Here is a 57,160-nt window from a genome sequence, read left to right on the forward strand (position 1 = left end):
TCTCTCCTGTTCGAGGACGGCGGACGGCAGGCGGCGGGCGGTGGGCGGCGGCCGGTGGACGGCGGCCGGTGGACGGCGGCCGGGCGGGGCGCGGGGGGGGCGGGGCCCGGTCGCGGGGCCCGGCCCCCCCCCCCCGGCGCGCCCCCGGGGGGGGGGCGGGCCCCCCCGGCCCGCCACGCCGTCACCGGCCGCCGGGTACGCCGTTCGACGCAACCGCGCGGCGCACCGGTGGCGGCCGTGTTCACATCCGGCGGATGCGCAGGTAGCGCCGTACGTCGGGAAGTACTTCGACGCCGAGGGCGACCAGGGCCGCGAGGGCCGCTCCGCCGATGACGATCTTCTTCATCCCGTCTCTCCTCATGTCGAGATCCCGTCAGCCGTGGCCCGCGGCGCGGACTCTCCCGGCTCCCCGTTCCACAGCAGCTCTTCGATCAGCCGGACGGCCTGCGGTACGGCGTCGGACACCGGCGGGCTGAGACCGATGCCCTCGTCCACCGTGGCCGGTTCGCACCCGACGACGAGAACGCGCCGTGGCGGCTCGCCCCCGGTCCCGGCGCACAGGGTGCCCAGCAGCGCCAGGACGGCGTCGGGGGTCATCCGGTGGCCGTCCAGCGGGGGCGGGCCGGGCGGCGCGCTCCCGCCGACGTCGTGTTCGATCACGTACAGCGTGCCGGGGGCTTCGCCGCGCGCTGTGGCGTCCACCAGGACGAGGGTGTCGTAGCCGTCCAGGAGCTGGTAGGCGAGGTGCACCCCGCGCACTCCGATGTCCACGACCTCGACCTGCCCGGGCAGGTCGCGCAGGTCTCGCTCGGAGAGCCGGCGGGCGGTCTCCACGCCGAAGCCGTCGTCCGTGAGGAAGATGTTGCCGATGCCCGCCACGAGCGTTCTTCGAGCTGCCGACGAGGGAACGTTCATGCGTCGTCCTCCAGCGGGGTGACCTCGTCGGGCTGGAAGTACAGGAACCGGCCCTGCTCGCGCCGGATGTCGGCGCCCGGGTCGCCCTCGACCGTGACCGCCAGGTGCACCCCGCCGTCGACGTCGTGCAGCACCGCCTCGACCTGCGCGGTGCGGCCCCGCAGGAAGATGTCCTGCGCGTCGGTGCGCCGCAGACCCGGGCGCAGCTCGACGCGGCTGCCCTTGCCCACCGGCCGCCCGTCCACGAGCACATGGTCGCGTGCCGGGTCGAATCCCGCCTCGCTCGCGGGGTCCCACCAGGGAGTGTCCGGCCGCTGCACCCCGTGCTCGTCGGGGAAGCCGCCGTCCGGGGCGGCGGGGGCCGCCGGGCCGGTTGCCTGGCGCAGAGTGCGGACCGCCCCGTGCAGCCGCTCCAGGACCTCGGCCGGCATCGAGTCCGCCAGCTCGATCACGGCGGCCGCCCGGTCGTCGGTGCCGCGGGCCTCGCGTTTCTCCTCGTCGGTGAGGGCCGCGGTGCGCAGCGCGAGGATCTCGTCGATCTCGGTGGCGTCGTAGAGCGCGCCGGGGCTCTCCGGCGCGATGGCCGGATGGTCCTCCAGGATGATCGGCGAGGACAGCACGAGGTCGGCGCTGCCGGCTTCACCGGCGAGTACGGGCCAGGTGTGCAGGTTGCGGCAGGCGGCGACCGCGCCCTTCGCCCACTCGGGGGGATCGGTCATCGACAGGAACGATCCGGCGCTGAGGGCCATCAGGAGGTGGGTGGCCACCAGGGAGTGCGGCAGCGCCGCGTCCCGGCCGGCGTCGCGGGGCTCGGCCGGTGTCCAGTCGCTGGTGTTCTCCACGACGGCGGTCAGCCGCAGGGCCCGGTAGGGGCCGTCGAGTTCGCGGGCGGTCAGCCGGATCGTCCCGCAGATCTCCTCGCACCGCCGCAGGAGTCGGCCGACGGTGCGGCCGGCCTCGTCCAGGACGGGTTCGGTGTCGTCCCGGGCGGGGCGTCGGAAGGGGTGGGTGACGCCGTCGCCGAGGAGCTCGTCCACCGGGGCGACCACCTCGACCCGCTCCTCGCCGCCCTCGTCCCAGGGCACCAGCACCCGGTCGTCGAGGCGGAGCTCGGCCACGGTCTCGAAGCCGCCGTCCGGGCGTACCCGCTGCACGGTGCGCCGTCGGGCGTGCAGGAAGCGCACCTCGACGGAGAGGGTCGCGCCCGCCTTCGGTTCCATCAGGCATTCGGTGTGCTGGAAGTCGTGCTCCTCGCACTCGGCGCCCCAGCCGGGCGGCACCAGCACCCCGAACTGCCAGCGCAGCCGGTTCTTGGCCGCCGAGGCGCGGTACGGGTAGAGCACATAGCCCTCGAAGAGGACGGCGTCGGCCACCTGCCGGGCGAGGGCGAACCGCTCCTGCGTCTCGGAGGCGAACGCGGTCACGGTCACGGATCCGTCCTTCCGATGGTGCCGGTGAGCGCGCGCAGCGGGTCGCGCCGGGGCGGGTCCGCGGTGCCGCCGTCGTCGAGCAGGGCCTTGAGGGTCGCGTCCCAGGAGGGCAGCGCGCGCCGGGAGCGGTAGGCGAGGAGGGCGTCCATGGTGTCGCGCGGCAGCCTGATCCAGCCGCACCCGGGGAAGTGCTGCTCGACCATCTCCCGCCACGTCTCGACGGGCATCCGGAAGGCGGCCTCCCGGTCCCACGGCACCGGCTCGACCCGGAAACCGCCTTCGCCGGTGAACGCCGTACCGGAGAACAGCATCAGCAGCGGCACCTCGCCGGCGGTGAGGGCGTCGAGGTAGCGGGTCGCCGCGATGTCCATGTCGTAGGTGCAGGGGACGACGAGGTCGGCTTCGGTCTCTCCGGTGAAGCCGGGGACCATGAGCGAGATCTGGGCGAACTGCACCGGCAGGAGCGTGCTGCCCCAGCGGGAGCGCTCGCCGAAGAGGTCCGCCAGCCCGTCGGCCTCGGCCGACTCGTAGCCGCGCCGGGCGGGTTCGATGCGGAGCTGACAGCGCAGCGCGAGGGCGTGCACCCGCGCGTCGTCGGCGGCGGTGACCCGCAGCCGGAAGACGAGGGTCGGTCCGGCGGCGTAGCGGTCGGCGCGGACGCCGGTGCAGGCGAAGGAGAACTCCGTCATGACCGCACCTGCTCGTCCACGGGCCGGGCACGTCGCGAGACATCCGCGAAGAACGCGTCCAGCGCTGCCCGGGCCTCGGCCCCGCCGTCGAAGCCCTGCCACAACAGGCGCATACGGCCGACCAGTTCGTAGCAGATGTCGATCGGTACGAGATGGCACTCGAAGCGGCCGTCGGTGCGGCGCAGCAGCAGCGCCTCCACGTCGGGTTCGAGCAGTCGGGCGAGCGGACTGTCGCCGAGGGCCGCCGTCCAGGTGGCCGGTTCGAGTTCGCTCTCGGTGGCTCCGGCCGGGCTCGGGTAGAGGGCGACCAGCCGGTCGAGTGCCGCGTTGCGGAAGAGGAAGGCGACGCCGACCGGGATCTGCAAGGCGTCCCACGCGCTCTCGTCGAGCCGGTGTCCGGGGTCGGTGAGATAGCGGGCGGGGACCGTGCGGAAGCGGCCCGCGGCGGCGCCCGGCTGCTGCATCAGCAGCGCGCAGGCAGTACAGGCGCAGACGAGGGCGCGTTTCTCGGTGTCGACCAGATGGCGGTGGTCCGCCTCGACCGGCAGAGCGCACAGCTCGCACCGTTCGGGCTGCGGAGGTCGCTCGGTGAGGAACCTCCGCAGGCCGGGTGTGCGCGTCGCCGGGGACGCCGTCATCGGGCGCCCGTCGGTGCGGCGCCGATCTGGAGGAGCGTGGGCCCCGCGGGCGCGGTCCGGACGTCGACGGTCCTGACCTCCGGTGCGAAGCAGGCGAGGGCTGCCTGGGCGGCCTCCCGGGCGCTCGCGCCGGAGCCGCATCCGCAGCCGCCGGACTCCCGGGCCCGCAGCGTCAGGGCGCCGCTCTCCTCGTCGAAGTCCACGACGTCCAGGGCGTGTTCGCGGACGCTGTCGAGGGCCCGGGTGATGCGGGTGTCGCGGTCCTCGGGGTGCAGGTCGTGCAGGACGAGGAGACTCGCGACGAGTTCGTCGCCGAGCAGGCCCGCCACCGGGTCGCCCGGGGCGCCGGACAGCAGGTGGAGGACGCGGGCCAGACCGGAGCCGTAGAAGTCCATGAGGGAGCGCACGAGTTCCTCGGCCGCCTCGGCGGCGGCCGGGTCGCCGCTCGCGGCCAGCCGGTCCAGCACCTCCTCGACCCGGCGTCCGGTCCCTTCCGCGTCGACGGGCCGCGCCGTCGTCGGCGCGCTCATCCGCCCAGTCCGCTCAGTCCGGTGGGCACGTGCATCGACTTCACCGTCTTGCCGCCCCCGACGTACATGTGGACGCCGCAGGGCAGACAGGGGTCGAAGCTGCGGACGGCGCGCATGATGTCGATGCCCTTGAAGTTCTCCGGGGTGTTCTCCTCGAAGATGGGGGTGTTCTGCACGGCGTCCTCGTACGGTCCTGGCGTGCCGAAGGTGTCCCTGGTGCTGGCGTTCCAGGGGGTGGGCGGGTACGGGTGGTAGTTGGCGATCTTGCCGTCGCGGATCACCATGTGGTGCGAGAGGACGCCGCGGACCGCCTCGGTGAAACCGACGCCGAGCCCCTCGTCCGGGACCTCGAACTTCTCCCAGGTCTGGGTGCGTCCGGCGCGGACCTCCTCGAGCCCCTTCTCCGCGAAGTGCAGGGCGACGGCGGCGGCGTACGCCTGGAAGTAGGTGCGCGCGCGGTTGCGCTCCAGCGCGTTGGACCACTTCGGGATCTTCCACTCGAAGCTGGTCTCCGGCTTGGTCATGGTGCGCGGCAGGTTGATGACCACGCTGTGGCCGGTGGCCTTGACGTACCCGATGTCGACGAGCCCGGACAGCGCGGTCGACCACAGGCGGGCGAGGGGGCCGCCGCCGGTGTCCAGGGCGAGGTGGTCCTTGCCGTCGAACCAGCGCGGGGACATGACCCAGCTGTACTTGTCGTCGAAGTTCCGCTTCTGCGGGGCGGGGATGGTGTGCTGGTTCCACGGGTGGCGCGGGTCCACCGGGTTGCCGAGCGGGTCGTGGGTGACGAACTGCTCCTGGCCCTGCCAGTCCTCGTAGTAGGAACTGCCCAGCAGGATGCGGATGCCGAGGTTGATCTCGGTGAGGTCGTTGGTGACGAGCTTGCCGTCGACGATGACGCCGGGCGTGACGAACATCCGCCGGCCCCAGTCGGTCATGTTGGCGTAGGTGAAGTCGCAGTACTCGGGGTCGTTGAGCGCGCCCCAGCAGCCGAGCAGGACCCGGCGGCGGCCCACTTCCTCGTAGCCGGGCAGCGCCTCGTAGAAGAAGTCGAACAGGTCGTCGTGCAGGGGCACGACGCGCTTCATGAACTCGACGTAGCGCATCAGCCGGCTGAGGTAGTCGGTGAAGAGCTGTACGGAGGCGATGGTGCCGACGCCGCCCGGGTAGAGCGTGGAGGGGTGCACATGGCGGCCCTCCATCAGGCAGAACATCTCGCGGGTGTAGCGGCTGACCTGGAGGGCCTCGCGGTAGAACTCCCCTTCGAGGGGGTTCAGCGAGCGCATGATGTCGGCGATGGTGCGGTAGCCGTGCTCGGCCGCGTGCGGGGCCTCGGTGCGCTCGGCGAGTTCGAGGACGCCGGGGTTGGTCTCCCTGACCATCTTCTCGCAGTAGTCGACCCCCACCAGGTTCTCCTGGAAGATGTTGTGGTCGAACATGTACTCCGCGGACTCGCCGAGGTTGATGATCCACTCGGCGAGGTGCGGGGGCTTCACCCCGTACGCCATGTTCTGCGCGTACACCGAGCAGGTGGCGTGGTTGTCGCCGCAGATCCCGCAGATGCGGCTGGTGATGAAGTGCGCGTCGCGGGGGTCCTTGCCGCGCATGAAGACGCTGTAGCCGCGGAAGACCGACGAGGTGCTGTAGCACTCCGCGACCCGCTTCTGCTTGAAGTCGATCTTCGTGTGGATGCCCAGGCTGCCCACGATCCGGGTGATCGGATCCCAGGCCATCTCCACCAGGCCGCTGTCGTCGCCGACCGCCTTCGTCCTTGCCATCGTCTTTGCCGTGCCCTTCGTTGCGCGGGGGGTTCGGTTGTGGGGTGCGCGAAGCAGAAGCGGGTCACTCGTGGGTCACTCGTGGTGGGGCGTCACCAGGGGGGCCGGTAGCCGGTGGTGATCTTCTCGCCGGTCCGGCGCCACTTGGGCTCCTGGTCCACCGTCCTCGCCGTGATCGAGCGCAGTTTGCGGACCACGGCTCCGTAGGCGCCGCTGGCCGTGCTGGAGAGCTTGGCTCCGGGCGGCTCGTCCATGAACGGCATGAACTTGTCGGGGAATCCGGGCATGGTGCAGGCGATGCAGATGCCGCCGACGTTCGGACAGCCGCCGATGCCGTTCATCCACCCGCGCTTGGGCACGTTGCACTTGACGACCGGACCCCAGCAGCCCAGCTTGACCAGGCACTTCGGCGAGTCGTACGACAGGGCGAACTCACCCTGCTCGTAGTAGCCCGCGCGGTCGCAGCCCTCGTGGACGGTGGCCCCGAACAGCCAGGTGGGACGCAGCTTGTCGTCCAGCGGGATCATCGGGGCGGCGCCGGTCGCCTGGTAGAGCAGGTACGTGAGCGTCTCGGAGAAGTTGTCGGGCTGGATCGGACAGCCGGGGACGCACACGATGGGGATGCCGGCGTGGGACTTCCAGTCCCAGCCGAGGTAGTCCGGCAGACCCATGGCGCCGGTCGGGTTGCCCGCCATGGCGTGGATGCCGCCGTAGGTGGCGCAGGTGCCGATGGCGACGACCGCCAGCGCCTTCGGGGCGAGCCGGTCGATCCACTCGCTGGTGGTGATCGGCTGGCCGGTCTCGGGGTTGTCGCCGAAGCCGCACCAGTAGCCCTCGGGCTTGATCGCCTCGTTGGGGATGGAACCCTCGACGACCAGCACGAACGGGTCGATCTCGCCCCGCTCGCCCTTGAAGAACCACTCGATGAACGTGTCCGCGCCGCCGATCGGACCGCACTCGAAGTCGATGAGCGGCCAGTGGACGGCGATCTTCGGAAGCCCCGGCAGCACGCCGAGCACGATCTCCTCGATGCTGGGCTGCATGGCCGCCGTCAACGCGACCGAGTCGCCGTCGCAGCTCAGGCCCGCGTTGATCCAGAGAATGTGGATCGTGGGTGTCTCGTCGGCGGGCGCAGCGCCGACCGTCTTCGTCGTCGCCTCAGTCATGGGACCGCCTCCTGGGGAGGTGAGGAATGAAAGCCCCGTTTCGGGACTTTCCGCGTTCATCGGTTCTTGGTATCAGCCGATGGGCCGCGACGGGATGCCATGGGGGGCCGTTCCGGTGAATTCGGTGGCAGACGGGCCCGAAGCGGTTTGAGAAGCGGAGAGGTGGGGCGGGGTGGCCGACGGGCGCTCCTTGCGGACGAACGCCCGGCGCAGAGCGTGGTACGGGGCGTCCGGGTCGTCGAAGGTCCGGCGCATCCGGGCGAGCTCCCGCTCCCGGAACCCGGCCGGCGGGGTAGTCATCTCCCGCCGCTCCAGCTCCGTCTTCTTCGCGGCGATCCGGGCCGCCGTCACCGGCAGGGCGGACAGGTGCGCGGCCAGGCGGCCGACCTCCGCCGCGAAGGCTCCCGGCCCGCTGTCCACCACCCGGTCGACGAGTCCCAGAGCCAGCGCGCTCGCCGCGCTCACCGGCAGCGCCTCCCGCATGAGCCGTTCGGCCACCGCCGGGCCCACCCTGCGGGGCAGGGTGTACGTCCAGTACTCCGAACCGTAGAGGCCCATCAGACGGTAGTGCGGGTTCAGCACGGCGCCCGAGCGGCACCACACCTCGTCGGCCGCCAGGGCGAGCATCACCCCGCCCGCGGCGGCGTTGCCCGCGACCGCCGAGACCACCAGCCGGTCGGTCGTCGCCAGGACCGCCTCGACCAGGTCGTCGATGGCGTTGATGTTCGCCCAGGACTCGGCGGCGGGGTCGTCGGCCGCCTCGATGACGTTGAGGTGGATCCCGTTGGAGAAGAAGTCCCGCTCGCCGCCCAGCACCAGCACCGACGTGGGCCGCGTGCACGCCTCCCGGTAGGCGTCCAGCAGCCGGCGGCACTGTTCGGTGCTCATGGCGCCGCCGGGGAAGGAGAACGACAGGAAGCCGACGTCGCCGCTCTCCCGGTAGCGGATGTCCCTCCAGGTGGCCTCCGGCGCCTCGGGCAGGGGCGGCAGCCGGTCGCCGAGGGCCGAGACGGAGGGCAGCTTGTACGTCGGCGGCTGCCCGGGGAGCCGCCGGGCCCGCAGCTCCGGGATCCACACGGCGCCGTCCCTGGTGGCCCGGCAGACCGCTCCGGCCCGGGTCGCCAGCAGCTCGCCCGGGCGGCCGCGCAACACGCTCTCGGGGTGACCGCCGTGCAGATACCACTCGCCGCCGAGCAGCGCGTCCAGCACACCGGGCTGCGAGTCCGCCGCCCTCAGCTTGCGCAGGACGGTCCCGGTCGCGTCCTCGGCCCAGTCGATGCGCCGGACACTCTGGTCGAGGTACGGACGCGGACGGAAACGGGCGTCGGCCGCGCAGCCCGCGTCCTGCTTGCGCGGCACGTGGGTTCCCCCGGCGAAGCGCTCCACCGCGAGCAGGACGGCCTCGAGCGCGGCGTCGGCGATCTCGCCCCGGTACAGCTCGCTCTTGGACACCTGAGGAAGCCGACACGGTACGCAGGCCCACACATCGCCGGCGTCCATCTCCCCGTCGGCCTGGAGGACGGTGACGCCCCACTCGTCGACGCCCTCATGGATCGCCCAGTCCAGGGAGGACGGTCCACGGTCCCCCACGGGCCCGGGATGGACGACGAGACACGTGTACGCCGACCAGACCTCCTCGGGAATGGCCGACTTCAGCATCGGCGCCACGACGAGCTGCGGTGCGTGCCGGCGCACGGCGTCCGCCGGCGAGCCGCCCGGCAGGGCGAGTTCCACCGCCACCCGGTGGCCGCGGTCGCGCAGTTCGGCGTGGGCGCGCTGGGTCAGGCTGTTGAACGCGCTGGCTAGGAGCAGGATGTGCACGGCTGCCTCCGGGCGGACGAACGGCAGGCAGAAATGACCGCCGCCGCGATCCTCGGCCCCGACGGGCCGCCGTCCTCGACGACAGACGGTCGGATCATCGGAAATCATCCGAAAGCGGGCACTCGTCCGCCGTCCGGTCCCACCGTCCGTGCCTCGCCCACGGCACCCCCCGCGCCCCGGGCGCCCGGGGTCAGCGGGGGCAGGGCGTCACCGTCGGCGCAGGCCGCTCGTGATGCGCTCCCACGGGGAGCGGGTGGCGCCGAAATGGGTCTCGTGCGTCCAGATGTGGGTGCACGACCGGCACTGGAGGTGGAGCAGGCTGCCGACGTTGGAGAGCAGGTAGCGCCAGTGCTCGGAGCAGGTGCGGCCCTGCTGGCAGGTGGCACAGCCACGACGGTCGTCGCAGTTGGGGCAGGCCACCCAGGCCCGGCGCCCGATGTCGGCCTGCGGGTCAAGCGGCAGCATGGCCACCCCCTCGGCGCGGAAGCACACCGGCCGAGACCAGCTCGTCGTACATGCGCTGCTGCTCCGCGCTGAGGCCGGAATACAGCAGCTCGTGCGCCGCCTCCTCGTCGCGCAGCGCGGTGACGGGGTCCCAGTCGGGGCCGAGAGCCGCCAGGACATGGGCGCGCCGGAGCATCTCGTGTGCGGTCAGGTCGATGGTCAGGTCGGCCGAGGGATGGGCGCCGGGCCGGGCCGCGGCAGGCCTGCTCGCCGCGCCGGAATCGTCCGGCTCGTCAGGAAGGGCACGTTCATGGGGGGACATGTGACCGAACGTAGGTAGGCCTTCCTCGCCCCGACAAGAGCAGGTGGGAGAAGTCACAGCGGTCCGCGCACGGCCGCCCCCGCCGCGAGCCGGCCTCACAGCCGTGTTCAGGTCATGACACCGCCACCCGTGATCCGCGTAGTCTTGGCGCCGTGTCGAGTGAGCGGGCCGGGGCCGGTGCGGCGGATTGGGCGCGGAGCGGTGTCATGGCGCTGACCGGACACCCCGACGGACCGCCGCTGGTGCCCCCCGGGACCGCGGCCGCCTTCGCCGACCGGATCTCCGCACGACTGGCCGCCGCCACGGCGGACAGCGCTCATCCGGTGCGGGTGGACGGTGCGTCGCTCCTCGCGGAGCGGGCCGCGTTCACCGGGCACCGCCGGCAGGGGCGGGTCTCGGCGGGCGGAGCGGGCCGGCTGCTGCCCACCGCGGACGGCTGGGCGGCCGTCTCCTGCGCCCGCCCCGACGATCCCCTGCTGCTGGGGGCGCTGGTCGGCGCCGTACTGCCCGACGACCCATGGCCGACGGTCGTCGCGTGGTTGCGGACGCACACCGGGGCGGAGCTGGCCGAGCGGGCCGCGCTGCTCGGACTCGCCGCCGCGCCCGTGAACCCCTCCCCGCCGCGCCCGCTGCCCGCGCCCGGACGCCCCAGGTCGCCGGCGGGCCTGCTCGTCGTCGACTTCAGCGCGCTGTGGGCGGGCCCGCTCTGCGCCCAGCTGCTCGGCCTCGGCGGCGCACGCGTGGTCAAGGTGGAGACTCCGCAGCGCCTCGACGGGGCGCGCCGGGGCAGTCCCGGCTTCTTCCGGCTGCTGCACGCGGGCCATCGCGCCGTTCTCCTCGACCCCACGACGGCAGGGGGTCGGCGAGCGCTGTCCGCGCTCGTCGACGCGGCGGACATCGTCATCGAGGCGTCCCGCCCGCGGGCGCTGGCCGGGTTCGGTCTCGACGCGGAGGCATCGGCCCGGCAGGGCACGATCTGGGTGTCCGTCACGGCGGACGGCCGCGACTCCCCGCGGGTCGGCTTCGGCGACGACGTGGCAGCGGGCGCGGGACTGGTGGCCCGGGACGCGAACGGGCAGCCGGTCTTCTGCGGCGATGCGCTCGCCGACCCGCTGACCGGCCTGTTCGCCGCCGAACTCGCCCTGTCCGCACCGGAGAACGGCCGGGGACGGCTGTTCGACGTCGCGATGTCCCAGGTGGTCACCGCGACCCTGGCCCCAGCCCCGGGCTCCCCCACCCGGGACACGCCCGCCCCGGACCGCCCCGTTCCGGACTGCGGCACCCCGGACTCCTCCGCCATCGACGCCGTCTGCCCCGGACCACCCGCCCCGGGCTCACCCGCCCGGACCGCTCGCCGGGACGGCGCCGGCTGGGTGGCCGACACCTGCGACGGACCGGTGCCGGTCGCCGCGCCCCGCCGTCGGACCGTCACCGGCCACGCTCCCGAACCGGGCCGGCACACCGCCGAGGTCCTGCGCGAGCTGCGGATCCCCTCGCCATGACGACGGGAGTGCTGCTCCGCGACGCCGAACTCGACGGCCGCACAGTGACGGACGTACGTGTCAGCGGCGGGAGCGTCGTCGAGATCGGCGGCAGGCTGACGGCCCACCGCGGCGAGGACGTGCTCGACGCCCGGGGCGGGGCCCTGCTGCCCGGTCTGTGCGACCACCACATGCACCTGCACGCCATGGCCGCGGCCGCCCGCTCCGTCCAGTGCGGCCCGCCGGCGGTGAACACCCCGGAGGAGCTGGCCGAGGCTCTCGCGCACGCGGCCGCGGACGAACGCGGCTGGGTCCGCGGAACCGGGTACGGCGAGGGCGTCGCCGGTCTGCTGGACGCCGTCGCGCTGGACCGCCTGCATGGCGCCCGTCCGGTGCGCGTCCAGCACCGCAGCGGCGCGCTGTGGATGGTCAACAGCGCGGGGGCCCAGGCCCTGGGCCTCGCACGCGCGGATCACGCGGGCGTCGAACGCGACGGTCGGGGGCGACCCACCGGGCGGCTCTGGCGCGCCGACGACTGGCTCCGCACCCGTACCTCCGGGGCCCGGCCACCCGATCTTCGGCCGGTCGGCGTCCGACTCGCCGGCCTGGGCATCACCCACCTCACGGACGCGACCCCGGATCTGAGCGCCACGGCGATCGACGCGATCGGCGAGGCCATGCGCACCGGGGCGCTCCCCCAGCGGGTCCAGCTGCTGGGGGCGCCCCTGCACCGGACGGCGCCCGGCGGCCCGCGTTCACCGACCGTCGGGCCCTACAAGATCGTGCTCGCGGACTCCGGCCTCCCGGGCCTCGACGCCCTGGTGGAACGCATCCGCGCGGCTCACCGTGCGGACCGGGCGGTGGCCGTGCACTGCGTGACCCGCGAGGCCCTCTTCCTCCTGTTCGCCGCTCTCGACAAGGCCGGCGGGCGGGCCGGTGACCGGATCGAGCACGCCTCGCTGGTGCCCGCCGGGTCGATCTCCCGGCTGCGGGACCTCGGTCCGGTCGTGGTGACCCAGCCGGGGTTCATCGCGGACCGCGGCGACGACTATCTGCGCGACGTCCCTGCCGGGGACCACCAGGACCTCTACCGGGTGCGGTCGCTGGTCGAGGGCGGCGTGCCGGTCGCGCTGGCCGGTGACGCGCCGTACGGGCCGGTCGATCCGTGGCTGGTGATCGACGCGGCGGTACGGCGGCGTACCCGGTCCGGACAGGTCGTCGGCCCGGGTGAGGCTCTCACCGCGCTGCAGGCGCTGGACGCCTTCCTCGGCCCGCCCGATGCTCCCGGCGGCCCGCCCCGGAGGGTCACCCGGGGAGCGCCGGCCGACCTCGTCCTGCTGCGCGTGCCCCGAGCGGTGGCGCTGGAGCGGCCCTGCGCGGACCTGGTGGCCGCGACGCTGATCGCCGGCGCCGTGGTGTGGTCGCGCCCGGACTGATCACGCCTCCCGCTCGTGCGTGCTGTCGTCCTCGCCCGCCTCCAGCAGGGTGGCCGCCGAGCCGATGATCCGCGGATCGGGGCGGCCGACGACCTCGTCGTCCTTGTCCGCGTAGTCGAAGCGGGCCAGGACACTGCGCATGGCCTCCACGCGGGCACCGCGCGGGTTGAGGTGCTCGGTGAACCGCTTGACGGTGCCGCCCTTGCCCGCGGCGTCACGGCCCTCGAAGACGATGACGAGCCGACCCCCGGTCTCCTTGATCCAGCTCTGCGGCTTCAGGAGCTGCCTGCTGGAGCCGCTTGTGTCCGTACAGGGGACGGACGGCGTGCGAAGCCCAGGTGTCAGCGCTGCCGCAGGGATCCGGTGCGACCGCGAGAGGCCGAGGTCACAGGGCACAAGCGGCCAAGGTCACAGCCGTGCCCTCTGCTGCCGCTCGGCCCCTCTGGCCTAGCATCCGAGCATGACGGTCCTGCCCGAAGACGGGCTTTCGCTGGCCGCCGAGTTCCCTGACGCGACTCTTGAACAGTGGCAGCGCCTCGTGGCGGGTGTGCTGCGCAAGTCGGGCAGGGACGTCTCGGACGCGGCAGCCGAGGAGGCCCTGTCCACCGCACTGGAGGACGGGCTTCACCTCCGGCCCCTGTACAGCGCGCACGACGGCGCACCCGACCCCGGCCTGCCCGGATTCGCACCGTTCGTCCGCGGCGGCCGGGCGGAGGGGAACTCCGTCGGCGGCTGGGACGTGCGACAGCAGCACACGACCGGCGGCGCGGTCCTCGCGGACCTGGAGAACGGCGTCACGTCACTGTGGCTGCTCCTCGGCGACGGCGGCATTCCGGTCACCTCGCTCGGCCGGGTCCTCGACGGCGTGTTTCTCGACCTGGCACCCGTCGTCCTGGACGCCGGAAGTGACGTCGAGTCCGCCGCGCAGGAGTTGCTGCGGCTGTACGAGGAGCGGGGCATCGCCGGGGAGGCGGCGCGCGGCAACCTCGGCGCCGACCCGCTGGGTCACGAGGCCCGTACCGGCCGCACGTACGACTTCGCACCCGTGGCCGGTCTCGCCCGCACGTGCGCCGAGGCGTATCCGGGGCTGCGGGCGCTGACCGTGGACGCACTGCCGTATCACGAGGCCGGCGGTTCGGCCGCGCAGGAGCTGGGCTGTTCGATGGCGACCGCGGTGGCCTATCTGCGGGAGCTGACCGAGGCGGGCCTGCCGGTGGAACTCGCCTGCGCCCAGCTGGAGTTCCGCTACGCGGCCACCGCCGACCAGTTCCTGACCGTCGCCAAGCTGCGGGCGGCTCGCCGGCTGTGGGCGCGGGTCACCGAGGTCTGCGGAACCCCGGTCGGACAGGTGCAGCACGCCGTGACCTCGCCGGTGATGATGGCCCGTCGCGACCCCTGGGTGAACATGCTGCGCACGACCGTCGCCACGCTGGCGGCCGGGGTGGGCGGCGCCGACGCCGTGACCGTACTGCCGTTCGACCATTCGCTCGGCCGGCCGGACGACTTCGCGCGGCGCATCGCCCGCAACACGTCCACGATCCTCATCGAGGAGTCGCACCTGTCCCGGGTCGTCGACCCGGCGGGCGGCTCCTGGTACGTGGAACGGCTCACCGACGAACTCGCCCATGCGGGCTGGGAGTTCTTCCAGAGGATCGAGCGGACGGGCGGCCAGGCGGCCGGTCTGCGCTCGGGCCGGATCGGCCAGGACCTGGCGACCACCTGGAAGGCGCGCAGCGCGAAGCTGGCGAAGCGCCGCGAGCCCGTCACCGGTGTCAGCGAGTTCCCGGACCTCGCCGAGCGTCCGGTGGAGCGCGCGCCCGCGCCCGCGCCCCGCTCCGGCGGGCTGCCCCGGGTACGGCGCGACGAGTCGTACGAGAGGCTGCGCGCCCGGTCCGACGCCCACTTCGCGGCGACCGGATCGCGCCCCCGGGTCTATCTGGCCGCTCTCGGCCCCGCCGCCGCGTACACCGCCCGCGTCGGCTTCGCCGCGAACCTGTTCCAGGCCGGCGGCATCGAGCCCGTCACCGACGGCCCCTTCGCGGACAGCGGCGCCACCGAGGCAGTCCTCTGCTCCAGCGACGCGCTGTACGAGGAACAGGCGGCGACCCGGGCCAAGGAGCTCAGGGACGCGGGTGCCTCGCATGTGTTCCTCGCGGGCCGCCCGGGGCAGTACCCGGGAGTCGACGCGTACGTCTTCGCGGGATGCGACGCCGTCGCCGTCCTCTCCGCCGCCCTCGACCGCATGGGAGTGTCCTGATGGGAATCCCCGACTTCTCCGGGATCGAGCTGGGGACCCCGGCCGTGGACGGCGGCGCCGACGAGTGGCGTACGGCCGTGAAACAGGCCACCGGCGGTGACGGGCCGCTGTGGGAGACCCCGGAGGGCATCACGGTCAAGCCGCTGTACACGGGCCGTGACCTGGAGGGCCTGGACTTCCTGGGCACCTACCCGGGTATCGCCCCGTATCTGCGCGGGCCGTACCCGACGATGTACGTCAACCAGCCCTGGACGATCCGCCAGTACGCGGGCTTCTCCACCGCCGAGGAGTCCAACGCCTTCTACCGGCGCAATCTGGCGGCCGGCCAGAAGGGCCTGTCGGTCGCCTTCGACCTGCCCACCCACCGCGGCTACGACAGCGACCACCCGCGCGTGACGGGCGACGTCGGCATGGCGGGCGTGGCCATCGACTCGATCCTCGACATGCGGCAGCTCTTCGACGGCATCCCGCTGGACCGGATGACGGTGTCGATGACGATGAACGGCGCCGTGCTGCCGGTGCTCGCGCTCTACATCGTGGCCGCCGAGGAACAGGGCGTGCCGGCGGAGAAGCTGGCCGGGACCATCCAGAACGACATCCTCAAGGAGTTCATGGTCCGCAACACCTACATCTACCCGCCGAAGCCGTCGATGCGGATCATCTCCGACATCTTCGCCTACACCTCGCAGCGGATGCCCCGCTACAACTCCATCTCGATCTCCGGCTACCACATCCAGGAGGCGGGCGCGACGGCCGACCTGGAGCTGGCGTACACGCTCGCGGACGGTGTGGAGTACATCCGCGCGGGCCGTGAGGCGGGGCTGGACGTGGACGCGTTCGCGCCCCGGCTGTCGTTCTTCTGGGCGATCGGCATGAACTTCTTCATGGAGGTCGCCAAGCTGCGGGCCGCGCGCCTGCTCTGGGCGAAGCTGGTGGGGCAGTTCGACCCGCAGAACGCCAAGTCGCTGTCCCTGCGCACCCATTCGCAGACCTCGGGGTGGTCGCTGACCGCGCAGGACGTGTTCAACAACGTGACCCGCACCTGCGTCGAGGCGATGGCCGCGACGCAGGGCCACACGCAGTCGCTGCACACCAACGCCCTGGACGAGGCACTCGCGCTGCCCACCGACTTCTCGGCGCGCATCGCCCGCAACACCCAGCTGCTGATCCAGCAGGAGTCCGGCACGACCCGGGTGATCGACCCGTGGGGCGGCAGCGCGTACGTCGAGAAGCTGACGTACGACCTCGCCCGCCGTGCCTGGCAGCACATCCAGGAGGTCGAGGCGGCGGGCGGCATGGCCAAGGCGATCGACGCCGGCATCCCCAAGCTGCGGATCGAGGAGGCGGCGGCCCGCACCCAGGCACGCATCGACTCCGGACGCCAGCCGGTGATCGGCGTCAACAAGTACCGCGTCGAGACCGACGAGCAGATCGACGTGCGATCGGTCGACAACTCCTCGGTACGCGCCCAGCAGATCGCCAAGCTGCGGCGCCTGCGCGCGGAGCGCGACGAGCGGGCCTGCCAGGACGCGCTCGACGCGCTGACCCGGGCGGCCGGCGGCGAGGGCAACCTGCTGGAGCTGGCCGTCGACGCCGCCCGCGCGAAGGCCACCGTCGGGGAGATCTCCGACGCCCTGGAGAAGGTGTACGGGCGCCACGCGAGCCAGATCCGTACCATCTCCGGCGTGTACCGCAACGAAGCCGGGGAGTCGCCCTCCGTGGAGCGCACCCGCACCCTGGTGGACGCCTTCGAGGAGGCCGAGGGCCGCCGGCCGCGCATCCTGGTCGCCAAGATGGGCCAGGACGGCCACGACCGCGGCCAGAAGGTGATCGCCACCGCCTTCGCCGACCTCGGCTTCGACGTGGACGTCGGTCCGCTGTTCCAGACCCCGGCCGAGGTGGCCCGTCAGGCCGTCGAGGCGGACGTGCACATCGTCGGTGTCTCGTCGCTGGCCGCCGGGCACCTCACCCTCGTGCCCGCGCTGCGGGAGCAGCTCGCCGAGGAGGGGCGCGAGGACATCATGATCGTGGTCGGCGGGGTGATCCCGCCGCAGGACGTGCCCCTCCTGCTGGAGATGGGCGCGGCGGCCGTCTTCCCGCCCGGGACGGTGATCCCGGACGCGGCGTACGACCTGGTCGAACGGCTGTCGGCCGGCCTCGGACACGATCTGTAAGCCCCATGGCCATCGACCTCGACACGTATGTGAAGGGTGTACTCGACGGCAAGCGGGCCCTGGTGGCCCGTGCGATCACGCTGGTCGAGTCCACCCGGCCCGATCACCGGGCGCTGGCCCAGGGGCTGCTGACCGGGCTGCTTCCGCACAGCGGGAAGGCGCGGCGGATCGGCGTCAGCGGGGTGCCGGGCGTGGGCAAGTCGACGTTCATCGACGCGTTCGGCACCATGCTCACCGCGCTCGGGCACCGGGTCGCGGTGCTCGCCGTCGACCCGTCCTCCAGCCGCACCGGCGGCTCGATCCTCGGCGACAAGACGCGGATGGAACGCCTGGCCGTCGACCCGGCGGCCTTCGTCCGCCCCTCCCCGACCTCGGGCACGCTGGGCGGGGTGGCCAAGGCGACGCGCGAGTCGATCGTGGTGATGGAGGCCGCGGGCTACGACGTGGTCCTGGTGGAGACGGTCGGCGTGGGCCAGTCGGAGACCGCGGTCGCCAACATGGTCGACTCCTTCCTGCTGCTGACCCTCGCCCGTACCGGCGACCAGCTCCAGGGCATCAAGAAGGGCGTCCTGGAACTGGCCGACGTGATCGCCGTCAACAAGGCGGACGGCCCGCACGAGCGCGACGCCCGCGCGGCGGCACGTGAACTGGCGGGCGCCCTGCGGCTGATGCACGGCAGGGACGCGGCCTGGACGCCGCCCGTCCTCAGTTGCAGCGCCCGTGAGGCGGCCGGCCTGGACACCGTCTGGGAGCGCCTCGAACAGCACCGCACCCTGCTCGACTCCACCGGCCGGCTCGCCGCCAAGCGCCGCGAGCAGCAGGTCGACTGGACCTGGTCCATGGTCCGCGACGAACTCCTCGGCCGCCTGCACTCCGCCCCGGCGGTACGAGCCCTGGCACCCACCCTCGAACAGCAGGTCAGAGACGGCGAGTTGACGGCCACACTGGCCGCCGAGCGCATCCTGAAGGTGTTCGGCGGCGAGGAGGCCTGAGGAGCTGCTCGGCCGTCGCTGCGACCTGGTCGCTCACCGAGCCTTCGCCGTGGTGGGAGGTCGTGCATGCCGGTGTCGAACTCGAGCCGTCGAACTGGACATCGGCACGCACTGACGATTCGTCGACCGGCCCGGTGTTGTTGGGCCGGCGCCGCCGGGGCCCGCATCCACCACCATGGAGGGTGCGGGACCCGGCGGTTCCGGCACCGTGGGCGGCGGTCGCCGGCAAGCGCCTTACGGTGCGATCTCGAACCGCGGCGGCTGGAGTCCCGCGAGGCAGCCGGTGTCCGGCGCGGTCGGACGGGCGAAGAACGACGTGGTGATCGTCTGCGCGCACCGCGAGTCGGCGAACACCACGTGGGCGACGTAGGGGACCGTGACGGCCGTGGAGCGACTCAGCGTACGGGCGACGTACGCCCCGTTGCTCGGCGCCGTCTGGGCGTCGAACCCGCCGGACAGGGCGAGGGTCGGAATGTCGCTGCGGGTCACGTCCCGGACCGACGGGGGCGCCGGGGGCACGTCCCAGGCACGGCAGTCGTCGTGGAGCCAGGCGAGTTGCGGGGCGTTGGCCAGCATCGATCGGGGGAACGACGGGAACGCGCGGCGTCCGCCCCTGATGATGTCGGCCCGGCTCTCGTACGGGGTCCACTGGCTGCAGAAGACGCCGTAGACCAGCCCGTGGGCGACCCTTCCGATTGCCTGCGGGCTGTACTTGCCGCCCGCGAGCTGCTCGGCGATCCGCTGCGGGTCGCCGTGGGCCAGTTCATCGATGGAACGCGGCACCCCGGCCGCCACGTGGGTGGCCGAGGTCAGCCAGGCGACCAGGTTGCCCCCGTCCAGCACGACCTTCACCGGCTCCGGGTGGACCGGGACCGTGACGGTGGTGGTGATCGGGTTGGCCTCCAGCTCACTGACGAGGCGGAGGAAGGTGGCCTTCAGGTTCGGGTAGCGGGTGTTGCAGGCGGGCTGCTTCTCGCAGGCCTTGAACAGGCCGTCGAAACCCTCTCGTGCAGCCTTCCAGGTCACGGCCCCGCCGGCGATGGACGGCGGCAGGACGCCGTCGATGCCGACCGAGCGGATGCCCTTCGGGTGCAGGCGCATGTAGTTGAGCGCCAGGTGGGTGCCGTAGGAGATCCCGAAGACGTTCCACTTCTTGACACCCAGCGTCTTGCGCAGGGCGTCGTAGTCGGCCGAGCTCTCGATGTCGTTGTAGGTGCTGCGGTCGGCGCCCTTGGCGTCCACTCGGTCGCGGCAGGCCCGGGTCGCCTCGACGTGCAGGCGCCCGGTGGACGGCGCGTTGGAGACGAGGCCGAGGGCGCGGGCGTTGAACCGGTCGATGTTCGGGCAGGTGAGCTCCGGGTCGGCCGAGTAGGTGCCGCGCTGGGACATGAAGATCACGTCGCGGTCGCGGTTCAGGTTGCCGGCGAGCGCCATCGGGATCTCGGAGACCGCGTCGTCGCCGGGGCCGCCGGCGAGCCACACGATCGGGTCGGGCGCGGGGCGGCTGCTCTCCGCGGGCATGATCGCGACAGCGAGGGTGATCGTGCGTCCGTCGTGGCCCCCGTACCCCATGGGCTCCTTGGGGCCCTGGGCCTCGGAACGCTTCTCGGGCACGGTGAGGGTGCCGCAGCGGGCGCGCGCGAGATCGGGGATCGGGTCCGCCGTCCTGGGGCAGGGGCCCGGTTCGAAGTGGGCGTCGCCCACCGTACGGGCGACCGTGCCGATCGGGCCGTGGGTGCCGGACTCGGCGTGTGCGGGCATCGCGGCGAGGCCGACGACGAGGGCGCCGGCCGTGGCTCCGGCCAGCGTTGCCGGGAGCCGTCGCGCGGGGCGCCGGCTGGGGGTCGTACCAGGGGACATCGTGCGTACTCCGGTCAGGGGACGATGGTGAACGGCTTGGGTTTCACTCCCGGCACGCAGCCGGTGTCGGGCGCGGTCGGCCGCGCCAGGAAGGAGAGCAGGACCGACGCGGCGCAGGGCTCCTGGGGCACCACCCAGTGGGTGATTCCGGGAATCACCACGGCGGTCGAGCGGGGCAGCGTACGGCCGGCGAACGGCCCCCAGCTCGCCCCGGTCTTCGCGTCGAAGGTTCCGGTGATGATGAGCGCGGGCACCTTGCTGTGGGTGGCCACCCGCTGGACCGCGGTGCGGTCCGGGACGTTCCATACGCGGCACAGGTCGTGCTCGAAGGGCAGTTGCGGTGCGTGGGCCAGCACTGAGTCCGGCCATCCGGGGAAGGCCCGGCGACCCGCCTTCAGCACGTCGCGCTTCGAGAAGCCCGGGGCCCACTCGGCGCAGGCCACCGAGTGCGTCAGCCCGTGGGCGAACTCGCCGATGGCGGGCGTCGCGCCGGCGGCCTGGGCCCGCGCGAGGCGCTCCGGATTGCCGTCGGCGAGTTCGTAGAGCGCCGCGGGGACGTCGACGGCCGGTACCAGCCGGCCGTTGGTGACCAGCAGGTTCACCAGCGTGCCCCCGTCGAGGACGACCTTCACCGGGGTTCCGCCACCGGGCGGCGGTACGGTCAGCGTCAGGGGGTTCGCCTCCAGCCGCCGGACCTGCTCCGTGAGCGTGCGGGAGAGGTGCGGGTAGCGGGACTTGCAGGCGGGCTGGGCCGCACATGCCGCGAAGATCGCGTTGATCCCCTCCTGGGCGCTGTCCCAGGCCCAGGGCAGGCTCACGATCTGTGGCGGCACGACCGAGTCGATCGCCAGCGAACGGATGCCCTGGGGGTGTCGGCGCAGGTAGGTGAGGCCCAGGTCGGTGCCGTAGGAGTAGCCGTAGACGTTCCACTTCTTGATGCCCAGGGCCTTGCGGAGGGCGGCGAAGTCCGCGGCGTTCTCGGTGGTGTTGTAGGCCGTGAGGTCGTTTCCCTCGGCCGTCAGGCGGTCCCGGCACTTCTTCGCCGCGCGTACCAGCCCTTGTCCGGTGGACGGCGCGTCGTAGGGCAGGCCGACGGCGGTCGCGTTGAACCGGTCCATTTCCGGGCAGGCGAGGTTCGGCTGCGAGTGGAGGGTGCCGCGCTGGGCCACGACGATCAGATCCCGGTCGCGGTTCACGTCGGAGTCGATCAGGAAGGGGATGGCTCCGAACGCGTCTCCGCCGGGACCCCCTTCCATGAACACCACGGGGTCCGCGGCCGGCTTCTTCGACGCTGCCGGGATGATGGCGACGGCCAGCCGGATGGTCCGTCGCGTGGGGCGCTCGCGGTTCTCGGGGACCTCCAGGAAGCCGCACCGCCCGGGAACCGGCTCGGACGTCTGTGGGCAGGGGCCCGGCACGAACCGCGCCGGATGCCCCGACGCCGGCGCGCCGACAGGCGGCGACTGGGCGCTGCTCGGTGCGGTCCCGGCCGCACCGAGGGCACCCAGACATGCGGCGAGGAGCGCCGCCCTCGTACGCGCCCTGCGGCTGAGTCGTGAAGGGGTGTGTCGAGCCCGGTTCCGTTCGGGCGTCCCGGTCGCGGAGAAGGAGGGCAGGCGCCCGGGACCGGTGTCGTCTTCCGCCATGTGATCTCGTCTCTCTCACGTCCCTGGCCACTCCGGTCGGGGGACGGCTGGCATGGCAGCGCCCCGCCGCATGGCCGGGCAGGGCGCGTACGCCAGCCTGCGTTCGGGCAAGGGCTTCCACCACTCGTCGCCTCCACTTGGAGCAGCCCCAACCCGTACCGGGGGCTGTCCCCGGTACCCGGCAGGCCGGGGGCGGAGCCACCCCCGCTCCGGCGGTGGCCACTCAGCCGTATGCCCGAGGCAGGTGGTGCGGCGCGCTCCGTTGCCGCCACGTCGTCCACATGCACGTCCTCGGAGCACGCCGTAGCGTGGATTGCGTGCGTTCCGCCAACACCGCCCAGGCGCCGCCCGGGAGGCCCCGTGGCTGTCGGTAGGGGAACGGGATCACATGGCGGAGCGCAGCTTCCGCGTCGGGGCGCGGGCTGCCGATGCGTTCTGATCCCTCCCGGAGAAGTGCGTTACGGGGCCGGAATCCTCCTCCTCCCCGACAGGAGCCTGGTGCATCGCGGCGACTGGGAGGGATTTCACAGCACCTTCAAGGTGGTGAGCCCGGACCGCAACACTGCCGTCACCGTCGTGTGCGACGCGGAACCACCCGATATCTTCCGTGCGGCAAACCGGCTGCTGCGCATCTGGACCAAGTGATGCGTCAGGCCCGTCCGGCACCTGCCGGCTCTCCTCGCCCACGACGTTCCGGGGGTTCCGTCCTGCCCGTGCTCATCCTCATCGCGTTCCTGATCGTGGTGGCGGTTGCCGTTGGTTCGTGGCTCCAGTTCACCGAGCGGCAGGCGGTCGACACGGTGCACACCGTCGGATCCTCGGCCGCCGACCGGGTGGACGTGGAGGCCGTCGTCCAAAGCGTCGACGCCGCGGGCAGAGAGCTGGTACTGCGGGTCTGGGTGATCCCGCGCGGGGCCCTCGGCGAGGCGGACGGGGCGGCCCCGGTGGCCGATCTCAGCCTCCAGACCTCGGGGGCGACCCTCAGCGACCTGGAGTTCGGGGCGCATGAGCGGCTCGCGACGAGAGACGTGCAGGTCGCGCTCACAGGCGGATCGATCAGTGACTACCCGTTCGACACCTACGAGACGGACATCGCGTTCCGGGCGCAGCTGGGTGGCAAGGAGGTGCCGGTACGGATGCTGTTCTCCAACAACGACACGCTCTTCGCGGTCTCCGCGGAGCCTGCGCCCTCCCGGCAGGAGGCCGTGATGGCGCTGGGGCTGGCGCGATCGGGCAGCCTGCTCGTCTTCGCGGTCTTCATGATGGTGGTGATGTGGGCGCTGGCGGCGTCCGTGCTCATCGGGGCCTGGTACCTGACGACCGGCAGTGAGGGCCTTGTCTGGCCCGGCCTCGCCTGGATGGCCGCCACCCTGTTCGCCCTCGCCGCGTTCCGCAACACCGCCCCCGGCACACCCCCGATCGGCTGCGTGCTGGACTGGTTCGCCTTCCTGTGGGCCGAGACCGTCATCGCCCTCTGCCTGGTCACCGTGGTCATCACCGGCGTCAACAAGGCCCTCCAGCAGGACGCGCCGCCCACGTAGTGGCTCGCCGCACTGGGCCGGCCACGCCCACGGTCAGGCGCGTATGGCGGCATGCCAGGATCTGAGGCGGGTCCACGGGATCCTCCCTCGGGGGCTCGCCCCCGAGCTCCGACGGTGGTCCTGGGTCCCGCCGGGCGCGCCGGGCACCCGGAGTTCGCCAGGTCACAGTCCCCATTATTTCTACAGTCCTGTAGATTCGATTCGGGCGCAACCGCGCGTACCATCTCGACCAGTCACAACCAGTCTCAACCAGGAGGAAGACAGTGGGAGTTTCCCTGTCCAAGGGTGGCAACGTATCCCTGAGCAAGGCGGCGCCGGGCCTCACCGCGGTCCTGGTCGGTCTGGGCTGGGACGTGCGTACCACCACCGGCACCGACTACGACCTCGATGCCTCCGCCCTGCTCCTGGACGCGTCCGGCAAGGTCCTGTCCGACCAGCACTTCGTCTTCTACAACAACCTGAAGAGCCCGGACGGTTCGGTCGAGCACACCGGCGACAACCTCACCGGTGAGGGCGAGGGCGACGACGAGTCGGTCAAGGTGAACCTCGCCGCCGTGCCCGCCGACATCGACAAGATCGTCTTCCCGGTCTCCATCCACGACGCCGAGAACCGCGGCCAGAGCTTCGGCCAGGTCCGCAACGCGTTCATCCGCGTCGTCAACCAGGCGGGCGGCCAGGAGATCGCACGGTACGACCTGAGCGAGGACGCCTCCACCGAGACCGCGATGGTCTTCGGCGAGCTGTACCGCAACGGCGCGGAGTGGAAGTTCCGGGCCGTGGGCCAGGGTTACGCCTCCGGGTTGGCCGGGATCGCCGCCGACTTCGGCGTCAACGTCTGACCGGGGCGCTCTCGTCATGTTCGGACTGAGCGAACTCGTCATCATCCTCGTCATCGTCATCGCCGTCCTGGCCGCACGGAAGCTGCCCGAACTGGCCCGTACGGCCGGCAAGTCGGCGCGCATCCTCAAGGCGGAGGCGCGGGCGGCGAAGGAGGAGCAGCCTCCCGGCGGGGAGGGTCGGCTCTCCCGCTGATCCGCTGAAGGGGCAGGCCCGTCCGGTCGCGCGGCGCCGGATCCACCAGCCGCGGAGGAGGACCGGGGCGGCCGCGAGTCCGGCGCAGCTGCCCAACCCGGCCCCTCGCGGGTCCAGAAGTCGCCGGTGGGCCGGCAGGTCACCCCCTGGTGGCAGCCGGCCTCGGCGAGGGCCGTGCGGCAGGCCCGGTGATCGTCGCCTACCGGACGGGGCCGGTCAGCCCCACAGGAGAGGGAAGCGCCGTGCACGGCCACAGCCGGCCTCTTCCCGGCACAGCCGGGACTCAGCTGCGCCGGGACTCAGCTGCGCCGAGACTCGGCGTGCTCGTTGAGTATCCGTACTCAGGCGCGTTCCTCGCCCGCGGGACGACACTGGGGCTCCTGTCGCCGTTACCGGAGGTTCCTCGTGTTCAGCCGTGCCGTCATCGCCCTGACACCGTTCTTCGGGCGGCTCACCGTCACCAGTGAGATCAAGCTGCGCCTGCCCGCGGGGACCCTCTTCGTGGCCAACCACGACTCCATGGCGGACCCCGCCGTCGTCATGACCGCGCTGCGGCGACTGGAGCTCGAGCCGGTGGTGATGGCGACCGCGGGACTGTGGCGCATACCGCTGCTCGGCAGAGCGCTCAGCCGTGACGGTCACATCCCGGTCCACCGCCGTACGGCGCACGCGGCGCTGGCTCTCGACGCCGCCGCCGAGGCGCTGGCCGGCGGCCGGCACGTGCTCCTCTACGGCGAGGGCCGGCTGCCGCGCCGCAGGGACGCGGCGGCCACCGCGCCCGAGCCGTTCCGCACCGGGCTCGCCCGTCTGGCGCAGGCGACCGGCGCGCTGGTGGTGCCGGTGGGCCACGCGGGCGCCCGGCGGATCGCCTCGGGGTCGGCCGCGAAGCAGCTGGCGGGCGCGTTGTCGGCGCCGGTCCGGCGTCCCCACTGCCATGTCCACCTCGGCGCGCCGCTGCGGCTGCCCGCGGAGACGGAGCGCGGCACGGCGGCCGCCCGGCTCGCCGTCACCGCGGCCTGGCGCACCGCGGCCCGCGCCGTGGGCGAACACCCGAGGTAGTCACGGCCAGTTCGACCTGATCGCGGCCGTTTCCGGTTCGCCACCGGAGCGCGAGGAGACTGAGCAAGTACTGGCCGGTTTCAGCACCGGCCACCGAGCGGGCATGCCTGCCCCGAGCCCTCCCGGGCCATCGCCCCGCAGGGAGCCTGGCACCGCTGGCAGGGCGCCACGCTTTCCGCGGGGCCGGGCCGCAGGGCGCGGGAGGACCTCAGTCGGTGAGGGTGTCCTTGATCTTCTGCTTGGCCTGGCGGGCGTCGCCCCTGGCCTGGCCGGCCCGGCCTTCGGCGGTGAGCCGGTCGTTGCCGACGGTGCGGCCCGCGACTTCCTTGATCCTGTCCTTGGCCTGCCCGGTCTTGGCCTGGTAGGTCTTCTCATCGGCAGCCATGCCACTCACACCTTGCTGTGCTCGACGTCGTGGTCTCCCCCCGCCCCGACCCCACGGCAACCACCTCGCCTACACGATCGGCCTCTCCCACCGTCCCAGCCGCGACCATGAACCATTCTGAAACGATCGGTTAGTCACGGACGGAGACCCAAGGCGGTCACGGGGGCGGATCCCCGAGGTGGTCACGGACGGATCCCCGGAGCAGGCGCTGACCGATACCCCGAGCAGGCGCGGACGGATTCCCGGAGCAGGCGCTGACCGATACCCCGAGCAGGCGCGGACGGACACCCGACGCAGCCACGGATGGGGACCCGATACCGCTGCCGCCGGGCACCCGGGTCCGGCCCGAAGGGGCCGTCACCGCCCGGCGGGCGGTGGCGCCGTGCTCTGCCGCAGCACCAGCCGCGTCGGCACGAGCGTCGTTCCGCGTTCCGAACCGTCCGGGCGCATCTTGCGCAGCACGGCCTGGACGCAGAGCCGGCCGACCTCGGCGAAGTCCTGGTGCAGGGTGGTGAGCGGGGGCAGGAAGGAACTCGCCTCGGGGATGTCGTCGAAACCGATCACGCTGACGTCCTCGGGCACCCGGCGCCCGCCCTCGTGCAGAGCGCGCAGCAGGCCCAGGGCCATCTGGTCGTTGGCCGCGAAGACGGCGGTGCAGTCCTCGCGGGCGGCCAGCTCGCGGCCGGCCAGATAGCCGGACTCCGCCGACCAGTCACCCCTGACCAGAGGCGGCGCGGTGCGGCCCGCCTCGGCGAGGGCCGCCCGCCAGGCGTCCGCGCGGCGCTGCGCCGCGAACGAGCCCTCGGGTCCGCCGAGATGCCAGACGGTCCGATGGCCGAGGTCGAGGAGATGCTGGACGGCGGTTTTGGTGCCGCCCGCCTGGTCGGTGTCCACGACGGTGTAGTGGTCGCCGGCGTCGGAGTCCACGACCACGACCTGGACGTGCGGCGGGAGTTTCACGGTGGCCGCGTCCAGCAGGTGGACCTCCATGATGACGATCACCGCGTCGACGGCCAGCTCCTCCAGCCGGGAGAACGCGCCGCGCACCTCGTCGCTGGTGGGGACGGCCACCGGGAGCAGGGTCACCGCGTAGCCCTCGGCGGCCGCCGAGGTCGCGATCGCCTCCAGGGTGCGCACGTTGCCGGTCGTGGACAGCGTGAACGTGATGACGCCGATCGTGCGGAACTCACCGCGCTTGAGGGCGCGGGCGGCGCTGTTGGGCCGGTAGCCGAGTTCCTTCATGGCCTCGAGGACCTGCCGCCGGGTCTCCTCGTTCACACCGGCGTAACCGTTGGAGACCCGGGAGACGGTCTGCGAGGACACCCCGGCGAGCCGCGCGACGTCCGCCATGGAGGCCGTGGCCCGGGCGCGTCCCGGCGCTTTGGCCGGTGATCTTTCAGCCATGTCCACTCGGTGTGCCCACCTCTCTGTCGGCGCAGGTGCCACGGTCTCACCGGAGGACCCTTGACCATCGTTATCGGGGCAGTGTAGACATGCCGCCATCAGATGTTTACGTAAACATAACAGCTTGCCCAGCCTCTTGCGTGGCTGATGTTTACGTAAACATCATGGTGGCGGTGGGGCGTTCGGAAATCTCCGCGCAACACCGCCCCGGTTCCAGGACTGGACGAGCGAGGAACGACATGACGACGCTGCAACCGCCGGTGGCCGCCGAGCCGCGGCCGGCACCTCCTCCGGCGAAAGGGGACCGCCGCTCCTGGACGGGGTGGGGTTTCATCGGTCCCTTCGTGGCCGTTTTCACCCTGGTCTTCCTGGCCCCGATCATGTATTCGATCTACCTGAGCCTCTTCCGTGACCAGCTCATCGGCGGGAACCAGTTCGTCGGCCTGGACAACTACACGCGGGCCCTGCAGGACGACGCGTTCTGGTCGGCAGTCGGCCGGGTGGCACTCTTCCTGGCGATCCAGGTGCCGATCATGCTGGGCATAGCCCTGCTGGTGGCGCTCGCACTGGACAGCGGCCGGCTCTACGGCAAGAGCTTCTTCCGGATCACGATCTTCCTGCCGTACGCCGTGCCCGCCGTGGTCGCCACCCTGATGTGGGGCTTCATGTACGGCACCAAGTACGGCCTGGTGGGCGACATCAACTCCGCGTTCGGTGTCACCCTGCCCGACCTGCTCTCCCCCAGCTGGGTGCTCGCCTCCATCGGCAACATCGTGACCTGGGAGTTCGTCGGGTACAACATGCTGATCTTCTACTCGGCGCTGCGGGTCGTCCCGACCTCGCTGTACGAGGCGGCGGAGATCGACGGCGCCGGTCAGTGGCGGATCATCAGCTCGATCAAGCTGCCCGCGATCCGGGGCGCGCTCGTCATCGCGACGATCTTCTCGATCATCGGCAGCTTCCAGCTCTTCAACGAGCCGAGCATCCTGCGTCCGCTGGCGCTGAACGCCATCACCACGGACTTCACGCCGAACTTCTACACGTACTCGCTGTCCTTCAACGGCCAGCAGCACAACTACTCCGCGACGGTGGCCATCATCATGGGCGTCATCACGATGATCGTCGCCTACGCCGTCCAGCTGCGCGGCATGCGCAAGGGAGCGTGACCCGATGAGCACCTCTGTCACCGCCTCCCCCGCGAAGAGCACCGCACCCAGGCTGCGGACCCCGCGTAAGAAGCACAGCCCGAGCAAGCCGAAGCGCAATGTGCTGCTGACGGTGCTGATGGCCCTGATGGTCCTCTACACCGTGGTGCCGCTGATCTGGCTGGTCATCAACGCCACGAAGACCCAGTCGGGCCTGGCCGAGTCCAACGGCCTCTGGTTCGCCCACGACTTCGCCCTGTGGGACAACATCCGGACCACCTTCACCTACCACGACGGCATCTTCGGCCGCTGGTTGCTGAACACCCTGCTGTACGTGGTGCTCGGTGCGGGCGGCGCGACACTGCTGGCCGTGCTGGGCGGGTACGCGCTGGCGAAGTTCCAGTTCCCCGGCAAGCGTGCGATCTTCGCCGTGGTGATCGGCGCGGTCGCCGTGCCCGCTACCGCGCTGGCCGTGCCGACCTTCCTGATGTTCAGCAAGATGGGGCTGACCGACACCCCGTGGGCGGTGATCATCCCGTCGCTCGTGTCGCCGTTCGGTCTCTATCTGATGTGGGTGTTCGCCGCGGAGGCGATCCCGACCGAGCTGCTGGAGGCGGCCCGGATGGACGGGGCGAGCGAGGCGCGCATCTTCTTCCGGGTCGCGCTGCCGCTGCTGGCCCCAGGGATCGTGACCGTGCTGCTGTTCACCACCGTCGCCACCTGGAACAACTACTTCCTCCCGCTGATCATGCTGAAGGACCCGGACTGGTACCCGCTGACGCTGGGTCTGAGCGCCTGGAGCTCCCAGGCGCAGACCATCGGTGGCGACGTGATCTTCAACCTGGTGATCACGGGGTCCCTGCTCACCATCCTTCCGCTGATCGCCGCCTTCCTGTTCCTCCAGAAGTACTGGCAGTCCGGCCTCGCCGCCGGAAGTGTCAAGGAGTGACGTGGGCCGCGCCCCCCAAGCCCCACATTTGAGCAATACCGGCACCACCCCCACCCTCACCTGTCCCACCCACGAAGAAGTGGAAGCAGCCCCATGCGCAGAACAACGAGCCGCATCCTGCGCGGCATAGCCCTCGTCTCCACCCTCGCCCTGGGCGTCACCGCCTGCGGCGGCTCGGACGACGACTCCGACACGAAGGCCGTCTCCGCCGGCGACATCCAGGCCGCCCTGGACAAGGGCGGCGACATCACGGTCTGGGCCTGGGAGCCCACCCTGAAGACGGTGGCCGCCGACTTCCAGAAGAAGTACCCGAAGGTCAAGATCAACCTGGTCGGCGAGCGCTCCGGCGACAAGCACTACACCGCGCTGTCCAACGCGATCTCGGCCGGCAAGGGCGTCCCGGACGTCGCCCAGGTCGAGTACTTCGCGCTCGGCCAGTACTCCCTGACCAAGGGCCTGACCGACCTGGCCCCGTACGGCGCCTCCAAGCTCGCCTCCAAGTACACGCCGGGCCCGTGGAACGCGGTCAGCGACGGCGACAAGGTCTACGGCCTGCCGATGGACTCGGGCCCGATGGCGCTGTTCTACAACAAGACGGTCTTCGACAAGTACAAGATCGCCGTCCCGACCACGTGGGACGAGTACCTGGTGGCGGCCCGCAAGCTCCACAAGGCCGACCCCAAGGCCTACATCGCCAACGACCTCGGTGACCCGGGCTTCACCACCTCCCTGCTCTGGCAGGCCGGTTCGCGCCCCTACGAGGTCGACGGCACCAAGGTCGCCATCAACTTCGACGACGCGGGCGCCAAGAAGTTCGAGACGGTCTGGCAGCAGCTGATCGACGAGAAGCTGCTCGCCCCGGTCAACGGCTGGACCGACGACTGGTACAAGGGTCTGGGCGACGGCACCATCGCCACCCTGGCCACCGGCGCGTGGATGCCCGCCAACTTCGTCAGCGGCGTCCCGAACGCCAAGGGCCAGTGGCGCGCGGCGGCGATGCCGGCCTGGACCGCGGGAGACAAGGCGAGCGCGGAGAACGGCGGCAGCTCGCTGGCGGTCCCGACGCTGGCCAAGAACAAGGAACTCGCCTACGCCTTCACCGAGTACGCCAACGCCGGTGACGGTGTCGCCTCCCGGATCAGCGAGGGTGCCTTCCCCGCCACCAAGGCGGAGCTGGAGTCGGCCGCGTTCCAGAGCAAGAAGTTCGACTACTTCGGCGGCCAGGAAGCGAACAAGATCTTCGCCGACTCCGCCGCGAACGTCGCGAGCGACTGGTCGTACCTCCCGTTCCAGCCGTACGCCAACTCGATCTTCAACGACACCGTCGGCAAGGCCTACGTCTCCGGCACCAAGCTGGCGGACGGCCTGAAGGCCTGGCAGGACGCCTCGATCAAGTACGGCGGGGAGCAGGGCTTCACCATCGAGAAGTAGCCGGTAAGCAGTAATCGGTACGCAGTAGTCGGTACCCAGTGATCGCTACGCAGTAAAACGCCGGGCGGCGCGGCTCCCGGGCCGCGCCGCCCCCGTGCACCACCTTCGGAAGGACCGCCATGATCTCCACCCTCCAGTCCCGCATGCTGCGCGGGGCGGACGGTGACCCCGCTCCGCGTCTGGCGTACGGCGCCGACTACAACCCCGAGCAGTGGCCCCGGGACGTGTGGGAGGAGGACGTGCGGCTGATGCGGGAGGCCGGCGTCACCGTCGTCTCCGTGGGGATCTTCTCCTGGGCACGTATCCAGCCGGGTCCGGACACCTGGGACTTCGGCTGGCTCGACGAGGTCATGGACCTGCTGCACGCGGGCGGGATCGGCGTCGACCTGGCCACCGCCACCGCCTCCCCGCCGCCATGGCTGACCACGGCCCACCCGGAGATCCTGCCGGTCACGGCGAACGGCGAGACGCTCTGGCCCGGCGCCCGCCAGCACTGGCGGCCCACCTCCCCCGTCTTCCGTGAGTACGCCCTGCGTCTGGTCCGGAAGATCGCCGACCGCTACAAGGACCACCCGGCCCTCGTCGCCTGGCACGTCTCCAACGAGCTGGGCTGCCACAACGTCTACGACCACTCGGACGACGCGGCCCACGCCTTCCGGGTCTGGCTGCGTGCCCGCTACGGGTCGCTCGACGCCCTCAACCACGCCTGGGGCACCGCGTTCTGGTCGCAGCGCTACAGCGACTGGGAGCAGATCCTGCCGCCGCGGCTGGCCGCCTCGCACCCCAACCCGACCCAGCAGCTGGACTTCAAGCGGTTCTCCTCGGACGCCCTGAAGGACCACCTGATCGCCGAGCGGGAGATCCTGAAGGGGATCACGCCGGACGTCCCGGTCACCACGAACTTCATGGTGATGGGCAACACCAAGGGCATGAACTACCCGGACTGGGCGGGCGAGATCGACTTCGTCTCCAACGACCACTACGTCCACCCCGGCCCGCAGGACCGCGACGAGCTGTCCTTCTCCGCGAACCTCACCAGCGGCATCGCGGCCGGCCGGCCCTGGTTCCTGATGGAGCACTCCACCAGCGCCGTCAACTGGCAGCCCGTCAACGTGGCGAAGCGGTCCGGCGACCTGGCCCGTGACTCGCTGCTGCACGTGGCGCACGGCGCGGACGCGGTGTGCTTCTTCCAGTGGCGGCAGTCCGCGGCCGGCGCCGAGAAGTACCACTCGGCGATGGTGCCGCACGCCGGCCCGGACAGCGACCTGTTCCGCGCGGTGGCCGACCTCGGCGCCACCCTGAAGGCCCTCGCCCCGGTGGCGGGTTCGGAGCGGGAGCCGGCGGCAGTCGGCATCCTCTTCGACTGGGATTCGTGGTGGGCCAGTGAGCAGGACTCCCACCCCACGGCCCTGCTGGACTACCGGCAGGAGGCGCTCGACTGGTACTCGGCGCTGCTCGCCCTGGGCGTCCGCGCCGACCTCGTCACCACCCGCGCCGACCTCTCCCGGCACCAGGTGCTGATCGCGCCCGTGCTGCACGTGGTGCCGGCCGAACTGGCCAAGGACCTCACGCGCTACGCCGAGCAGGGCGGCCACCTCGTCACCACGTACTTCTCCGGGGTGGTCGACGAGAACGACCACGTCTGGCTCGGCGGATACCCGGGCGCCCTGCGCGACCTGCTCGGCATCCGCATCGAGGAGTTCGGTCCGCTGCTCGCCGGGGAGTCCGTGGAACTGGACGACGCCACCTCGGGCAGCCTGTGGACCGACCGGATCACCGTCACCGACGGCGACACCGAGGCCCTGGCGCACTACCGCACCGGTGTGCACGCCGGACGCCCCGCCGTCACCCGGCGCCCGACCGGCGGCGGTTCGGCCTCCTACGTCTCCACCCGGCTCGGTGTCGACGGGCTCACCTCGCTGCTGCCCCGGCTGCTGGAGCCGGCCGGCGTCAGCAGCGAACTCCCGGCGGACGTCCGGGGGTCGGTCGAGCTGACCGTCCGGCGCGGCGCCGAGGGACGGTTCCTGTTCCTGGTCAACCGGACCGACGACAGGGTGCCGGTGACCGGGCTGGACGGTGAGGTGCTGGTCGGCACCAGCGGCACCGAGGGCACCCTCGTCCTCGGGCCGCGGGAGGTCGCCGTCCTGCGCCGGCCCGCCGACTGACGTCACGCACCCGCACCCCCACGACTCCTCGGCACGGCACGCACCCGTGACGAGGGCCATCCCCTCCTGCCCGCGCGGCGGGAGGGGCCCACCACAGCGACCGCACCGCAGTTGGGAGCACAGATGGCACGCCGTACCCGCAGCAGACGGAACCTCGGGGCCGCCGCACTCACCGCGCTGGCCACCGGGGCCGCCCTCCTCAGCGTCCCCGTGCAGGCGCACGCCGAGGCCGCCGTCACCGTGACGCCGGATCCGTCGTACCGACAGCAGAAGTTCGAGGGCTGGGGCACCAGCCTGGTCTGGTTCGCCAACGCCACCGGGGACTATCCCCCGGCCATCCGCGAGAAGCTCGCCAAACTGCTGTTCGGCGACGACGGCCTCGCGCTGAACATCGCCCGGTACAACATAGGCGGCGGCAACGCCCCGGACGTCACGGACTATCTGCGGGCCGGCGGTGCCGTCGAGGGCTGGTGGAAGGCGCCCGAGGGCACCACCCGCGAGGACACCGACTGGTGGAGCGCGGACGACCCGGCCGACTGGAACAAGGACGCCGACGCCACCCAGCGCTGGTGGGTGGACCGCATCAAGAAGGACATCACCCACTGGGAGACGTTCAGCAACTCCCCTCCTTGGTTCATGACCGAGAGCGGGTACGTGTCCGGCGGCTTCAACGCCAACACCGACCAGCTGAAGACCGACTCCGTCGACGACTTCGCCGCCTACGTGGCGGGCGCGACCAAGCGGCTGGAGAAGGCCGAGGGCATCAAGGTCGACACCGTCGACCCGTTCAACGAGCCCAACACCGGCTACTGGGGCACCCGTCTGGACGCGAACGGCCAGCCCGTCGGCGGCCGCCAGGAGGGCGCCCACATCGGCCCCGAGCTCCAGCAGAAGGTACTCGCCTCGCTGGCGCCCGCACTGAAGAAGGCCAAGGTCAAGGCCGAGATCTCGGCGATGGACGAGACCAACCCGTCCATCTTCGCGACGAACTGGAACGCCTACCCGCAGGCCTCCAAGGACCTCGTCGACCAGATGAACGTCCACACCTACGGCACCGGTCAGCGCACCACCGTGCGCGATCTCGCCAAGGCCGCCGACAAGCCGCTGTGGATGAGCGAGGTCGAGGGCGACTGGGGTGACGGGCAGAGCTTCACGGACATGCGTCCGGGCCTCGGGCTCGCCCAGCAGATGGTGAACGACCTGCGGGAACTGGAGCCCACCGCCTGGGTGTTCTGGCAGCCGGTCGAGGACTACGACAACATGAAACCGGGCGGCGAGTCCGCGAAGGGCGGCAACTGGGGCTCCATCCAGCTCCCGTTCAGCTGCACCAGCACGGACACCCTCCAGTCCTGCCCGATCTACACCAACACCAAGTTCGACACGGCCAGGAACTTCACGCACTTCATCAAGCCCGGCGACAAGCTGATCAAGGTGGACGACACCTCGAGCGCCGCCGCCGTCACCAAGGACGGCAAGGGCGCCTCGGTCGTCCACGTCAACAGCACCGCCGCGGCCCGCACGGTCACCCTCGACCTGTCCAAGTTCCGCGACATCAAGGGCAGCGCGACCGTCACCCCCACGGTGACCAGCGCCGACGGCAAGCTCAAGCAGCAGGCCCCGGTCAAGGTCGTCGACGGCAGGGCCACCTACACCGTCCCCGCCCAGTCCGTGACCTCCTTCGCCGTCAAGGGCGTCTCCGGCGTCGCGAAGAACGCGGGCCTGTTCAGCAAGGGCCACTCCTACACGCTGACCGGCGTGCAGAGCGGCAAGGCGGTGACCGTCGGGGCCAACGGCACTAACCTGGTCATCGGCTCGGCCAGCGGCACCGCCGCGCAGGACTGGCAGCTGGACGCCCGGTACGGCAAGACGGGCGCCCGCCAGCACTACGTCTTCAACAACCCGGCCGAGGGCAAGCGCCTCGCCGTCCGCGACAACGTGCCGGTGGTCGAACCCGACACCGGCAAGCGTGACCCGGCCACCGAGTGGATCATGTCGACCACCGGCGACGGGACGTGGACCCTGGTCAATGTGGCCACCGGACGCCTCCTCGAGGTCGGCGGCCAGGCGACCAACGAGGGCGCGGCCGTCACGACCTGGCAGGCCAACTCCGGTTCCAACCAGCGCTGGAGAGTCACCGACGTGACCCCGTAGCCCCTGTCAGTCCAAGTCCCGTAGGTCCGCGGTCTCCGCCCGCATCGCGATCGTCGTGATGCGGGCGGAGTGCTGTGCGGGGGCGGGTGCCGGGATCCGCTCCAGGACCCCGCCCGCGAAGACGTCGTACAGCGGCAGGGTCTCCAGGTGGACATAGCCGATGTGGCAGTCGCAGACGGCGAGCGGGCAGGGACGGGGGCCCAGGGCGGCGCGGTACGAACCGTCGTAGAGGTTGCCGAGTTCGGCGCGGACGAAGTGGCAGCGCCGGACGGTGCCCTCGCCGTCGACCGAGATCACCGAGTCGCCCGTACGGCAGGGCAGGCCGGCGCTGGTGTGCGGGTGGCGGCTGTACGGGAAGAGCGGGTCGAGGGCGGTCCACCGGTCGGCCTCGGCGTCCTCGTAGGTGTGGCCCTCGGCGGCGTTGATCCACAGGTAGACGTGCGCGGGCAGGTCGGCGCGCAGTCGGCGGGCGGCGTCGAGGTGCTCGGGCAGTCCGACGACGCCGACGCTGAAGCGGATGCCCCGCTCCGACAGATCGCGGCACTTGGTGAGGAAGCGGTCGTACGGCGTCTGGCCCGGGTGGTACGTGCACCACAGGGCCAGCGTGTCGGGGTCGGCCTCGGCGAGCCAGTCGGTGCGGCAGCTGAGGTTGGTCTGGATGGCGACCCGGCGGATGTGCGGGAGGCGGGAGAGGTCGGCGAGGGTGCGCCGGTACCAGGAGCGGACCAGGCCCTCTCCCCAGGGCGTGAAGAGCAGCGAGAGCCGGTCGTCGGTGCGGGCCGCGGCCCACCGCGCGAACCGTTCGAGGGCGGCACGGTCGGCGCGCAGTTGTTCCGTGCTGTCGCGTCGCTTGGCGAACGGGCAGTAGGGGCAGTCGTAGTCGCAGGAGGCGAGCGGGCCGCGGTAGAGCAGGGTCAGATCCATGGCGGCCGGCTCACTTCCGCTCGTAGGCGGTCATGGCGGCCCGGACGGCCGGGGAGAACAGCTCGGGACCGATGGCGTCGGAGTGGGCGAGGCCCTCGGGGGTGAGCCTGAGGGTCGTGGGGTCCGCGTCGGTCAGCCAGCCGCGGTCGGCGAAGCCTTCGAGTTCGGGGCCGAAGTCGTCGGCGGGCGCGCCGCCGAAGCGGGCCCGGTAGTCGTCGAGGCGCAGGCCCTCGGCCTGGAGGAGCGACTGGAGGAGATGGCGGCGGCGCGCCTCGTGGGGGTTCATGGGGTGGCCGACCTCGGCGTGGGCGAAGTCGGACGCCTCGGTGGCGACGTAGTCGTCGATGATGCCCCGGATCTGGTGCATGCCGACGGCGTAGTCGAAGGAGTAGTGCAGGCCGGCGGTGTAGGAGCGGGCGCCGCAGCCGAGGCCGATCATGCCGTCGGTCTGGCAGGCGTAGTCGTCCGTGCCCTGCGGCGGGGCGTCGGTGCGGCGGAACATGCGCATGGACTGCTGGGTGTAGCCGTGCGCGAGGAGGTGGTCGCGGCCCGCGCGGTACAGCCGCAGCCGCTGCTCGTCCCAGGCCGGGTCGGCTGCCGCGGCCTGGCCCGGGCCGCGGCGGTCGAGGCCGGTCAGGGGACGGACGTAGAGCGGGTAGAGGTAGAGCTCCTCGGGCCGCCAGGCCAGGGCCGCGTCCAGGGAGTGCCGCCAGGTCCGCTCGGTCTGGCCGTCGATGCCGTAGATGAGGTCGATGTTGAGGACCGGGATGACGGTGTCACGGACGCGGGCGAGGGCCGTCTCGACGTCGGCGCGGCGCTGTGGGCGTACGGCGGCCCTGGCCTCGGAGTCGACGAAGCTCTGGACGCCCAGGCTCAGTCGGGTGGCGCCCCGGCCGGCCAGGACGGCGAGGCGGTCGGCGGTGGCCGTGGCGGGCGAGGCCTCCACCGACAGCGGGACCGCGCGGAGGTCGGCGCCCATACGGTGCTCGGCGATGTCGCAGAGCCGGTCCAGTTCGGCGGCGGTGAGGAAGGTGGGGGTGCCGCCGCCGAAGGCGGCCGTGGCGAAGCGGACCTCGTCCGTGTCCCCCAGCGCCTCCCGTACGGCTCTCGCCTGCCGTTCCAGGGCGTCCAGGTAGGCGCCGGTCAGTCCGTCGGGGGCGCCGATGCGGGTGAAGAGGTTGCAGAAGCCGCAGCGGACCTCGCAGAACGGTATGTGCAGGTAGAGGGAGAGCGTGTCCCTGGGCTCGGCCGCCCAGAGGGCTTTCAGGGACGGGCGGTCGGGCAGCGGACGGTAGGCCGTCTTGTGCGGGTAGGCGTAGACGTAGTGCTGGTACGGGCTGGTGCGGGTGGCAGGCTCGGCGGTGCTCATCGGCGGGCCTCCGTCGGACCGTTCGACGGGTCACGGGGTGCGGGATCGAGGAAGAAGTGGGCGTACGGCACCGTCCACACGGACTCGTGGCCGAGGCGGTGGCCGGTGTAGCCGTCGTCGCCGTAGGCGGTGCCGTGGTCGGAGCAGACGATCGCGAAGCAGCGGCGCCTGCTGCTCGCGGCGGCGAACAGGCGCCCGATGTGCCGGTCCACGTACTCCAGCGCGGCGGCGTGCGTCTCCCGGCTGTCGCCGGTCTCGCGGGTCGCACCGGGCAGATGGAACCAGTTCGGCTGATGCAGGGCGGACACGTTGACGAAGAGGAACAGCCGCTGCTCGTACGGCAGTCCGCGGACGACGTCCTCGGCGCGGGCGACCTGGTTCTCGAAGGACTCGGGTGAGGTGACTCCGAACTCCGGTGCCCAGTGGGACTCGTGGAACAGACCGGGCAGCACCGAGCCCAGCGGACCCTGCTTGTTGAAGAAGCCCACTCCCCCGATGCACACCGTGTGGTAGCCGTCCTCGGCGAGGCCCGAGACGAGGTCGGGGGTGTCGTAGACGTAGGTTCCGCCCGCGGTGGTCTCACTGCCCGCGAAGCTCGCCGCGAACAGGCGCGGATGCGGTCCGGGGGCGGCCGGGGTCGGCAGGAAGCCCGCGAAGATCGCCTGGTGGGAGGCGTAGGTGAAGCTGCCCGGCGCGTGCCGCTCCTGCCAGCGGCCGCCGGGGAGGTGGCGGGCCAGATGGGGGATGCGGCCCGCGGCCGCCAGCTCGGCGGCGACGTCGTGGCGGAGTGTGTCGAGGGTGACGAGCAGGAGGTCGTGGCTGCCCACCACCTCGTTCATGTCGGGCTCAGGCATGCGGTGTTCCTGTTCTGTACCGGGCGAGGTCACCTCGGGCGGCGGCCACTTGGGCCGCATAGCTGTCGAGGCCCTCCGCGCCGCTGCCGGGCAGGCCGGTGAGCCGGGGCAGCAGGTCGCCGAAGGCGTTGACCTCGCCGACCGCGGCCCTGCCCCAGCCGACGGCCGGCAGCAGGTCGACACCGACGCACAGGGTGCGCGGGAAGCAGGCCGCGGCCCGCTCGCACACGTCCAGCAGGTCGGTCCAGCGGGCGCCCGCCGCCTCGACGGCCGCCCGGACGGAGTCCAGGTCGCCCCGTCGGCCGCCGAGATGGAGGTTGGTCAGGGGCGAGCGGCTGGTGCGGACCACCGCGTGGGTGGCGCGACCGGCCACGACGACGACCCTGAGGTCGGCGGCCCGGCCGTCCTGGGCGGCCTTCGGCAGCCAGCGCTCGAGATGCAGTCCGTCCGGGGCGAGCGCGTCGACGATGGCCGCGATGTCCTGCTCGCGTTCGTAGCGGCGCACCCTGAGGGAGTTGTACAGGCCGCCGTCGCCGGCGAGTTCCACGGACGTGGTGGCCCTGATCCGGCCACCGCCGCCCGACTCGACGGCGAGGACGCCCGAGGCGGACGATCCGTGCGCGGGTTTCACGAAGAGCCGGGGCATCCGGTGCTCGCGCATCGCCGCGCGTACGTCGTCCCAGCCGCGTACCGGCGCGCCCTGCGGGCCCGAGGTGGGTGAGGCGGGCACCGGGACGCCCGCCGCGTCGAGGACGGCATGGCAGAGCCGCTTGTCGAACAGCACCGCGAGCTCGTCCGGGTCGTCGAGGCGGACGCCGCCGCGCAGGCTGCGTACCGCGGTGGTGAAGCGGGCGTACCAGCGGCCCGAGCCCTCGACCCGCGTCGGGTCGGTGGCACCGCGCAGCAGCCGGTCGACCTCGGGGTTCTCGCCGGGTGAGTCCAGGCGGACGATCTCCTCGGCGGCGAAGTCGGCGCCGCCGTCGCGCAGTACGTCCGCCCACGGCACGACACGCGGGGCCGGCAGGCCGGCCCCGCGTACCGCGTCCTCGAAGAGGGCGACCCGACGGTTCTCCGGGTTGCCGACCACTGCCAGGCGCGGCCCGGACGCGCGCTCCCGGCGCGGTTCGTCGAGGAGGGAGGGACGGTGACCCATGGGTGGGGTGCTCACTCCCCGACGGCGACATAGCGCCACGGCGTGCCGTCGTCGTCCGAGTCCTCCTCGGCGTCGTCGTGGTCGAGGTCCACCTCGACGCCCGCGGTCTCCACGGTCCGCCGGACGCGCTCCTGGAGGGACTCGCTCAGGTAGTGGTAGTGCAGGTCGAGCTTCTTCAGGTGGGTGAGCGGCTGACCACCGAGCAGGGCGGCCGCGCCCTCGTCGGTCAGCACGCCCATGGAGAGGTCCAGCACCTCCAGACGGGCCACCACGGGCGCGGACGCGACGGCCGCGGCCACGGCGTCCTGGATCTCGCTGTTGCGCAGGGCGAGGTGACGCAGGTTCGGCAGCCGGGCGCCGGACAGAATCGGCTCCAGGTCGGCGACCTCGCTGTCGCCGCCGTACTCGGGGGTGCCGAGCCACAGGTCGAGGTGGACCAGCTCGGGCAGGTCGCTGCCGCCGACCCCGCGCACGACCTCCGCGGGCAGCCCGCCCGTCTCGATCACGAGCCTGCGCAGCGCGCGGTGAGTCACGGCGGGGAAGACCAGCCCGGACCCGCCGCGCACGCCGAGCTCCTCCAGCGCGGGGAACGCGGCCAGGAGCGGGGTGACATCGGTCTGGTTGATCCAGGAGATCTCGCACTCCTCCCCCACCATGTCGCCGAGGAACACCGCCCGCAGCGCGGGGAACCGGTCCCGGGCGGCCACCAGCGCCTCGATGACGTCGGATGCGTCCGTGTCGTACGCCTCCTGCCAGGCGCCGACGATCAGTGCCCGCACCCGGGTGGTGTCCACGGCGGAGCAGAACCGGGCGAACGCCTTCGTCCAGTCCTCCTCGGCGTCGTAGACGTCGCTGGTGACGCGCCAGGCGAAGGCCTCCGGGTCGGGCAGGTCGTCCGTCCTGCCGTCCGGGCCCGGGAAGGTGTGGGCGGGCAGCCGGTACAGCGCGTGCAGGTGGTCGGTGACGGTCATGCGGCTGCTCCCCGGGAAAAAGATGCGCGGTCCGTGATGTGTCCGCAGTTCTACCAACAGGCACTGACGACACCTCTCGGCGGGGCCTCGGTTCGGAGCACCGGCTCGGGACGTCGGCGCGGGGCGTTGTCAGTGGTGGTCCGTACCGTCTTCGTCATGAGGCCGGTGCGCGAAGCATCCGGCGGGGAGGGGAGAGGCATGTACCGGCAGGGAGACGTGCTGATCGTGCCCGTAGCGGAGGCCGCGGTGCCGCCGCACGTGGCGGTCGCGCCCAAGGAGCGGCGGGACGCGCGGGGCCGGCTCGTGCTGGCGCTGGGCGAGGTCACCGGGCACGCCCACGCTGTGGTGGGCCCGGGGGATCTGGTGCGGGAGCCCGGGCCGTTCGGTCCGCTGCTGCTGCGCCTTCCGCAGGGCGGCCGGGTGGTCCATGAGGAGCACGCGGCGATCGCGTTGCCGAAGGGCTGGTACCGGGTGATCCGGCAGCGGGAGTACGTGCCCGGATCCGTGCGGATCGTCGCGGACTGAGCAGAAGGTGACCGAGGTGACGGAGGGGCGGATGACGACCACGGACCTTGCCGGGGCAGTGCCCGGGGCGGAAGCGGACACGATGGTGGAGGGGACGTCCTTCGAGGACGTGCGTGGCTGGCGCGCCTGTGCCGCGGCGGCCGTGCCCGCCGACCGCGCGGCCGCCGAGGAGGGCGTGCGCCGCGCCTACCGGCAGGCCGGTCTGCCGGATCCGGAGCGGGTGGTGTGGGCCGCTTCGCCGCGGGCGGCCGTCACGCTGGTCCGGGAGCTGGCGGACAAGGGCGCCAGTGTGCGTGAGGCGGTCCGCAGCGCTCCATGGGCCGGCGAACGGCAGCGGCTCCACACGCGGTTGGGCGCGGCGGGCTGGGCGGCGCACTGGGCGGCCACCGGTGGACTCCTGTGGGAGCCCACGCAGGCGCTCGTCGACCGGATCCGCACCGGGGTGCTGGAGGAGCTTGCAGGCGGGGACACCGGGAAGGAGGCCGCGGAGATCCGGCTGGTGCTGCTGGACGCCGTGCTCGGTCAGCACGACGCCCCATGGCTCGCCGCGTTCCCGACGGACCGGGGCCCGCTCGAGGGGCTGGCCGCGGTGAGCCGCCACGCCGGCTGGTGGTGGCCGTTCGCGCGGGTGGCGGTGGTGTGCGAGCGTCCCGTCGCCCTGCACCGCGACGAGGCGGGCCGGCTCGACCACGGGGACGGCCCGGCACTGGCGTACCCCGACGGCTTCGCCCTGCACGCCTGGCGTGGCATGCCGGTCCCGGCCGAGTTCCTCGCCGAGCTGCCGGCGCTCTCCCCGGACCGGATCAGGTCCGAGGAGAACGCCGAACTGCGCCGGATCATGCTGGAGTACTACGGGTACGACCGCTATCTGGCGGACTCCGGGGCGCGTCACGTCCACCGCGACGAGACGGGCACCCTATGGCGTATCGACCTGCCGGACGACGAGCCCGTCGCCATGGTGGAGGTCCTGAACTCCACACCGGAGCCGGACGGGACGCGGCGCACCTACTGGCTGCGGGTGCCGCCGGCGACCCGTACGGCGCGGGAGGGGGTCGCCTGGACCTTCGGCCTGGCGGCGCAGGTGTACGCACCCGAGCGGGAGACGTGAGCCGGAGAGCCTCGCGGCCGGGCCTCAGCCTTCGGCGGCGCGGGCCAGCACGTCGGTGATCCGAGCGTGGACCGCGTCCCGGGCGGCGGCGGGAAGGACGCCCAGGTCGGTGCCCGCCAGGGCGTGCAGGACCTGTTCGGGGTCCGGGTCGTACGGCGTGCTCTCGCTGAACACCTCGTAGCCGTCGCGTACGGCCACCCGCAGGTCACGGGGGCTGTCGCCGTCGGCGTGCACCGCGGCGGCGACGACGAGGGGCGGCGGGCCGCCCGGCTCGCCCTCCAGTTTGCGGTAGCCGCTGACCAGGGGTGCGCGCCAGCGCAGGGCGAGCAGCACGTGACGCTTCGCCAGCAGCTCGGTCAGATCGGTTTCGTACACGCTGTCGGCTTCCAGGACGGTGGCCCGGGCGTCGAGGACGAGAGCCGCCGGGAGCAGACAGCGCAGGGTGCTGCCGACGATGTTGCCGCCGACCGTGGCGGCCCGGCGTACCGCGCCGGTGCCCACGCCGGAGGCCGCCCGGTGCAGCGCCTCGGGCACCGTCGCGTCGACCTGGCTGAGCAGTACGGCCCCGCCGAGTTCCTCGGGGCCGACCGTGCCGGCCTCCGGCACGTTGCGCAGCGACACGGCCTGCTCGGGGAAGCCGTCCCGCTGCCAGCCGGCCCACACGAGTGTGGCGCCTCCTACCGGTACCGCTCCCTCGGCCAGACAGCGCTGGGCTTCGGATATTGAGGAGGGAAGACGCAACTGCACGACAACCGACCTGCCTTCCCTGGAAGTTCGTGGTGAGTGACACGGTGTCATCGTGTGTCCCCGTGGCGCTCACCCGCATGATCAATGGCAGAACGGATTCTGCCCAGGCGCGCGGGGGCGCATACAGGGCTCATGGCTGCACCTTTCGCAACGTGTGATCGCGTTGCGGCCGGGTCACGTCCCCCGGACCCTGGCGCCATGCCCTCTCTCCTGCGTCCCGCCGCCCTCGCCGACGCGCCGGCCGTCACCGGTCTCCTCAACGAGATCGATCTCATCGAGACCGGCCGGCCCGAGACGGACCTGCACACCGTCGAGGCCGATCTGAGCAGCCCGAGACGGATCCGGAGCGGGATTCCTGGCTCGCCTCCGACGGGGACCGGCTGGTCGCCTACGGGCTGCTGTGGGACGAGTCGGGCGGCGAGCGCGTCGACCTCGACCACTACGTCCTGCCCGACCGGCAGGAGGCGGGGCAGCTCGTCCTGGCCGCGATGCAGACCCGGGCGCTGGAGAAGGCGCGGGAGAACGGGGCCGGGCGGGCCGTGGTGCATCTGCATCTCAACGCGGCGCCCACGCTCGACGCGGCGCCCACGCTCAACGCGGCGCCCACGCTCGACACCGCGCTGCTCCGGGCCCGCGGCTGGTCCGTCGTCCGGCGGTATCACGTGCTGCGCCGACCCCTGGACCGGGCCGGGGGCCAGCCGCCGGCGCCGCCCGCCGGAGTGCGGCTGCGGTCCTGCGTCACCGAGGCGGACCGGGCCCGCGTCCACGAGCTCAGAGTCACCCCTCGCCCCCACTAGGCCGACAGGGTGGGGCGTGCGCGTCGACGCCCCTGCTGATCTCGCGTGATCGAGTTGCCCGCCTCTGAGGGAACTCGGACAATCGACGGTATCCCCGTCTTCCGTCGCGGGCCCTCCCGTTCCCTCTGATCGGGAACTCCCCTGCGAAGGAGTACGGCAATGGCAGACAGGCAACAGGCGCTCACGACGGATGGGTTGGGCCTGGCGGACATGCTCGGCGGTCTGCGACGCGAACTGGAAGACGCACAGCGGCGAGCCGCGGGGGAAGAGCTGCGCTTCGGCATCGCCGATGTCGAGGTGGAGGCCACTGTCCAGATCACCCGGAACGCCGCGGGCCGGGCGGGCATCCAGTTCTGGGTGGTGCAGGCCGGTGGCGACTACGCGCGCGGCAATGCCACCACGCACCGGATCAAGCTGAACCTCACGTTGCCGCCCACCACGCTCATCGCCGATGAGGGAGACGTCGCCGAATGACCGGGCTCGACGCCGAGCGGCTGGTCTCGCTCGCCGCGGACGGCAGACGAGGCTCGGGGTATCTGCTGACACCGGAACTCGTCCTCACCGCCGGTCACTGTGTCGGGCCCGAAGGCTCCGCGGTCACGGCCCGCGCCTACGCGCGTCACGAGGGGAGTTACCACCTCTCGGAGGAACGGCACACCTTCCGCGTGGCGGTCCGGGGAGACGAGGAGCCCGACTACGCACTCCTGGAATCCACCGCCGACGATCCGTTCCGGACGGGACGGGACAGCCCGTCGGCTGAGGTGCGACTGGGCCGTCTCATCGGCGAGGGCGCCGTCGCGGCTCAGGCGCTGGGCTTTCCGAAGTCGGGGGTGGAGCAGTCCGGGGCGAGACGGTTGGTGAACCCGGAGGACGTGCGGGGGCGCGTCCTTCCCCTCACCGGGTCGAGGCGCGAGGTGCGTCGTCTGAACCTGCAGATCAGGACAGGCTCGTCTCCGCTCGGCCGGGGCGTGTCGCTCTGGAGCGGAATGTCGGGTGCGGCCCTGTTCAGCGGAGATCACCTCATCGGCGTGATCACGGAGGACCGCGCCACGATCGAAGGACGGCTGATCGCACTGCCCGTCGGCACGATCTTCGGCGACGACGGCCTGGACGAGGCGAACACCTGCCTGCTGGCGGCCCGCGGGAGGACGGCCCCCGAGCAACGCGTCACGCTGGACCCCGTCTGGGCGGGCGGCGAGGTCCTGAAGCCCGCGTACAGCCCCCTGCCGCCACGCGATCAGTGGTCCGAGGCAGACCTGCTCGAATCCCGCCATGGCGTCGTGCCCTTCCGTGGGCGCGCCGAGCAGCTCCACACGCTGGTCGACTGGTGTGAGCGCGAGGACGACGGGGGCGGCGGGCAACGCATTCGGCTGCTCACGGGCGGCAGCACGGTCGGCAAGACCCGGCTCGCCCGTGAGCTGTGCCGCACGATGGCCGGCAGGGGCTGGGTCGCCGGTGTCGTCGACCCGCTGCACGTGGACTTCTCCGGTGTCTGCGCCCTGACCGAGCGACGGCTGCTGGTCATCGACGACGCCGACGCCCACGCCGGTCAGCTGCACTTCCTCCTCGCCGAGGCCACCGAGCGCGGAGGCCACCATCCGCTGCGCGTCCTGGCAGTCGCCCACCGCGGCGGTCCGTGGTGGGACGCGGTCAAGCGGCGCTACGAGGCACTGGTGGACGCGGAGGATCCCCCGCCGCTGCCGCCGCTGCCGGAAGCCGACCGTGAGGACGTCTACCGGGTCGCCTACGCCGCCTTCAGGGGCTGGTACGAGGAGACCGACAGCAAGGCCGACACCGCTGTGCGGGCCGGTGCCGTGACGGAGGGTGAGACGGCGACGGGCGTCGCCGCGCCCACCGGGGTGGGCGTGCCCGGTCTCGAAGAGCCCGACTTCGGCAGCTATCTGCTCGTCCTGATCCAGGCACTGGTGGATGCCCGCACACTGCTGCAGAAAACGCACTCGGCAACCACGGGACCGCCCACGCGCTCACGCGCCAACGCCCTGCTGGACTACGCCCTCGACGTGGAACGCCAGAGGTGGCAGGCGTCCGCCGAGCGCCAGAAGCTGCCGCACGACCCGGTCCTGCTCGAACGGATCGTCGCCGTCTCCGGTCTGGCGGTGGCCGACGGCGAGACGGACGGGGAGCGGGAGACCGAGGCGGCGCGCCGGCTGCGGCTCGTCCCCGACCTCGCGGACGAACCGGAATGGCTCACGCGGGCCTTCGCCCGATGGCAGCACGCGGAACTCACCGGAGACGGCTACCTGCGGTCGCTCCAGCCGCTGAGGCTCGCCGAGCGGCTCGGCGCGAAGGTGATCGCCGCCTTTCCCGATATCGCCCCGCGACTGCTCGACGTCGGCGGCGACGGCCCGGGGATCCCGCAGGCCGCGACCGACCAGGCGCGCCAGATACTGAACGTGCTGCACGTCCTTCAGCTCACCGCCGGCTCCGACGGCTGCCGGACCGACGGCGTGGGACACGCCGCCGACGGGTCGGGTGAGCCGTCGGCCCAGCAGCGGGCCCGCGAGGCACTGGACGCCGCGCTGCGCGGTCACGCCCGCCCCCTCGTCCGACTGGTCAAACAGGTCGCCGCCACCGATCAGGACCAGTTCGCGAGCGCCATCGGCACCTCGCTGGCCTGCGCACTGAACTCCACGCTGCGCAAGGAGTCGGCGCAGGAGGTCGCCGCCCAGGTCCTCGGGGAACTCGACCTCGCCTGCCCCGACGTCCTGTTGGAGTTGGCCACGGCGGTCGCTGAACACGCGGTGCAGCACTACCGCGAGGGTGGCGGGCCGCCCGCTCAGGACAACCGAGCAGAGCTGGCCCGGGCCCTTCAACGCTGGTCGCTGTACCTGGCCAGTTCGGGTCTGCGCATCCAGGCGCACGAGGTCGCCGGGCAGGCGGTGGACATGTACCACGCGCTGCACCAGCTCAGTCCGTCCGAGGAGCACGAGTTCGCCTTGGCCGAGGCCCTCAAGGACCTGGCCGACCGGCTCGTCGACGTGGGCCGGTTCGAGGAGGCGGACCTCTGTGCCCGGGACTCCATACGGCGTCTGGAACCGCTGTTCCAGCGCAATCCCAGCCGCGGGAACGCCTTCGGTCTGGTGAAGGCCCTGTGCACCCTGGCCACGGCTGCCCACCGGATCGGCCGCCAGCGCGAGGCCCTGCAGGCGGCGACCGAGGCGTGCGAGCTGATCGAGCGGTTGGCGCAGGCCCAGGAGAGCGACGAGCACGGGCCGGACGAGATCCAGGGCATGCGGGCGTTCGCGCTGCGCGGTCTGGCGTGGCAGCTCGGTGCGAGCGGACGCGTCGACCATGCGGTGGCCAGAGCCGTGGAGAGCGTCGAGATCTACGAGGCGCTGCGCGAGAGGTGTCCCGGTCTGTGGAAACGGGACATCGCCGAGGCCCTGTCCATCCTGGGCGTCCAGCACGCCGCCCGGCAGGAGTGGGACGAGAGCGTCGACCGGCACAACGAAGCCCTGAACCGTCATTACAACGCCCTGGAGCGGGAGTACCGCGAGGCCGTACGTCCGCAGCACGCCCTCGCGCTGGGCCGACTGGCGGAGGCGCACCTGGGCAGGGCGCGCTCCCGTCCGGTGGAAAGCCGGCAGGAGGACCTGCTCAAGGCGCTGGAACACGTCGAGCAGGCGCTGGGACAGTACGAGAAGATGCGCAAGGAGGACCGGTGGGCCAATCGCGTCCACGAAGCCTGGACGAGCTGTCTGGAGGCGGAGGTTCTGCTCGCGCTGGACGCCACGGGCCGGCCCCTGCGTGCCGCCCCCGCGCCCCGGCAGACCTGCGGACGGGCCGAGGCGGCCGCCCGCCGGGCGCTGACGCTGTACGACGAGTTGGACGTGCGCGCGTGGCGACTCAGGTTCAACAGGGCCCGGGCACAGGCGGTGCTGGCCCAGTCGTACGGAGGCCGCCGTCCCCGGGCCAAGGTGCTGCGCGCGCACGAGCAGGCGCGTGACGCGTTCGCCCGGCTCGACGCGGAGGAACCGGGCCGTGCCGAGGAGGAGTTGCACGTCGTCGAGAAGACGATCGAGGACCTGCGGCAAGCCGGCCCGCCCGCCCCGCCGCGTGCGCAGACGGCCGTGAACCGGTCGGGCAAGCGGCGCAAGCGTCACCAGCCGAAGCCCCGTCTTCGCGGCCGTCAGGGTGCGGCTGGGCGTCGAAGGCACCGGTGAGACGGCGCCGGTCCGGGCCTTGAGGTGCGGGAGAGCAGCGGCTCTCATACCATGGTATTCGGAGTGTTTACAGGGCATTTGCGCGCCGGTACCGGAGGCGGGCTCGGCCGGTCGCCGTCGGCGACCCTCGCCGACCCCGGCCCATCGGCCGGGACGACCGGTCGCCGCAGGCTTCGACTCCTTCGCCCCTTCGCCCCTTCGCCCCTTGGCCCCTTGGCCGTCGTCCGCGAGGGCGTGCGCCGTTTTCGTGCAGGACAGGAGCAACGTGATGAGCGAGCGACGACGCGCCGCACGGCGTCCCGCGGCCGGATACCGTACGTCCTTGCCCTGGCGGATCGTCACCGGCGGCGCCGAGTACGTCGACCGGCGCGTCGGCTGGGACAGGCTGCCCGTGCTGCCGGGTCTGCTGACACTCCTCGGGCTGCGCGTCGGGCTGCGGCAGAGGAACCTCCACGACACCGGCTCTCTGCCCTCGGTCGACCTCCCCGGTTCGGCGCCCCCTGCCGAGAGCCACAAGGTCGACCGGACCGCCGACGGCAGCCACAACGACCTCGGCGAGCCTCGGATGGGCATGGCGGGCACCCGCTTCGGCCGGAACATCCCGCTGGACCGGATCGCCCCGGCCGCGCCGGAGGACGTCCTGTCGCGGCCGAGCCCCCGCGAAGTCAGCCGCGCGCTGCTCACCCGGGACGGGTTGACCCCGGCGGAGTCGGTGAACTCCCTGGTCGCCGCCTGGCTCCAGTTCATGGTCCGCGACTGGTTCAGCCACGGTACGAGCCCCGCGGAGCGGCCCTGGGAACTCCCCCTCACGGACGACGACCCGTGGCCGGAACAGCCCATGCGGATCATGCGGACACCGGACGACCCGACGCGCGACCCCGAGGCGCCGGCCGGGACGCCCGACACCCGCGTGAACGTCTCCTCCCACTGGTGGGACGCCTCGCAGCTCTACGGATCGAACGAGTCCGAGCAGCGCCTGATGCGCACCGGCGAGCTGGGCAAGGTGCGCCTGTGGGACGACGAGCAGTCCCCGTTCCCCTCGGACCCCTCCCGCGATCCGTCGCGGGTGCCCGGCTTCTGGCTGGGTCTGGCGATGATGCAGCGCCTGTTCGCCCGGGAGCACAACGCGATCTGCGACCACCTGCACGGCGCGTACCCGTCCTGGGGCGACGAGGAGTTGTTCCAGCGCGCCCGCCTGGTCAACGCCGCGCTGCTCGCCAAGATCCACACCGTGGAGTGGACCCCGGCCGTGATCAGCCACCCCACCACCGTCACGGCCCTGCGCGCCAACTGGTGGGGCCTCGCGGGCGAGCGCGTCCACAACCTCTTCGGCCGGATCAGCGGCAGCGAGGTCGTCAGCGGGATCCCCGGGGGCAGGACGGACCACTACGGCGTCCCGTACGCCCTGACCGAGGAATTCGTCGCCGTCTACCGCATGCACCCGCTGATCCGCGACGAATGGCACCTGCGCTCCGCCGCCGACGACGCCACCCTGCGGCACTGCACCCTCCGCGACATCTCGGGCCCCGGTGCGCTGAAGGTCCTGGAGGCCACCGGGACGGCCGATCTGCTCTACAGTTTCGGCACCCTGCACCCCGGACTGGTCACCCTGCACAACTTCCCCCGGTTCCTCCAGGAGTTCGAGCGTCCCGACGGCCGTCTTCAGGACCTCGCCGCCACCGACATCCTGCGCTCCCGTGAGCTGGGCGTCCCTCGCTACAACGAGTTCCGGCGGCTGCTGCGGCTGAGGCCGGCGAAGACCTTCGCGGAGCTGACGGACAATCCGCAGTGGGCGGAGCAGATCGAGCGGCTCTACGACGGGGATGTCGAAAAGGTCGATCTCATGGTCGGGCTGTACGCGGAGCGGCTGCCGGCCGGATTCGCCTTCAGCGACACGGCGTTCCGCATCTTCGTCCTGATGGCCTCGCGCCGGCTGAACAGCGATCGCTTCTTCACCGAGTACTACACGCCCGAGGTGTACTCCAAGGCCGGTATGGCCTGGATCGACGACAACAGCATGATCACGGTGCTGCTGCGCCACCACCCGGAACTGCGTTCGGCGCTCGCGGGCCTGACGAACGCCTTCGTGCCGTGGCACACCGCCGGAGGGACGGCGAACTGACATGGCCGCGACGGACAGGTCCCGCGGCGAGCGGGAGCGCCGGGTGGCGGCGGCCGCCGCACGGTACGGCGCGGCCGGGACGAGCGGCGCGCGGTCGAGCGGTCGAGCGGTCGAGCGGTCGAGCGGTCGAGCGGTCGAGCGGCAACGGGACGCGGGGGTCGCCTTACCCGACTCCGAGGAGGCGTGTGTACAGCAGGCTCCTCGTGGGCGGGCCCAAGCGTCCCGACACGGTCGCGGACTGGTTCAACGTGTGGTGCCCCAACGACGCGGTCGCCATCGGATGCCCGCCGGCCGACGACTGGGCGGACGGCCTGACCGACCTCGCCGTCATCAACGCCCGCGACCGGGCCCACAGCATCGTGGAGTACCTCTCCCACACCGAGGTGGCCCGGTCGGCCGGCGGCCGCCTCGCGCTCTGAGCCGGCCGTGGCACCCGCCCTCGTGAGGTACCTCAGCCGCCGTTCAGCGCCAGCCAGGGCTGGGGGTCGGCGTAGTAGCCGTCGTAGATCACCTCGAAGTGCAGGTGGGGGCCGGTGGACAGGCCGGTGGATCCGACCCGCCCCAACGGGGCCCCGGTCTGCACGGTCTGCCCCACGGTGACGCCGATGGCGGACAGGTGGCTGTACGTCGTCTGGAGCCGTTTGCCCTCGATCGTGCCGTGGTCGACGACGACCCGGTTGCCGTAGGCCGTGGTCATGGCCGCGAAGACGACGGTGCCCGCGCGGGCGGCGGAGACCTGGGCGCCCTGCGGTGCGCCGAAGTCCACGCCGGTGTGGAGTTTGGTGACGCCGGTGAGGGGGTGCTGGCGGGAGCCGTAGGGGGAGGTGATGGTGAGGGTGGTGACGGGCGGCGTCAGGATCGCGTCGGCCAGGACGCCACCGCCGCTCGTGTCCTCCCGGTCGAAGGCCTCGTACTTCGCGAACAGGGCCTTGACCTCGCTGAGGTAGGTCTGTGCCGAGGCGGGGACGCCTCCCGCCTTCGTCACGGCGTCCGTGCCGACCGCGTAGGCGGCGAGGGTGAGGTCGACCAGGTCCCCGTTGACGGTGCCGTCGGTTCTGAGGCCGGTGACCTCCTGGGCCAGGGAGCAGTCCTGGCGGCCGAGCGCCATGATGGCGTCGGCAGGATCGCGCGGTGACGAGCGGCCGTTGCCGTCGTCGTCCTTGCCCCAGGTCTTCCAGTCGGCAGCGCTGAAGGCGGCGATGCCCTGCGCGCCGGAGGTGGTGGCGCTGTCGTTGCTCCAGCCGGTGAGCTGCTCGATCTGCGCGGCGAGGGCGGACGGGGTGACGACCGTGCAGGCGTCGGCGGACTTGCGCAGCCAGGGTCCGTAGGTCGCGTTGACGCCGCCGGCGGCGTCCTGCGGTGTGCTCTCCCCGGCGCTGCGGTCGTCGGGGAGTCCGCCGGTCAGGGCGAGGAACCCGGCGACCGTGGTGAGGGTGACCAGGCCCGGCAGCACCAGGAGGGTGAAGGGGCCCGGGCCGCGCCGACGGGGGCGTGGGGCGGGTGCTTCCACGGCCGGCGCTGCAGCGGCGGGAACCTCCGGGGCGGGGGCTTCCGGGGCGGTGACGGCCTGGTGCGCAGGGCTCTCGACGGCGGGCTCGTCGCTCACGCGGCGGACTCCGGACGACGGGTCAACGGCCGCTGCGGGAAAGTGCAGTTGTTCACGGAGGGACGTTAGCGGGTGACCCGGCGCGCGTCACCGGCCGCGAGGGCAGACCCGCTGCCCTCGCGGGCAGCGCCCCGCGCGGGACTGTCGGTGGGGGTTGGTAGAAAGTACGCCGCACGGGCCGGAGCGCGCAGTCCCGGCCACCGTCCGCTCGCTGACCGCTCACGGAGGTACCCGCTCATGACGCTGGCGCACATCTCGGAACTGCACGGCCTGCCGGTGTTCGTCTTCCCTCTGCCCGGGGAGACCGCCCGGGACCTCCCCGAAGCGGAGTCCGTGGCCTGGAAGCTCGTCCGGCAGGACGGCGAACCGGAGGACTTCGACGAGTGCTGGAACCGGTTCCTGGACACCGTGGACCCCTCGCGGGTGCGCGCCCTGGTCCTCGGGGCGGGCGCCTACGGCAGCGAACTGGACGCCGGCGACTGCTGCCACGAGGTGGTGGAACGCCTCGCCGGGGCGGCGGACCGGCTGACCGGCCTTCGGGCCCTCTATCTCGCCGACCTCGAGTTCGAGGAGTGCGAGCTCTCCTGGATCGTCCAGGGCGACGTCAGCCCGTTCCTCACCGCCTACCCCGGGCTGGAGGAGCTCGCCGTACGCGGTTCGGGCGGTGGCTTCGGCGGCGGTACGGGGCTGGAGTTCACGCCGTTGCGCCACGAGAGTCTGCGCGTCCTGCGCTTCGAGAACGGCGGGCTGCCCGCCGAGGTGGTGCACGGACTCGCCGGCTCGGACCTGCCCGCGCTGGAGCACCTGGACCTGTGGCTGGGCGCGGAGTCGTACGGCCGCTCCGCCACCGTGGCCGACCTCGCGCCGATCCTGGACGGCTCCCGGCTGCCCGCCCTGCGCCGGCTGGGTCTGCAGAACGGCGACAACCAGGACGAGGTGGCCGCCGCCGTCGCCGCGGCACCCGTGGTGGCCCGGCTGACCGCCCTGCACCTGGGCCGCGGCACCCTGTCCGACACGGGCGCCGCGGCACTGCTGAGCGGTCAGCCGCTGGTGCATCTCCAGGAGCTGGACCTTCACCACCACTACCTGTCCGACGCGATGGCGGAGCGGATACGGCAGGTTCTGGAGCCCCACGGCGTGAAGGTGGACCTGTCGGGCCGGGAGGACGCGGACGGCCCGGACGACCGGTACGTGGCCGCGGGCGAGTGACCGCCCGCGACCCGTGACCTCAGCCCACCTCGACCAGCAGGTCACCGCCCTCCACCTGCTGGATCCGGTTGATGGCCAGCCGCGACACCGTGCCGGCCTTCGGCGCCGTGATCGTGGCCTCCATCTTCATCGCCTCGATGGTGGCGATCGTCGCGCCGGCCTCCACCTCGTCGCCCTCGGCGACCGCCAGCGTGACCACGCCCGCGAACGGCGCGGCGACATGTCCGGGGTCGGCGCGGTCGGCCTTCTCGGTCACCGGTACGTCGGAGGCCGCCGCGTTGTCCCGCACCTGGATGGGCCGCAGTTGGCCGTTCAGGGACGACATCACGGTGCGCAGGCCGCGCTCGTCGGCCTCACCGACGGCCTGGAGCTCGATCAGGAGCCGGACGCCCGGCTCGAGGTCGACGGCGTACTCCTTGCCCGGCCGCAGACCGTAGAAGAAGTCCTTGCTGTCGAGCACGCTGGTGTCACCGTAGGCCTGGCGGTGGGTCTCGAAGTCGCGGGTCGGGCCGGGGAAGAGCAGCCGGTTGAGGGTGGTGCGGCGGGTCTTCTCCAGGCCCTCGCGGTCCTCGGTGGTCAGGTCCTGGACGGGCTTGGCCGCCGCGCGGCCCTGCAGTGCCTTGCTGCGGAACGGCTCGGGCCAGCCGCCGGGCGGGGTGCCGAGTTCGCCGCGCAGGAAGCCGATGACGGAGTCGGGGATGTCGTAGCGGTCGGGCGACGCCTCGAAGTCCTGCGGGGACACTCCGGCGCCGACCAGGTGCAGGGCGAGGTCGCCGACCACCTTGGAGGACGGGGTGACCTTCACCAGGTGGCCGAGGATGCGGTCGGCGGCGGCGTACATCGCCTCGATGTCCTCGAAGCGGTCGCCGAGGCCGAGCGCGACGGCCTGGGTGCGCAGGTTGGAGAGCTGTCCGCCGGGGATCTCGTGGTGGTAGACGCGCCCGGTCGGGGAGGCCAGGCCCGCCTCGAAGGGGGCGTAGATCTTGCGGACGCCCTCCCAGTACGGTTCCAGGTCGCCGACGGCCTGGAGGTCGAGGCCGGTGGGCCGCTCGGAGTGGTCGGTCGCGGCGACGATCGCGGACAGCGAGGGCTGCGAGGTCGTACCCGCCATGGAGGCCACGGCTCCGTCGACGGCGTCCGCGCCGGCCTGGATCGCCGCCAGGTAGGTGGCGAGCTGGCCGCCCGCGGTGTCGTGGGTGTGCAGGTGCACCGGCAGTTCGAACTCGCGGCGCAGCGCCGACACGAGCTTCGCGGCGGCCGGGGCGCGCAGCAGGCCCGCCATGTCCTTGACGGCCAGCACATGGGCGCCCGCGTCGACGATCTGTTCGGCCAGCCGGAGGTAGTAGTCGAGGGTGTAGAGCCGCTCGTTCGGGTCGGACAGGTCGGAGGTGTAGCAGAGGGCGACCTCGGCGACGGCCGTCCCCGTCTCCCGTACGGCGTCGATGGCGGGCCGCATCTGGCCGACGTCGTTGAGCGCGTCGAAGATGCGGAAGATGTCGATGCCGGTGGCGGCGGCCTCCTGGACGAAGGCGTCGGTCACCTCGGTCGGGTAGGGCGTGTAGCCGACGGTGTTGCGGCCGCGCAGCAGCATCTGGAGGCAGATGTTGGGGACCGCCTCGCGCAGGGCGGCCAGCCGCTCCCACGGGTCCTCGGCGAGGAAGCGCAGGGCGACGTCGTAGGTGGCGCCGCCCCAGCACTCCAGGGACAGCAGTTCGGGCAGGGTCCGGGCGACCAGCGGGGCCGAGGCGAGGAGGTCCTTGGTGCGGACCCGGGTGGCCAGCAGGGACTGGTGGGCGTCGCGGAAGGTGGTGTCGGTGACGCCGATGGTCGGCGACTCGCGCAGTTGGCGGGCGAAGCCCTCGGGTCCGAGGTGGACCAGGCGCTGGCGGGAGCCCGCGGGCGGCTCGGTGTCGGGCACCGGCGGCAGCTTGGTGACCGGGTCGATCAGCTCGGGCCGCTCACCGTGCGGCTTGTTCACCGTGACGTCGGCGAGGTAGGTCAGCAGCTTGGTGCCGCGGTCGGCCGAGGAGCGCGCGGTGAGCAGGTGCGGGCGCTGTTCGATGAACGACGTCGTGACGCGCCCGCCCTGGAAGTCCGGGTCGTCCAGGACGGCCTGGAGGAACGGGATGTTGGTGGACACACCCCGGATCCGGAACTCGGCGACGGCCCGCCGGGCCCGCTTGATCGCGGTCTCGAAGTCCCGGCCCCGGCAGGTCAGTTTGACCAGCATCGAGTCGAAGTGCGCGCTGATCTCCGTACCCGCGTGGGTGGTACCGCCGTCGAGGCGGATGCCGGACCCGCCGGGCGAGCGGTAGGCGCTGATGCGGCCGGTGTCGGGGCGGAAGCCGTTGGCGGGGTCCTCGGTGGTGATCCGGCACTGGAGGGCGGCGCCGTGCAGGGTGACCGTGTCCTGGGACAGGCCGAGGTCGGCCAGGGTCTCGCCGGCGGCGATGCGAAGCTGGGCCTGGACGAGGTCGACGTCGGTGACCTCCTCGGTCACCGTGTGCTCGACCTGGATGCGCGGGTTCATCTCGATGAAGACGTGGTTGCCCGCGGGGTCGAGGAGGAACTCGACGGTACCGGCGTTGCGGTAGCCGATCTCGCGGGCGAAGCGCACGGCGTCGGCGCAGATACGGTCGCGCAGCCCGGGGTCGAGGTTGGGCGCGGGGGCCAGCTCGATCACCTTCTGGTGACGGCGCTGGACCGAGCAGTCGCGCTCGAAGAGGTGGATGACGTTGCCCTCGCCGTCGGCGAGGATCTGCACCTCGATGTGGCGCGGGTCGACGACGGCCTTCTCCAGGAAGACGGTCGGGTCGCCGAAGGCGGACGCGGCCTCGCGGGAGGCCGCCTCGATGGACTCGCGCAGCACGGCCGGGTCCTCGACGCGGCGCATGCCTCGTCCGCCGCCGCCGGCGACCGCCTTGACGAACAGGGGGAAGCCGATCTCCTCGGCGGCCCGGACCAGTTCGTCGATGTCGTTGGAGGGCTCGGACGAGCCGAGCACGGGCACGCCCGCCGCGCGGGCCGCCGCCACCGCGCTCGCCTTGTTCCCGGTCAGTTCGAGGATGCGCGCGTCGGGGCCGACGAACGTGATGCCCGCCTCCTCGCAGGCACGCGCGAGTTCGGGGTTCTCGGAGAGGAACCCGTAGCCCGGGTAGACGGCGTCGGCGCCCGCCCGGCGCGCGGCGCCGACGATCTCCTCGACGGAGAGGTAGGCGCGCACCGGGTGCCCCTGCTCGCCGATCTCGTAGGCCTCGTCGGCCTTCTGCCGGTGGAGTGAGTTGCGGTCCTCGTACGGGAAGACCGCGACCGTGCGCGCGCCCAGCTCATAGCCGGCGCGAAACGCACGGATCGCGATCTCGCCACGGTTGGCGACCAGCACCTTGCGGAACATCCGGGACCCCTTCAGCCTGGCGGTGACGAGGACCATCGTGTCGGTGCGTGACCGGGTTGGCCATGTGAGTCGGGCCACTCGGCCCATGTCTCGCTCGATCGGACCGTGCCCGGCTACATTCGATGCCCGGTCAGGTCGCCGTCGCCGCCGCGGCGGCCCGTCCCGCCTGGCGTCCGGAGAACAGGCAGCCGCCGAGGAACGTGCCCTCGAGGGAGCGGTAGCCGTGGATTCCGCCGCCGCCGAAGCCGGCGACCTCTCCGGCCGCGTACAGACCGGGCACGGGGTTCCCGGCCGCGTTCAGGACCCGGCCGAAGAGGTCGGTCTGGAGACCGCCGAGGGTCTTGCGGGTGAGGACGTTGAGGCGTACGGCGATCAGCGGGCCCGCGCTGGAGTCGAGGATCCGGTGGATGGCGGCCGTCCGGCTGAGTGAGTCGCCGGTGTAGTTCAGGGCGTTGCGGATGCCCATGACCTGGACGTCCTTGGTGTACGCGTTGTCGATCTCCCGGTCCCGGGCCTCGATCTGCCGCTTGAGGTCGGCGAGGTCGATGAGTGAGGTGCCGGTCAGCTTGTTCATGCCGGCGACGAGGTCGGTGAGCGTCGAGGCGACGACGAAGTCCTCGCCCTTGTTCTTGAACTTCTCGATCGGCTCGGGGGTCTGCCAGATCCGGGACAGCAGCTGCCAGACGTTCTTGTTGGTGAGGTCGGGGTTCTGTTCGGAGCCGGAGAGCGCGAACTCCTTGGCGATGATCTTCTGGGTGGTGACGAACCAGGAGTAGTCGTAGCCCGAGTCGGTGATGGTCTTGAGGGTGTGCAGGGTGTCGTAGCCGGGGAGGTCGGGCGTGTTGAACCGCTTGCCCGTCGCGTCGAACCACATCGAGGACGGGCCGGGGAGGATGCGGATGCCGTGGCCGGGCCAGATCGGGTCGTAGTTGCGCAGGCCCTCGGTGTAGTGCCACATGCGGTCGGGGTTGACGATGCGGCCGCCCGCCTTCTCGGTGATGCCCAGCATGCGGCCGTCGACGTGCGCGGGAACGCCCGTGACCATGAACTTCGGCGGGGTGCCCATCCGGGCGGGCCAGTTCTGCCGGACCAGGTCGTGGTTGGCGCCGATGCCGCCGGAGGTGACGACGACGACCGGGGCGCGCAGCTCGAAGTCACCGACGGCCGTGCGGGAGCTGGGCTTGCCGCGGGCCACGCCGCTGGGCTCCAGGACGGCCCCGCGGACGCCGGTGACGACTCCCCCGGTGGTGACGATCTCGTCCACGCGGTGCCGGAACCTGAAGGTCACCTTGTTGTCGGCGACCGCGGCCCGGACCTTCTTCTCGAACGGCTCGACGACCGCCGGTCCGGTGCCCC

General features: G+C 72.1%; 46 protein-coding genes and 2 pseudogenes (1 of these 48 cut by a window edge). 23 read left to right on the forward strand and 25 right to left on the reverse strand.

Annotated elements, in window-relative coordinates:
- Positions 1–241 precede the first annotated feature (241 nt).
- From ACFWBD_RS26035 to ACFWBD_RS26085, 11 genes are all read right to left on the reverse strand, one after another.
- Complete coding sequence (locus ACFWBD_RS26035; RefSeq protein ID WP_384122940.1) at positions 242–346, reverse strand: DUF6893 family small protein; 105 nt, start codon at positions 344–346, stop codon at positions 242–244.
- A gap of 11 nt (positions 347–357) precedes the next feature.
- Positions 358–915 (reverse strand): hydrogenase maturation protease, encoded by a 558-nt coding sequence (locus ACFWBD_RS26040; RefSeq protein ID WP_385671306.1) that lies wholly within the window; start codon positions 913–915, stop codon positions 358–360.
- Positions 912–2,345 carry a hypothetical protein gene (locus ACFWBD_RS26045; protein WP_385671308.1) on the reverse strand — a complete coding sequence of 478 codons (1,434 nt, stop codon included), beginning with the start codon at positions 2,343–2,345 and terminating at the stop codon, positions 912–914. Before ACFWBD_RS26045 ends, ACFWBD_RS26040 begins: the two co-directional genes overlap by 4 nt.
- Positions 2,342–3,034 (reverse strand): DUF6084 family protein, encoded by a 693-nt coding sequence (locus ACFWBD_RS26050; RefSeq protein ID WP_385671311.1) that lies wholly within the window; start codon positions 3,032–3,034, stop codon positions 2,342–2,344. Before ACFWBD_RS26050 ends, ACFWBD_RS26045 begins: the two co-directional genes overlap by 4 nt.
- Positions 3,031–3,672 carry a DUF5947 family protein gene (locus ACFWBD_RS26055; protein WP_385671314.1) on the reverse strand — a complete coding sequence of 214 codons (642 nt, stop codon included), beginning with the start codon at positions 3,670–3,672 and terminating at the stop codon, positions 3,031–3,033. The genes ACFWBD_RS26050 and ACFWBD_RS26055 overlap by 4 nt, the downstream gene beginning before the upstream one ends.
- A complete protein-coding gene (locus tag ACFWBD_RS26060) occupies positions 3,669–4,202 on the reverse strand; it encodes a hypothetical protein (protein WP_385671317.1) in 534 nt (177 codons plus the stop codon). Before ACFWBD_RS26060 ends, ACFWBD_RS26055 begins: the two co-directional genes overlap by 4 nt.
- Positions 4,199–5,980, reverse strand: coding sequence for a nickel-dependent hydrogenase large subunit (locus tag ACFWBD_RS26065; RefSeq protein ID WP_385671320.1), 1,782 nt, complete (start codon positions 5,978–5,980; stop codon positions 4,199–4,201). The genes ACFWBD_RS26060 and ACFWBD_RS26065 overlap by 4 nt, the downstream gene beginning before the upstream one ends.
- Positions 5,981–6,072: 92 nt before the next feature.
- Complete coding sequence (locus tag ACFWBD_RS26070) at positions 6,073–7,146, reverse strand: hydrogenase expression protein HypE (protein ID WP_385671323.1); 1,074 nt, start codon at positions 7,144–7,146, stop codon at positions 6,073–6,075.
- Positions 7,147–7,218: 72 nt separating this feature from the next.
- Positions 7,219–8,967: an enoyl-CoA hydratase-related protein gene (locus tag ACFWBD_RS26075; RefSeq protein WP_385671326.1), complete on the reverse strand. Its 1,749-nt coding sequence runs from the start codon at positions 8,965–8,967 to the stop codon at positions 7,219–7,221.
- 207 nt (positions 8,968–9,174) lie between these two features.
- Positions 9,175–9,432 (reverse strand): hypothetical protein, encoded by a 258-nt coding sequence (locus tag ACFWBD_RS26080; protein ID WP_385671329.1) that lies wholly within the window; start codon positions 9,430–9,432, stop codon positions 9,175–9,177.
- On the reverse strand, positions 9,419–9,733 hold the full coding sequence (locus tag ACFWBD_RS26085) for a DUF6400 family protein (protein ID WP_385671332.1): 315 nt from the start codon (positions 9,731–9,733) through the stop codon (positions 9,419–9,421). Before ACFWBD_RS26085 ends, ACFWBD_RS26080 begins: the two co-directional genes overlap by 14 nt.
- Before the next feature lie 206 nt (positions 9,734–9,939).
- Between ACFWBD_RS26085 and ACFWBD_RS26090 the strand changes: the two genes are divergently transcribed.
- Together ACFWBD_RS26090 and ACFWBD_RS26095 are read left to right on the forward strand one after the other, a co-directional pair.
- Positions 9,940–11,235, forward strand: coding sequence for a CoA transferase (locus ACFWBD_RS26090; protein ID WP_385671335.1), 1,296 nt, complete (start codon positions 9,940–9,942; stop codon positions 11,233–11,235).
- Positions 11,232–12,650, forward strand: a complete 1,419-nt coding sequence (locus ACFWBD_RS26095; protein ID WP_385671338.1) for an amidohydrolase family protein — start codon at positions 11,232–11,234, stop codon at positions 12,648–12,650. The genes ACFWBD_RS26090 and ACFWBD_RS26095 overlap by 4 nt, the downstream gene beginning before the upstream one ends.
- Here ACFWBD_RS26095 and ACFWBD_RS26100 read toward each other — a convergent pair.
- Positions 12,651–13,029: pseudogene (locus ACFWBD_RS26100) on the reverse strand (hypothetical protein); the annotation flags it as partial. It lies immediately after the preceding gene.
- Between the two features lie 81 nt (positions 13,030–13,110).
- Between ACFWBD_RS26100 and ACFWBD_RS26105 the strand changes: the two are divergent.
- The 3 genes from ACFWBD_RS26105 to meaB are packed head-to-tail and all read left to right on the forward strand — an operon-like array spanning position 13,111 to position 18,073.
- Entirely contained in the window at positions 13,111–14,907 is a 1,797-nt protein-coding gene (locus tag ACFWBD_RS26105) for a methylmalonyl-CoA mutase subunit beta (RefSeq protein WP_385671341.1), read from the forward strand.
- Positions 14,907–17,081 (forward strand): methylmalonyl-CoA mutase, encoded by a 2,175-nt coding sequence (scpA, locus tag ACFWBD_RS26110; protein WP_385671344.1) that lies wholly within the window; start codon positions 14,907–14,909, stop codon positions 17,079–17,081. Before ACFWBD_RS26105 ends, scpA begins: the two co-directional genes overlap by 1 nt.
- Before the next feature lie 5 nt (positions 17,082–17,086).
- Positions 17,087–18,073: a methylmalonyl Co-A mutase-associated GTPase MeaB gene (gene meaB / locus ACFWBD_RS26115; RefSeq protein ID WP_385671347.1), complete on the forward strand. Its 987-nt coding sequence runs from the start codon at positions 17,087–17,089 to the stop codon at positions 18,071–18,073.
- Positions 18,074–18,307: 234 nt separating this feature from the next.
- Here meaB and ACFWBD_RS26120 read toward each other — a convergent pair whose 3' ends face one another.
- Together ACFWBD_RS26120 and ACFWBD_RS26125 are read right to left on the reverse strand one after the other, a co-directional pair.
- Positions 18,308–19,933, reverse strand: a complete 1,626-nt coding sequence (locus ACFWBD_RS26120) for an alpha/beta fold hydrolase (RefSeq protein ID WP_385671350.1) — start codon at positions 19,931–19,933, stop codon at positions 18,308–18,310.
- A 14-nt stretch (positions 19,934–19,947) separates the two neighbouring features.
- The gene (locus tag ACFWBD_RS26125; RefSeq protein WP_385671353.1) at positions 19,948–21,579 is read right to left on the reverse strand and encodes an alpha/beta hydrolase; all 1,632 of its coding nucleotides are present in this window, start codon (positions 21,577–21,579) and stop codon (positions 19,948–19,950) included.
- Positions 21,580–22,077: 498 nt separating this feature from the next.
- On the opposite strand from ACFWBD_RS26125, the gene ACFWBD_RS26130 reads away from it, so the two are divergent.
- From ACFWBD_RS26130 to ACFWBD_RS26150, 5 genes are all read left to right on the forward strand, one after another.
- Entirely contained in the window at positions 22,078–22,224 is a 147-nt protein-coding gene (locus tag ACFWBD_RS26130) for a hypothetical protein (protein WP_385671356.1), read from the forward strand.
- Between the two features lie 62 nt (positions 22,225–22,286).
- Positions 22,287–23,120, forward strand: a complete 834-nt coding sequence (locus ACFWBD_RS26135; protein ID WP_385671492.1) for a DUF4436 family protein — start codon at positions 22,287–22,289, stop codon at positions 23,118–23,120.
- Positions 23,121–23,383: 263 nt separating this feature from the next.
- Positions 23,384–23,959 carry a TerD family protein gene (locus ACFWBD_RS26140; RefSeq protein ID WP_351767362.1) on the forward strand — a complete coding sequence of 192 codons (576 nt, stop codon included), beginning with the start codon at positions 23,384–23,386 and terminating at the stop codon, positions 23,957–23,959.
- A gap of 16 nt (positions 23,960–23,975) precedes the next feature.
- Complete coding sequence (locus ACFWBD_RS26145; protein ID WP_385671359.1) at positions 23,976–24,152, forward strand: twin-arginine translocase TatA/TatE family subunit; 177 nt, start codon at positions 23,976–23,978, stop codon at positions 24,150–24,152.
- A gap of 405 nt (positions 24,153–24,557) precedes the next feature.
- A complete protein-coding gene (locus ACFWBD_RS26150) occupies positions 24,558–25,211 on the forward strand; it encodes a lysophospholipid acyltransferase family protein (protein ID WP_385671362.1) in 654 nt (217 codons plus the stop codon).
- 208 nt (positions 25,212–25,419) lie between these two features.
- On the opposite strand, the gene ACFWBD_RS26155 is transcribed toward ACFWBD_RS26150, so the two are convergent.
- Entirely contained in the window at positions 25,420–25,596 is a 177-nt protein-coding gene (locus tag ACFWBD_RS26155; protein ID WP_385671365.1) for a CsbD family protein, read from the reverse strand.
- A 357-nt stretch (positions 25,597–25,953) separates the two neighbouring features.
- Entirely contained in the window at positions 25,954–26,946 is a 993-nt protein-coding gene (locus ACFWBD_RS26160; RefSeq protein WP_385671495.1) for a LacI family DNA-binding transcriptional regulator, read from the reverse strand.
- Positions 26,947–27,239: 293 nt separating this feature from the next.
- Between ACFWBD_RS26160 and ACFWBD_RS26165 the strand changes: the two genes are divergently transcribed.
- The 5 genes from ACFWBD_RS26165 to ACFWBD_RS26185 all read left to right on the forward strand — a co-directional run bounded on the left by ACFWBD_RS26165 (position 27,240) and on the right by ACFWBD_RS26185 (position 34,841).
- A complete protein-coding gene (locus tag ACFWBD_RS26165; protein WP_385671368.1) occupies positions 27,240–28,166 on the forward strand; it encodes a carbohydrate ABC transporter permease in 927 nt (308 codons plus the stop codon).
- 4 nt (positions 28,167–28,170) lie between these two features.
- Positions 28,171–29,094 carry a carbohydrate ABC transporter permease gene (locus tag ACFWBD_RS26170; RefSeq protein ID WP_385671371.1) on the forward strand — a complete coding sequence of 308 codons (924 nt, stop codon included), beginning with the start codon at positions 28,171–28,173 and terminating at the stop codon, positions 29,092–29,094.
- Between the two features lie 93 nt (positions 29,095–29,187).
- Positions 29,188–30,525: an ABC transporter substrate-binding protein gene (locus tag ACFWBD_RS26175; RefSeq protein ID WP_385671374.1), complete on the forward strand. Its 1,338-nt coding sequence runs from the start codon at positions 29,188–29,190 to the stop codon at positions 30,523–30,525.
- Positions 30,526–30,644: 119 nt separating this feature from the next.
- A complete protein-coding gene (locus ACFWBD_RS26180; protein ID WP_385671377.1) occupies positions 30,645–32,690 on the forward strand; it encodes a beta-galactosidase in 2,046 nt (681 codons plus the stop codon).
- A gap of 123 nt (positions 32,691–32,813) precedes the next feature.
- Positions 32,814–34,841 carry a glycoside hydrolase gene (locus ACFWBD_RS26185; RefSeq protein WP_385671381.1) on the forward strand — a complete coding sequence of 676 codons (2,028 nt, stop codon included), beginning with the start codon at positions 32,814–32,816 and terminating at the stop codon, positions 34,839–34,841.
- Between the two features lie 6 nt (positions 34,842–34,847).
- On the opposite strand, the gene ACFWBD_RS26190 is transcribed toward ACFWBD_RS26185, so the two are convergent.
- The 5 genes from ACFWBD_RS26190 to ACFWBD_RS26210 are packed head-to-tail and all read right to left on the reverse strand — an operon-like array spanning position 34,848 to position 40,112.
- Complete coding sequence (locus tag ACFWBD_RS26190) at positions 34,848–35,765, reverse strand: STM4011 family radical SAM protein (protein ID WP_385671384.1); 918 nt, start codon at positions 35,763–35,765, stop codon at positions 34,848–34,850.
- A gap of 10 nt (positions 35,766–35,775) precedes the next feature.
- Positions 35,776–37,134 carry an STM4012 family radical SAM protein gene (locus ACFWBD_RS26195; protein WP_385671386.1) on the reverse strand — a complete coding sequence of 453 codons (1,359 nt, stop codon included), beginning with the start codon at positions 37,132–37,134 and terminating at the stop codon, positions 35,776–35,778.
- On the reverse strand, positions 37,131–37,973 hold the full coding sequence (locus ACFWBD_RS26200) for an STM4013/SEN3800 family hydrolase (protein WP_385671498.1): 843 nt from the start codon (positions 37,971–37,973) through the stop codon (positions 37,131–37,133). Before ACFWBD_RS26200 ends, ACFWBD_RS26195 begins: the two co-directional genes overlap by 4 nt.
- Before the next feature lie 7 nt (positions 37,974–37,980).
- Positions 37,981–39,141, reverse strand: a complete 1,161-nt coding sequence (locus ACFWBD_RS26205; RefSeq protein ID WP_385671389.1) for an STM4014 family protein — start codon at positions 39,139–39,141, stop codon at positions 37,981–37,983.
- An 11-nt stretch (positions 39,142–39,152) separates the two neighbouring features.
- Positions 39,153–40,112, reverse strand: a complete 960-nt coding sequence (locus tag ACFWBD_RS26210; RefSeq protein WP_385671392.1) for an STM4015 family protein — start codon at positions 40,110–40,112, stop codon at positions 39,153–39,155.
- 198 nt (positions 40,113–40,310) lie between these two features.
- On the opposite strand from ACFWBD_RS26210, the gene ACFWBD_RS26215 reads away from it, so the two are divergent.
- The gene (locus ACFWBD_RS26215; RefSeq protein WP_385671396.1) at positions 40,311–40,637 is read left to right on the forward strand and encodes a hypothetical protein; all 327 of its coding nucleotides are present in this window, start codon (positions 40,311–40,313) and stop codon (positions 40,635–40,637) included.
- 31 nt (positions 40,638–40,668) lie between these two features.
- Entirely contained in the window at positions 40,669–41,745 is a 1,077-nt protein-coding gene (locus ACFWBD_RS26220) for a DUF6745 domain-containing protein (protein WP_385671399.1), read from the forward strand.
- 24 nt (positions 41,746–41,769) lie between these two features.
- Here the strand turns inward: ACFWBD_RS26220 and ACFWBD_RS26225 are convergent, their stop codons facing one another.
- Positions 41,770–42,492, reverse strand: a complete 723-nt coding sequence (locus ACFWBD_RS26225) for an FAD binding domain-containing protein (RefSeq protein ID WP_385671402.1) — start codon at positions 42,490–42,492, stop codon at positions 41,770–41,772.
- 198 nt (positions 42,493–42,690) lie between these two features.
- Between ACFWBD_RS26225 and ACFWBD_RS26230 the strand changes: the two are divergent.
- The 5 genes and pseudogenes from ACFWBD_RS26230 to ACFWBD_RS26250 form a co-directional block, all read left to right on the forward strand.
- Positions 42,691–43,265: pseudogene (locus ACFWBD_RS26230) on the forward strand (GNAT family N-acetyltransferase); the annotation flags it as partial.
- Positions 43,266–43,448: 183 nt separating this feature from the next.
- A complete protein-coding gene (locus ACFWBD_RS26235) occupies positions 43,449–43,763 on the forward strand; it encodes a trypco2 family protein (RefSeq protein WP_385671405.1) in 315 nt (104 codons plus the stop codon).
- Positions 43,760–47,473: a hypothetical protein gene (locus ACFWBD_RS26240; protein WP_385671408.1), complete on the forward strand. Its 3,714-nt coding sequence runs from the start codon at positions 43,760–43,762 to the stop codon at positions 47,471–47,473. The genes ACFWBD_RS26235 and ACFWBD_RS26240 overlap by 4 nt, the downstream gene beginning before the upstream one ends.
- A gap of 268 nt (positions 47,474–47,741) precedes the next feature.
- Entirely contained in the window at positions 47,742–49,595 is a 1,854-nt protein-coding gene (locus ACFWBD_RS26245) for a peroxidase family protein (RefSeq protein ID WP_385671411.1), read from the forward strand.
- Positions 49,596–49,780: 185 nt separating this feature from the next.
- Positions 49,781–50,014, forward strand: coding sequence for a hypothetical protein (locus ACFWBD_RS26250; RefSeq protein ID WP_385671414.1), 234 nt, complete (start codon positions 49,781–49,783; stop codon positions 50,012–50,014).
- Positions 50,015–50,046: 32 nt separating this feature from the next.
- Here ACFWBD_RS26250 and ACFWBD_RS26255 read toward each other — a convergent pair whose 3' ends face one another.
- Positions 50,047–51,201 carry a M23 family metallopeptidase gene (locus ACFWBD_RS26255; RefSeq protein ID WP_385671417.1) on the reverse strand — a complete coding sequence of 385 codons (1,155 nt, stop codon included), beginning with the start codon at positions 51,199–51,201 and terminating at the stop codon, positions 50,047–50,049.
- A gap of 237 nt (positions 51,202–51,438) precedes the next feature.
- Between ACFWBD_RS26255 and ACFWBD_RS26260 the strand changes: the two genes are divergently transcribed.
- A complete protein-coding gene (locus ACFWBD_RS26260; RefSeq protein WP_385671420.1) occupies positions 51,439–52,410 on the forward strand; it encodes an STM4015 family protein in 972 nt (323 codons plus the stop codon).
- Positions 52,411–52,429: 19 nt separating this feature from the next.
- On the opposite strand, the gene ACFWBD_RS26265 is transcribed toward ACFWBD_RS26260, so the two are convergent.
- Positions 52,430–55,804, reverse strand: a complete 3,375-nt coding sequence (locus tag ACFWBD_RS26265; RefSeq protein WP_385671423.1) for a pyruvate carboxylase — start codon at positions 55,802–55,804, stop codon at positions 52,430–52,432.
- A 130-nt stretch (positions 55,805–55,934) separates the two neighbouring features.
- On the reverse strand, positions 55,935–57,160 hold the 3' portion of the coding sequence (locus ACFWBD_RS26270; RefSeq protein ID WP_385671426.1) for an FAD-binding dehydrogenase. 556 nt of this gene lie beyond the right edge of the window; only the last 1,226 of its 1,782 coding nucleotides appear in the window; its start codon lies off the right edge, out of view; the stop codon is at positions 55,935–55,937.

The organism is Streptomyces sp. NPDC060002, from assembly GCF_042737245.1.
GTDB lineage: Bacteria > Actinomycetota > Actinomycetes > Streptomycetales > Streptomycetaceae > Streptomyces.

Coding starts and splice junctions, on each gene's coding strand:
- ACFWBD_RS26035 (WP_384122940.1), bottom strand. CDS start 346: ATGAAGAAGATCGTCATCGGCGGAGCGGCCCTCGCGGCCCTGGTCGCC.
- ACFWBD_RS26040 (WP_385671306.1), bottom strand. CDS start 915: ATGAACGTTCCCTCGTCGGCAGCTCGAAGAACGCTCGTGGCGGGCATC.
- ACFWBD_RS26050 (WP_385671311.1), bottom strand. CDS start 3,034: ATGACGGAGTTCTCCTTCGCCTGCACCGGCGTCCGCGCCGACCGCTAC.
- ACFWBD_RS26055 (WP_385671314.1), bottom strand. CDS start 3,672: ATGACGGCGTCCCCGGCGACGCGCACACCCGGCCTGCGGAGGTTCCTC.
- ACFWBD_RS26060 (WP_385671317.1), bottom strand. CDS start 4,202: ATGAGCGCGCCGACGACGGCGCGGCCCGTCGACGCGGAAGGGACCGGA.
- ACFWBD_RS26065 (WP_385671320.1), bottom strand. CDS start 5,980: ATGGCAAGGACGAAGGCGGTCGGCGACGACAGCGGCCTGGTGGAGATG.
- ACFWBD_RS26070 (WP_385671323.1), bottom strand. CDS start 7,146: ATGACTGAGGCGACGACGAAGACGGTCGGCGCTGCGCCCGCCGACGAG.
- ACFWBD_RS26080 (WP_385671329.1), bottom strand. CDS start 9,432: ATGCTGCCGCTTGACCCGCAGGCCGACATCGGGCGCCGGGCCTGGGTG.
- ACFWBD_RS26085 (WP_385671332.1), bottom strand. CDS start 9,733: ATGTCCCCCCATGAACGTGCCCTTCCTGACGAGCCGGACGATTCCGGC.
- ACFWBD_RS26090 (WP_385671335.1), top strand. CDS start 9,940: ATGGCGCTGACCGGACACCCCGACGGACCGCCGCTGGTGCCCCCCGGG.
- ACFWBD_RS26095 (WP_385671338.1), top strand. CDS start 11,232: ATGACGACGGGAGTGCTGCTCCGCGACGCCGAACTCGACGGCCGCACA.
- ACFWBD_RS26105 (WP_385671341.1), top strand. CDS start 13,111: ATGACGGTCCTGCCCGAAGACGGGCTTTCGCTGGCCGCCGAGTTCCCT.
- scpA (WP_385671344.1), top strand. CDS start 14,907: ATGGGAATCCCCGACTTCTCCGGGATCGAGCTGGGGACCCCGGCCGTG.
- meaB (WP_385671347.1), top strand. CDS start 17,087: ATGGCCATCGACCTCGACACGTATGTGAAGGGTGTACTCGACGGCAAG.
- ACFWBD_RS26120 (WP_385671350.1), bottom strand. CDS start 19,933: ATGTCCCCTGGTACGACCCCCAGCCGGCGCCCCGCGCGACGGCTCCCG.
- ACFWBD_RS26125 (WP_385671353.1), bottom strand. CDS start 21,579: ATGGCGGAAGACGACACCGGTCCCGGGCGCCTGCCCTCCTTCTCCGCG.
- ACFWBD_RS26145 (WP_385671359.1), top strand. CDS start 23,976: ATGTTCGGACTGAGCGAACTCGTCATCATCCTCGTCATCGTCATCGCC.
- ACFWBD_RS26155 (WP_385671365.1), bottom strand. CDS start 25,596: ATGGCTGCCGATGAGAAGACCTACCAGGCCAAGACCGGGCAGGCCAAG.
- ACFWBD_RS26160 (WP_385671495.1), bottom strand. CDS start 26,946: ATGGCGGACGTCGCGCGGCTCGCCGGGGTGTCCTCGCAGACCGTCTCC.
- ACFWBD_RS26165 (WP_385671368.1), top strand. CDS start 27,240: ATGACGACGCTGCAACCGCCGGTGGCCGCCGAGCCGCGGCCGGCACCT.
- ACFWBD_RS26170 (WP_385671371.1), top strand. CDS start 28,171: ATGAGCACCTCTGTCACCGCCTCCCCCGCGAAGAGCACCGCACCCAGG.
- ACFWBD_RS26175 (WP_385671374.1), top strand. CDS start 29,188: ATGCGCAGAACAACGAGCCGCATCCTGCGCGGCATAGCCCTCGTCTCC.
- ACFWBD_RS26180 (WP_385671377.1), top strand. CDS start 30,645: ATGATCTCCACCCTCCAGTCCCGCATGCTGCGCGGGGCGGACGGTGAC.
- ACFWBD_RS26185 (WP_385671381.1), top strand. CDS start 32,814: ATGGCACGCCGTACCCGCAGCAGACGGAACCTCGGGGCCGCCGCACTC.
- ACFWBD_RS26190 (WP_385671384.1), bottom strand. CDS start 35,765: ATGGATCTGACCCTGCTCTACCGCGGCCCGCTCGCCTCCTGCGACTAC.
- ACFWBD_RS26195 (WP_385671386.1), bottom strand. CDS start 37,134: ATGAGCACCGCCGAGCCTGCCACCCGCACCAGCCCGTACCAGCACTAC.
- ACFWBD_RS26200 (WP_385671498.1), bottom strand. CDS start 37,973: ATGAACGAGGTGGTGGGCAGCCACGACCTCCTGCTCGTCACCCTCGAC.
- ACFWBD_RS26205 (WP_385671389.1), bottom strand. CDS start 39,141: ATGGGTCACCGTCCCTCCCTCCTCGACGAACCGCGCCGGGAGCGCGCG.
- ACFWBD_RS26210 (WP_385671392.1), bottom strand. CDS start 40,112: ATGACCGTCACCGACCACCTGCACGCGCTGTACCGGCTGCCCGCCCAC.
- ACFWBD_RS26215 (WP_385671396.1), top strand. CDS start 40,311: ATGTACCGGCAGGGAGACGTGCTGATCGTGCCCGTAGCGGAGGCCGCG.
- ACFWBD_RS26220 (WP_385671399.1), top strand. CDS start 40,669: ATGACGACCACGGACCTTGCCGGGGCAGTGCCCGGGGCGGAAGCGGAC.
- ACFWBD_RS26235 (WP_385671405.1), top strand. CDS start 43,449: ATGGCAGACAGGCAACAGGCGCTCACGACGGATGGGTTGGGCCTGGCG.
- ACFWBD_RS26240 (WP_385671408.1), top strand. CDS start 43,760: ATGACCGGGCTCGACGCCGAGCGGCTGGTCTCGCTCGCCGCGGACGGC.
- ACFWBD_RS26245 (WP_385671411.1), top strand. CDS start 47,742: ATGAGCGAGCGACGACGCGCCGCACGGCGTCCCGCGGCCGGATACCGT.
- ACFWBD_RS26260 (WP_385671420.1), top strand. CDS start 51,439: ATGACGCTGGCGCACATCTCGGAACTGCACGGCCTGCCGGTGTTCGTC.
- ACFWBD_RS26265 (WP_385671423.1), bottom strand. CDS start 55,804: ATGTTCCGCAAGGTGCTGGTCGCCAACCGTGGCGAGATCGCGATCCGT.